At 55.2% G+C, this 51,130-nt stretch carries 50 protein-coding genes and 1 CRISPR repeat array (1 of these 51 running past the window's edge); of the genes, 33 read left to right on the forward strand and 17 right to left on the reverse strand.

The window, feature by feature from the left end:
* Both mrcB and FVB43_RS00260 read right to left on the reverse strand, forming a co-directional pair.
* On the reverse strand, nt 1–460 hold the 5' end (the start) of the coding sequence (mrcB, locus tag FVB43_RS00255; RefSeq protein ID WP_159336917.1) for a bifunctional glycosyl transferase/transpeptidase. It extends 2,090 nt beyond the left edge of the window; 460 of the gene's 2,550 nt are visible here — the first part of the coding sequence; its start codon is at nt 458–460; its stop codon lies beyond the left edge, outside the window.
* Between the two features lie 165 nt (nt 461–625).
* A complete protein-coding gene (locus FVB43_RS00260) occupies nt 626–1,588 on the reverse strand; it encodes a LysR family transcriptional regulator (RefSeq protein ID WP_197931242.1) in 963 nt (320 codons plus the stop codon).
* Between the two features lie 167 nt (nt 1,589–1,755).
* Between FVB43_RS00260 and FVB43_RS00265 the strand changes: the two genes are divergently transcribed.
* From FVB43_RS00265 to FVB43_RS00295, 7 genes are all read left to right on the forward strand, one after another.
* A complete protein-coding gene (locus tag FVB43_RS00265; protein ID WP_133842216.1) occupies nt 1,756–3,219 on the forward strand; it encodes an NAD(P)-binding domain-containing protein in 1,464 nt (487 codons plus the stop codon).
* Nucleotides 3,216–3,698: a CMD domain-containing protein gene (locus tag FVB43_RS00270; RefSeq protein WP_159336915.1), complete on the forward strand. Its 483-nt coding sequence runs from the start codon at nt 3,216–3,218 to the stop codon at nt 3,696–3,698. Before FVB43_RS00265 ends, FVB43_RS00270 begins: the two co-directional genes overlap by 4 nt.
* A complete protein-coding gene (locus FVB43_RS00275; RefSeq protein ID WP_167863203.1) occupies nt 3,695–4,261 on the forward strand; it encodes a peroxidase-related enzyme in 567 nt (188 codons plus the stop codon). The genes FVB43_RS00270 and FVB43_RS00275 overlap by 4 nt, the downstream gene beginning before the upstream one ends.
* Before the next feature lie 38 nt (nt 4,262–4,299).
* Nucleotides 4,300–5,040, forward strand: coding sequence for an amino acid ABC transporter ATP-binding protein (locus FVB43_RS00280; RefSeq protein WP_133842219.1), 741 nt, complete (start codon nt 4,300–4,302; stop codon nt 5,038–5,040).
* A 17-nt stretch (nt 5,041–5,057) separates the two neighbouring features.
* Nucleotides 5,058–5,885, forward strand: a complete 828-nt coding sequence (locus FVB43_RS00285; protein WP_133842220.1) for a transporter substrate-binding domain-containing protein — start codon at nt 5,058–5,060, stop codon at nt 5,883–5,885.
* A 68-nt stretch (nt 5,886–5,953) separates the two neighbouring features.
* The gene (locus FVB43_RS00290; protein ID WP_133842221.1) at nt 5,954–6,661 is read left to right on the forward strand and encodes an amino acid ABC transporter permease; all 708 of its coding nucleotides are present in this window, start codon (nt 5,954–5,956) and stop codon (nt 6,659–6,661) included.
* Between the two features lie 19 nt (nt 6,662–6,680).
* The gene (locus tag FVB43_RS00295) at nt 6,681–7,373 is read left to right on the forward strand and encodes an amino acid ABC transporter permease (RefSeq protein WP_133842222.1); all 693 of its coding nucleotides are present in this window, start codon (nt 6,681–6,683) and stop codon (nt 7,371–7,373) included.
* 79 nt (nt 7,374–7,452) lie between these two features.
* On the opposite strand, the gene hrpB is transcribed toward FVB43_RS00295, so the two are convergent.
* Nucleotides 7,453–9,903 (reverse strand): ATP-dependent helicase HrpB, encoded by a 2,451-nt coding sequence (hrpB, locus tag FVB43_RS00300; protein ID WP_167863204.1) that lies wholly within the window; start codon nt 9,901–9,903, stop codon nt 7,453–7,455.
* Nucleotides 9,904–10,086: 183 nt separating this feature from the next.
* Between hrpB and sfsA the strand changes: the two genes are divergently transcribed.
* From sfsA to panD, 8 genes are all read left to right on the forward strand, one after another.
* Entirely contained in the window at nt 10,087–10,791 is a 705-nt protein-coding gene (gene sfsA, locus FVB43_RS00305; RefSeq protein ID WP_133842224.1) for a DNA/RNA nuclease SfsA, read from the forward strand.
* Between the two features lie 366 nt (nt 10,792–11,157).
* Complete coding sequence (gene dksA / locus FVB43_RS00310) at nt 11,158–11,613, forward strand: RNA polymerase-binding protein DksA (RefSeq protein WP_133842225.1); 456 nt, start codon at nt 11,158–11,160, stop codon at nt 11,611–11,613.
* A 69-nt stretch (nt 11,614–11,682) separates the two neighbouring features.
* Nucleotides 11,683–12,591, forward strand: coding sequence for a tRNA glutamyl-Q(34) synthetase GluQRS (gene gluQRS, locus FVB43_RS00315; protein ID WP_167863215.1), 909 nt, complete (start codon nt 11,683–11,685; stop codon nt 12,589–12,591).
* A 58-nt stretch (nt 12,592–12,649) separates the two neighbouring features.
* Nucleotides 12,650–14,071, forward strand: a complete 1,422-nt coding sequence (pcnB, locus tag FVB43_RS00320; RefSeq protein ID WP_207105627.1) for a polynucleotide adenylyltransferase PcnB — start codon at nt 12,650–12,652, stop codon at nt 14,069–14,071.
* Nucleotides 14,068–14,547: a 2-amino-4-hydroxy-6-hydroxymethyldihydropteridine diphosphokinase gene (folK, locus tag FVB43_RS00325; RefSeq protein WP_167863205.1), complete on the forward strand. Its 480-nt coding sequence runs from the start codon at nt 14,068–14,070 to the stop codon at nt 14,545–14,547. The genes pcnB and folK overlap by 4 nt, the downstream gene beginning before the upstream one ends.
* A gap of 301 nt (nt 14,548–14,848) precedes the next feature.
* Nucleotides 14,849–15,643 carry a 3-methyl-2-oxobutanoate hydroxymethyltransferase gene (gene panB, locus FVB43_RS00330; RefSeq protein ID WP_133842702.1) on the forward strand — a complete coding sequence of 265 codons (795 nt, stop codon included), beginning with the start codon at nt 14,849–14,851 and terminating at the stop codon, nt 15,641–15,643.
* A gap of 14 nt (nt 15,644–15,657) precedes the next feature.
* Nucleotides 15,658–16,512, forward strand: a complete 855-nt coding sequence (gene panC, locus FVB43_RS00335; RefSeq protein ID WP_167863206.1) for a pantoate--beta-alanine ligase — start codon at nt 15,658–15,660, stop codon at nt 16,510–16,512.
* 65 nt (nt 16,513–16,577) lie between these two features.
* Nucleotides 16,578–16,958: an aspartate 1-decarboxylase gene (panD, locus tag FVB43_RS00340; protein WP_133842229.1), complete on the forward strand. Its 381-nt coding sequence runs from the start codon at nt 16,578–16,580 to the stop codon at nt 16,956–16,958.
* A 91-nt stretch (nt 16,959–17,049) separates the two neighbouring features.
* On the opposite strand, the gene FVB43_RS00345 is transcribed toward panD, so the two are convergent.
* Together FVB43_RS00345 and FVB43_RS00350 are read right to left on the reverse strand one after the other, a co-directional pair.
* Nucleotides 17,050–17,820, reverse strand: a complete 771-nt coding sequence (locus FVB43_RS00345) for an ABC transporter permease (RefSeq protein WP_159336910.1) — start codon at nt 17,818–17,820, stop codon at nt 17,050–17,052.
* Entirely contained in the window at nt 17,817–18,743 is a 927-nt protein-coding gene (locus FVB43_RS00350) for an ABC transporter ATP-binding protein (protein ID WP_133842231.1), read from the reverse strand. Before FVB43_RS00350 ends, FVB43_RS00345 begins: the two co-directional genes overlap by 4 nt.
* A 107-nt stretch (nt 18,744–18,850) precedes the next feature.
* Between FVB43_RS00350 and can the strand changes: the two genes are divergently transcribed.
* On the forward strand, nt 18,851–19,513 hold the full coding sequence (can, locus tag FVB43_RS00355; RefSeq protein WP_133842232.1) for a carbonate dehydratase: 663 nt from the start codon (nt 18,851–18,853) through the stop codon (nt 19,511–19,513).
* A gap of 58 nt (nt 19,514–19,571) precedes the next feature.
* On the opposite strand, the gene hpt is transcribed toward can, so the two are convergent.
* Nucleotides 19,572–20,108: a hypoxanthine phosphoribosyltransferase gene (hpt, locus tag FVB43_RS00360; RefSeq protein ID WP_133842233.1), complete on the reverse strand. Its 537-nt coding sequence runs from the start codon at nt 20,106–20,108 to the stop codon at nt 19,572–19,574.
* 252 nt (nt 20,109–20,360) lie between these two features.
* Here hpt and FVB43_RS00365 point away from each other — a divergent pair, with 252 nt between their 5' ends.
* Nucleotides 20,361–21,638: a cystathionine gamma-synthase family protein gene (locus tag FVB43_RS00365; protein WP_167863207.1), complete on the forward strand. Its 1,278-nt coding sequence runs from the start codon at nt 20,361–20,363 to the stop codon at nt 21,636–21,638.
* Nucleotides 21,639–21,743: 105 nt separating this feature from the next.
* Nucleotides 21,744–22,133: direct repeats of the CRISPR family, unit length 28 nt; unit sequence TTTCTAAGCTGCCTGTACGGCAGTGAAC.
* Nucleotides 22,134–22,281: 148 nt separating this feature from the next.
* Here the strand turns inward: FVB43_RS00365 and cueO are convergent.
* Nucleotides 22,282–23,886 (reverse strand): multicopper oxidase CueO, encoded by a 1,605-nt coding sequence (gene cueO, locus FVB43_RS00370; protein ID WP_167863216.1) that lies wholly within the window; start codon nt 23,884–23,886, stop codon nt 22,282–22,284.
* A 204-nt stretch (nt 23,887–24,090) separates the two neighbouring features.
* On the opposite strand from cueO, the gene FVB43_RS00375 reads away from it, so the two are divergent.
* From FVB43_RS00375 to speD, 3 genes are all read left to right on the forward strand, one after another.
* Complete coding sequence (locus FVB43_RS00375) at nt 24,091–24,438, forward strand: YacC family pilotin-like protein (protein ID WP_048914955.1); 348 nt, start codon at nt 24,091–24,093, stop codon at nt 24,436–24,438.
* Nucleotides 24,439–24,651: 213 nt separating this feature from the next.
* The gene (gene speE, locus FVB43_RS00380; RefSeq protein WP_133842706.1) at nt 24,652–25,509 is read left to right on the forward strand and encodes a polyamine aminopropyltransferase; all 858 of its coding nucleotides are present in this window, start codon (nt 24,652–24,654) and stop codon (nt 25,507–25,509) included.
* A gap of 27 nt (nt 25,510–25,536) precedes the next feature.
* Entirely contained in the window at nt 25,537–26,346 is an 810-nt protein-coding gene (gene speD, locus FVB43_RS00385) for an adenosylmethionine decarboxylase (protein WP_133842235.1), read from the forward strand.
* Nucleotides 26,347–26,464: 118 nt separating this feature from the next.
* Here speD and FVB43_RS00390 read toward each other — a convergent pair whose 3' ends face one another.
* From FVB43_RS00390 to dtnK, 3 genes are read right to left on the reverse strand one after another with little or no spacing between them, the layout of a single operon-like run.
* Nucleotides 26,465–27,226 (reverse strand): DeoR/GlpR family DNA-binding transcription regulator, encoded by a 762-nt coding sequence (locus FVB43_RS00390; RefSeq protein WP_133842236.1) that lies wholly within the window; start codon nt 27,224–27,226, stop codon nt 26,465–26,467.
* 6 nt (nt 27,227–27,232) lie between these two features.
* Nucleotides 27,233–28,213, reverse strand: coding sequence for a D-threonate 4-phosphate dehydrogenase (locus tag FVB43_RS00395; protein ID WP_167863208.1), 981 nt, complete (start codon nt 28,211–28,213; stop codon nt 27,233–27,235).
* Nucleotides 28,206–29,489: a D-threonate kinase gene (dtnK, locus tag FVB43_RS00400; RefSeq protein ID WP_167863209.1), complete on the reverse strand. Its 1,284-nt coding sequence runs from the start codon at nt 29,487–29,489 to the stop codon at nt 28,206–28,208. The genes FVB43_RS00395 and dtnK overlap by 8 nt, the downstream gene beginning before the upstream one ends.
* A gap of 229 nt (nt 29,490–29,718) precedes the next feature.
* Here dtnK and FVB43_RS00405 point away from each other — a divergent pair, with 229 nt between their 5' ends.
* The 8 genes from FVB43_RS00405 to FVB43_RS00440 all read left to right on the forward strand — a co-directional run bounded on the left by FVB43_RS00405 (nt 29,719) and on the right by FVB43_RS00440 (nt 38,025).
* A complete protein-coding gene (locus FVB43_RS00405) occupies nt 29,719–30,867 on the forward strand; it encodes an iron-containing alcohol dehydrogenase (protein WP_167863210.1) in 1,149 nt (382 codons plus the stop codon).
* A 13-nt stretch (nt 30,868–30,880) separates the two neighbouring features.
* Nucleotides 30,881–31,765 (forward strand): dihydrodipicolinate synthase family protein, encoded by an 885-nt coding sequence (locus FVB43_RS00410; protein ID WP_159336948.1) that lies wholly within the window; start codon nt 30,881–30,883, stop codon nt 31,763–31,765.
* 54 nt (nt 31,766–31,819) lie between these two features.
* Complete coding sequence (locus tag FVB43_RS00415) at nt 31,820–32,770, forward strand: phosphoglycerate dehydrogenase (protein ID WP_133842240.1); 951 nt, start codon at nt 31,820–31,822, stop codon at nt 32,768–32,770.
* 59 nt (nt 32,771–32,829) lie between these two features.
* Entirely contained in the window at nt 32,830–34,149 is a 1,320-nt protein-coding gene (locus tag FVB43_RS00420) for an MFS transporter (RefSeq protein ID WP_133842241.1), read from the forward strand.
* 130 nt (nt 34,150–34,279) lie between these two features.
* Nucleotides 34,280–35,695: a sodium:solute symporter family protein gene (locus FVB43_RS00425; protein ID WP_133842242.1), complete on the forward strand. Its 1,416-nt coding sequence runs from the start codon at nt 34,280–34,282 to the stop codon at nt 35,693–35,695.
* Nucleotide 35,696: 1 nt separating this feature from the next.
* Nucleotides 35,697–36,878 carry a sialidase family protein gene (locus FVB43_RS00430; protein WP_133842243.1) on the forward strand — a complete coding sequence of 394 codons (1,182 nt, stop codon included), beginning with the start codon at nt 35,697–35,699 and terminating at the stop codon, nt 36,876–36,878.
* Nucleotides 36,875–37,351, forward strand: coding sequence for a NanQ anomerase/TabA/YiaL family protein (locus FVB43_RS00435; RefSeq protein WP_159336906.1), 477 nt, complete (start codon nt 36,875–36,877; stop codon nt 37,349–37,351). Before FVB43_RS00430 ends, FVB43_RS00435 begins: the two co-directional genes overlap by 4 nt.
* Nucleotides 37,348–38,025 (forward strand): SDR family NAD(P)-dependent oxidoreductase, encoded by a 678-nt coding sequence (locus FVB43_RS00440; protein ID WP_159336905.1) that lies wholly within the window; start codon nt 37,348–37,350, stop codon nt 38,023–38,025. The genes FVB43_RS00435 and FVB43_RS00440 overlap by 4 nt, the downstream gene beginning before the upstream one ends.
* 61 nt (nt 38,026–38,086) lie before the next feature.
* On the opposite strand, the gene yacL is transcribed toward FVB43_RS00440, so the two are convergent.
* The gene (gene yacL, locus FVB43_RS00445) at nt 38,087–38,449 is read right to left on the reverse strand and encodes a protein YacL (RefSeq protein WP_167863211.1); all 363 of its coding nucleotides are present in this window, start codon (nt 38,447–38,449) and stop codon (nt 38,087–38,089) included.
* Nucleotides 38,450–38,754: 305 nt separating this feature from the next.
* Between yacL and FVB43_RS00450 the strand changes: the two genes are divergently transcribed.
* Both FVB43_RS00450 and FVB43_RS00455 read left to right on the forward strand, forming a co-directional pair.
* Nucleotides 38,755–39,087 carry a type II toxin-antitoxin system RelE/ParE family toxin gene (locus FVB43_RS00450; RefSeq protein ID WP_159336904.1) on the forward strand — a complete coding sequence of 111 codons (333 nt, stop codon included), beginning with the start codon at nt 38,755–38,757 and terminating at the stop codon, nt 39,085–39,087.
* Nucleotides 39,084–39,356, forward strand: a complete 273-nt coding sequence (locus tag FVB43_RS00455; RefSeq protein ID WP_159336903.1) for a helix-turn-helix domain-containing protein — start codon at nt 39,084–39,086, stop codon at nt 39,354–39,356. The genes FVB43_RS00450 and FVB43_RS00455 overlap by 4 nt, the downstream gene beginning before the upstream one ends.
* Before the next feature lie 51 nt (nt 39,357–39,407).
* Here the strand turns inward: FVB43_RS00455 and acnB are convergent, their stop codons facing one another.
* The 3 genes from acnB to FVB43_RS00470 form a co-directional block, all read right to left on the reverse strand.
* Complete coding sequence (gene acnB / locus FVB43_RS00460) at nt 39,408–42,005, reverse strand: bifunctional aconitate hydratase 2/2-methylisocitrate dehydratase (protein WP_159336902.1); 2,598 nt, start codon at nt 42,003–42,005, stop codon at nt 39,408–39,410.
* Between the two features lie 484 nt (nt 42,006–42,489).
* Complete coding sequence (gene cspE / locus FVB43_RS00465; RefSeq protein ID WP_133842250.1) at nt 42,490–42,702, reverse strand: transcription antiterminator/RNA stability regulator CspE; 213 nt, start codon at nt 42,700–42,702, stop codon at nt 42,490–42,492.
* 1,180 nt (nt 42,703–43,882) lie between these two features.
* Nucleotides 43,883–44,887 (reverse strand): aldo/keto reductase, encoded by a 1,005-nt coding sequence (locus FVB43_RS00470; protein ID WP_167863217.1) that lies wholly within the window; start codon nt 44,885–44,887, stop codon nt 43,883–43,885.
* A gap of 101 nt (nt 44,888–44,988) precedes the next feature.
* On the opposite strand from FVB43_RS00470, the gene FVB43_RS00475 reads away from it, so the two are divergent.
* Both FVB43_RS00475 and FVB43_RS00480 read left to right on the forward strand, forming a co-directional pair.
* Entirely contained in the window at nt 44,989–45,930 is a 942-nt protein-coding gene (locus FVB43_RS00475) for a LysR family transcriptional regulator (RefSeq protein WP_133842251.1), read from the forward strand.
* Nucleotides 45,927–46,709, forward strand: a complete 783-nt coding sequence (locus tag FVB43_RS00480; RefSeq protein WP_167863212.1) for an enoyl-CoA hydratase/isomerase family protein — start codon at nt 45,927–45,929, stop codon at nt 46,707–46,709. The genes FVB43_RS00475 and FVB43_RS00480 overlap by 4 nt, the downstream gene beginning before the upstream one ends.
* A gap of 2 nt (nt 46,710–46,711) precedes the next feature.
* On the opposite strand, the gene FVB43_RS00485 is transcribed toward FVB43_RS00480, so the two are convergent.
* From FVB43_RS00485 to FVB43_RS00495, 3 genes are read right to left on the reverse strand one after another with little or no spacing between them, the layout of a single operon-like run.
* Nucleotides 46,712–47,917, reverse strand: coding sequence for a thiolase family protein (locus tag FVB43_RS00485; RefSeq protein ID WP_167863213.1), 1,206 nt, complete (start codon nt 47,915–47,917; stop codon nt 46,712–46,714).
* Nucleotides 47,874–49,391 carry an AMP-binding protein gene (locus tag FVB43_RS00490; protein ID WP_167863214.1) on the reverse strand — a complete coding sequence of 506 codons (1,518 nt, stop codon included), beginning with the start codon at nt 49,389–49,391 and terminating at the stop codon, nt 47,874–47,876. Before FVB43_RS00490 ends, FVB43_RS00485 begins: the two co-directional genes overlap by 44 nt.
* Before the next feature lie 5 nt (nt 49,392–49,396).
* Nucleotides 49,397–49,837 carry an acyl-CoA thioesterase gene (locus FVB43_RS00495; RefSeq protein ID WP_133842255.1) on the reverse strand — a complete coding sequence of 147 codons (441 nt, stop codon included), beginning with the start codon at nt 49,835–49,837 and terminating at the stop codon, nt 49,397–49,399.
* Nucleotides 49,838–49,874: 37 nt separating this feature from the next.
* Here FVB43_RS00495 and FVB43_RS00500 point away from each other — a divergent pair, with 37 nt between their 5' ends.
* The gene (locus FVB43_RS00500; protein WP_159336898.1) at nt 49,875–50,861 is read left to right on the forward strand and encodes a zinc-dependent alcohol dehydrogenase family protein; all 987 of its coding nucleotides are present in this window, start codon (nt 49,875–49,877) and stop codon (nt 50,859–50,861) included.
* Nucleotides 50,862–51,130 lie beyond the last annotated feature (269 nt).

Here is a 51,130-nt window from a genome sequence, read left to right on the forward strand (position 1 = left end):
CAATGCTGTTGGCCTGCACGGTAAATTCGCCGGGGCGCGTCATGCGCGTCACTTCGCGATACTGTGTGCCTTCCAGCAGCGTGATCATCTCTTTTTTGTTGTACGACATGCCTGGCTCAAGGTTGACCATGCGGCCATAGACCGTGGCCGGTAGCTGCCAGACTTTGCCATCAATACGGCTGCGGATCTGTGAATCGAGGTAGAAACCATAAATGGCCATGACCACCGCGAAGATCAGGAAAAGCTTAAACAATAAGCCTATCCAGCCTCTTTTTTTACGCGTCCCGCGCCCTTTTCCTTTACGTGGCATCGAAGTTACCTCTTCCTCATCCAGATCTTCATCATCCTGATCGTCATAGTCATCATATTCTTCTTCCCTGCGGCGACCACGCCCCGCTTTGTTGCGCGCAGGCTGGGGCTGTTTTCCTTTACGCCCGATAGGTTCGCGATCGTCAGACATCTTGTTTATTTCTCCAGAAGCAGGCGTCGGCCGGGCCGACTACTTTCGTCGTATGACGACAGTTGCGGAACCAGAACCTTCTGAAAGCCTCTGGCAGTCACACAAGCGCGACAGAATACCATTTATTACTGGCGAGCATCTATTGTGCCTTTGCAACAAAAAACCTTAATTCTCCTGATGCAGGGACTGCATCACACGCGCATGTTCATTCGCATCAAGGCAGATAAACTCCGGGAGCAGGCTGGTAGCCGCCTGTTTCAAGGCATCGATCAAGGCCAGAACGCTGGAACGCGGTGGGCGGGATTGCGGAGTGGTGACCCCAAAGTAATAAGGAATGTCCACATCCAGCTCTCTGATCACCACACCTGCCACGGGCAAACCGTAAGCGGTGACGGGTTCCATAATCGCCACGCCTAATCCCGAACGAATGCAGGAGAGAATATTCACCGATGAGTTCGTTTCAATCACACCCGCCGGTTTGACCTTTGCCTTACGTAATACCTGCTCATAGCGCCTGCGCAGGCGATACGGGTTGTAAGGTGTGATCAGCTTGCGTGACGTTAAGTCGGTTAACAGCACCTGCTCTTTCTGGGCCAACGGGTCATCTTCTCTCAGCGCCATGACGCAGCGTGATTGACCAATCCAGTGAACCTGCGCCCCCTGATGCTCCAGCGGCAGGCTGCTGATCCCCAACTCCGCCTGGCCGGTAATAATGGCGTGCGCCGTTTGTTCTGCGGAATCACTTAGGATTTGCACCGAGTCATCCAGATTCACCTGCGCCAGTGCCACGGGCAGCAGGCCGGAGGACATTGATGGCGTAGCGGCAATCAGCAGCGGGGTTTTTTCTTCTTTCCAGATCTCATTGGCGCGCAGGCGTATCTGTTGCAACGACGTCAACGCCGTCTCAACGTACTCATGCAGACGCAGTGCCTGCTCGGTCGGGTAGATACGTGGCCCGTTACGCAAAAAAAGCGGATAACCAAGGGTGTTCTCCAGATCCTGGATCAGCCGGGTCACGGCAGGCTGCGAACGTTGCAGAACTTTAGCCGCTGCCGTCACACTGCCGGACGAGATGACCGCCGAGAAAGCCTGTAACTGGCGAAGGTCAAGATCGTTAAGTGAAGCCAGGTTCTGCATACGGGAATCCTTTATTTTTCAACAGCCATAATTATCAAGTGCAATTTTTGAATAAGCTAATTATTAATTAGTATTAAGAATACGCATACACACTAATTCATAATGCGTTTTTCATATAATCCATTATATGCATTGAGATGACGAAAAGGGGCTTAATCATGTCAGCAAAGGGTGCAAACAAAACCGGTTTAGACGCGTTGCAACAACGCCTGGCTGAGGATTTGTCTTTGCTGGAACTGCCCGCCAGGCCCTGGGTTCCCACACGTGTTTACCATGGTACCGCTGTGCGTGACGTGGTGGTGATTGGTGGCGGTATGTGCGGCCTGGCTACCACGGCAAAGCTGATCCTGAGCGGGATCACCAATGTCGTTGCCTATGATGCCGCGCCTGCCGGGCTGGAAGGGCCGTGGGTAACGTTTGCCCGTATGGAAACACTGCGATCCCCCAAAACGCTGCACGGCCCGGCACTCGGCCTGCCGCAACTGACCTTTCGTGCCTGGTTCACGGCGCAGTGGGGAGCAGAAGCCTGGGAAGCGCTGGATAAAATTCCGAAAGGTCAGTGGATGGATTATCTGGTTTGGTATCGCCAGGTGCTGGCGCTGCCCGTGCGTAACAATGTGCGCATGACCAGCATCACTGCAGCGGACGATCTGATCGCTATCGATCTTGAGGGCGCAGAAACGGGCCGGGTCTATACCCGGCATCTGGTGCTGGCAACGGGACGTTCAGGGCTGGGCGGCTTTGCCGTTCCTGATTTCCTGCAAGGGGTCGACCACGCCCTCTGGGCACACTCTGCCGATGATATCGATTTCGCTGCACTGAAGGGCAAGCGCCTGGCGGTGATCGGGGCGGGTGCATCATCGATGGACAATGCCGCTGCGGCACTGGAGTCCGGTGTCGGCTCCGTTGACCTGCTGATCCGCCGCAAAGAGATGCCACGCATCAACAAAATGACCGGCATCGGCAGCCAGGGCGTGGTGCACGGTATGCATCTGCTGCCTGACGCGTGGAAATGGAAGTTTGTCGACTACACCAACACCACCCAGACGCCGCCGCCACGCTCCTCCACCCTGCGCGTTTCCCGTCATGCAAATGCCCGCTTCCTGCTCGATTGCGGTATCAGGGCGGTTGAAGAAAACGCGGGCGCGCTACGCATTGACACCACTCAGGGTCCGCTGCATTACGATTTTCTCATCGCCGCCACCGGCTTTTCCAATGACTTTAACGGCCGCCCGGAATTTGCTGCCATAGCGCCGCATATCCGCACCTGGTCGGATGGCCGCTACACGCCGGAAATGGGTGCACCGCGCCCTGGCATGCTGGCGTCACCGGACCTGGGGCCAACGTTTGAATTCCGTGAACGCGTACCGGGTGCCTGCCCGATGCTGGCGAATATTCACTGCTTTAACGATGCCGCCATGCTGACGCACGGGAAGGTGTCCGGTGATATCCCGGCGGTCAGCGCCGGGACAGAACGTCTTGTGCGCGGCATTGCCGCTGCATTATTTGCTGAAGATGTCGATGCACACTTCACCAGCCTGATGGCTTATGACATCCCAGAACTCCAGGGAGATGAATGGACTGATTCCACTCCCCAACTTCAAAAGGATAACGCATTGTGATTGATGCTATCGACAAGGCGGCAGGCCTTGCCGCCGAGGATGCACTGTACGCAACCCGGCGTTTTCGCCCAGAATTTGTTCAGGGGGCCGAACTGTGCCGTCTCTCGGTGCTGCACCCCGAAAACGATCAGGGTCTGTCTGCGGCATGGCGCCATGCGGTGGCCCTGCGCATCGCCACATTGAATGCGGATACAGCACTGATAGCCGAATACAGCGCACAGCTGGCGGCGTTGACGCCTGACGACACGCTGCTGGCTTTCGCCAGTGGAGCATCCGTCTGCGACGAACCGCTGGCGACCCTCGCTCGCCATGTTGACCGGATCACACTGACTCCGGGTGAAGCCAAAGCCGATGATATCGCCCGGCTGGCCGGGGCGGGCTTCAACAATCCGCAGATCGTCGCGCTATCTGAACTGATTGCCTTCGTGAATTTCCAGACCAAAGTGGCCAGCGGTTTGCGCCTGATGAGGTTGTTATGATCCCATCTGTTACCCTGAAGCCCCTGACCTGGCACCCGCATATCGCTCCGGTCGAGCTGTCTGAAGCCACGCCACAGCAGATTGAAGCGATGAAGGTCACGCCATCGAATAAGAAGGTCTCGGAATATGTGCGCACGCTGGCGCACGACCCCGAGAGCTACGTAGCCCGTACCGTGCTGTTCAATGCCATTATGTATGTTGACGGCGGTTTGCCCCATGCCGACCGCGAACTGGGTGCGCTTGGAGCGTCAATGGTGAATGGCTGCAAGTTCTGCGCCGTGGTTCATGCGCGCCGCCATGCCAACCTGACCAAAAGCAACGACGTAGTCAGCGCACTCTATTTCGATAAACCCGAGCAGCTCGGCCCACGCGATGCGGCGATCCACCGCTTTGCCCGTCGTCTGTCGGCCGTGCCCTCGGAAGCGACGGCGGAAGATATCGCCCTGCTGAAATCCGTTGGCATGGATGACGTCGACATCGTCGACCTGATCCACGCCATCTCCATCTTCGGCTGGGCAAATCGCCTGATGCACGTTCTCGGCCACGCCGATAGCGGAAACTGAAGCACCTTAACGCCACCTGTGCCAGGAAACTGACCAACATGCTTGAACTTGACAATATTAAGCTCGCCTACGGTAGCTCAGAAATTCTGAAAGGCGTGAACCTCTCGGTGAAACGCGGTGATGTGCTGTCGATTATTGGCCCAAGCGGCACCGGGAAAACCACGCTGCTGCGCTGTATTAACTATCTGGCGAAGCCTTCATCCGGCAGCATCACATTCGATCAAATCCGCATGGATTATCAGTCCGTCGACAAAAACGCCGTTCAGGCGATCCGTCTGCGTACCGCCATGGTATTCCAGCAGTTTAACGTGTTTAAAAACATGACGGTCATTCAGAACGTGATGGATCCGCTGATTGTCGTACAGCGTAAGTCTGCTGATGAAGCGCGTAAAATTGCCCTTGAAGAGCTGGATCGCGTCGGTTTGTCTGACAAGCGCGACCACTATCCGTCTCAGCTTTCCGGCGGACAGCTTCAGCGTACCGGCATCGCCAGGGCGCTGGCCGTGCGGCCAGATGTGATCCTCTTCGATGAACCGACCTCCTCACTGGACCCGGAGCTGGTCGGCGAAGTACTGAAAGTGATCAAAGAGGTGACTTCATCGGGGATCACTTCGCTGCTGGTCACCCATGAGATGCAATTTGCTAAAAATGTCTCAAACCGCATCGTGTTTATGGATCAGGGCGTTGTCGCGGCGGAAGGTAGCCCGACGGAGATTTTTGACACGCCGTCAAATCCACGACTCGCGCAGTTCCTCCAGTCCGAAACAACGCTCTACTAATTAAAAGGATAATAACAATGCCTGCAAACACTACCCCTTTCCGTCGTCTGACCCTGGCATTACTTGCCGGTGTCGCCATCGCGGCATCCGGCATGGGTTCCGCCTCTGCACAGACGCCTGTACGCGTTATTAAAGTGGCTACCGCTGCAGAATCTAAGCCGCTCTCCTGGGGCGCCATCGGCCATGAACCCCAGGGCTACGAGCCCGATCTGTTGAGAGCGATTAACGCCAAACTTCCGCAGTATCGCTTCGAGCTGGAAGGGGCCGCGGATATTGCCCAGGAAACCGGGCTGGCCACCGGCAAATACGATATGGCGACCGGCGGTTTCTACACCGCTCCGGCACGCAGCAAGCAGTTCCTGATCCCGGCCACCCCGATGGGGGCCAGCATGATGAAAATCTACAGCCGCAAGGACAGCAACATCAACACCATGAAGGATCTGGTGGGTAAGAAAATTGTTCCGGTCACTGCCGGCGGTGGCGTCTATAAATTTGTGACTCAGTGGCAGCAAGAGAACCCGAACGATGCGGTGAAAATCTCAGCGTCCAGTGCCGGTATTCCTTACCCGGATCGTCTGAAAGAAGTGCAGCGTGGTAAGTACGATGCCCTGATCCTGCCTTCAAACCTGGGTGAGCAGACGGTTATCGAAACCCAGAAACTCGATATCAAAGCCAGTGAGCCGGTGTCAATCAACAATACCTACGTGCTGATCCACCGCTCAGAAGAGAACCAGCGTCTGTCAGACGATATTGATGGCGTGCTGAAAACGCTGAAAGCCGATGGCACTCTCGACAAACTGTCGCAGAAGTGGTTCGGCGAAGACGTGGTGAAGTACATCAAGTAACTCTGACGATGGCCCGGCGTTGCCGGGTCAACGGTCAATGCCGACATTATTAGCAGGAGTGTTTCACCATGGATCTTACCGTCATGATCCCAGAGCTACTCTCGGCCTTGCCGTTAACGCTCGCGATTATGTTTGTAGCGCTCATCGCTGGCTTCGTGCTGGCACTGATTGCCACAACCTTCAGGATTCGCAGGGTACTGGTGCTCAGCCAACTGGCCGACCTTTACGTCTCCTATGCCCGCAGCGTGCCGGTGGTATTGCAGCTGTTCGTGGCGTTCTACGGCCTGCCTGTTTTTGTTGCCCTGTTTGATATGAAAGATTTCGTCACGCCCACGCTGGCGTCAATGGTTGGGCTGAGTCTGTATCACGGCGGCTATCTGTCAGAGGTGATTCGCCCGGCCTGGCTGGCGGTTGAACGCGGCCAGCATGATGCCGCAGACAGCCTGGGTTACAGCTTCTGGCAAAAACTCACCCGCGTCGCCGGGCCACAGGCATTGCACATTGCGTTACCGGGTTACGGCAATGCGGTGATCTACATGATCCACAATGTGGCGCTGGTGATGTATATCGGGGCTGCCGATATCATGGCGACCGCGCACCTGGTGATGGAGCGGGATTACAACCAGTATCAGTTCAGCACCTATCTGGTGTTGGGGGTGATTTACTCCCTGCTGTGCCTGATTTCCTGGCTGATTGTGCGCGTCTTCGAGCGTCGGTTCTCTCGCTACACCTCGAAAACCGCCCCGTCCAGAATTAAGCTCACGGCGAGCATCTGACTGAAGAAGGTGATTAACCATGTTTGATTTAGATGTCTTGCTGCCGGATTTTTTAAGCATTATGGACGCTGTGCCATTAACGTTGATGATGGCCGTGACGATTTTTATCTTCTCGACGCTGACAGGGGGTCTGTTTGCCCTGATCGAATACCGACAAATCCCGGTGCTGCGGCAACTGGTTGTCGGTTATAAGGTGGTGTTTAAAGGCGTGCCGATGGTGGTGATGATTTTCCTTGCCTACTACGGCCTGCCTCCGGCACTGCATTTCAGCGCATCGCTGGTCGGTGTTGACTATAACGGCCATTCCATGCCGAACTGGGTAATCGTTATCGTGGCGCTCACGGCCTGCGTGGCCGCCTTCCAGGCCGAAGTGATCAAAGGGGCGCTGAACTCCTTTGATACCGGGCAGTCGGACGCCGCGCGTTCGCTGGGCTACTCCAACGGCCAGCTGTTCCGCCGCGTGCTGTTTCCTCAGACGATCATTGCCGCGATCCCGGATCTGGCAAACTCCTTTATGGTGATCATGAAGGCGCTCTCGCTGGCCTTCGCCATTGAAGTGGTGGATATCTTTGCGCAAGCACAGCTGACAGCGGCACTGAACTATTACTACCTGGAAGCGTTCCTGGTGGCGGTGGTGTTCTATATGGTGATCGCCTGGGTAATCACCAAAGTGGCCGATAAACTGGAAGCACGGCTCAGGATCAGAACCTGATTATTGCGGGTTTCACAAAGGATCATCGCCCTGGCAGGTTGCCGGGGCGATTGTCGTCAGGCGCACTGACAGCAGAAAGTTACTTCTTGGTTGCAGACGGGGAAAACCGTTTCACCCGGCTGGTGGGGAGGGTATTGGCGGGATCATCAGGCCACAAATGCTTTGGATAACGCCCTTTCATCTCTTTTTGCACTTCCCGATAGGCACCCGACCAGAATGCTGCCAGGTCCCGCGTGATCTGCAACGGCCGATGCGCCGGGGATAACAGCTCCAGTACCAGCGGCACGCGTCCGTTCGCCACGCTTGGGTTCTTCGCCTCGCCGTACATCTCCTGCAAACGCACCGCCAGCGCCGGGGGCTTATCCTGATGATAGTGAACAGGTAAGCGGCTGCCGGTGGGCACGACATAATGAGTCGGCAGTACCGCGTCCAACTGCTGGCGCTGCGCCCAGCTCAGCAGCTGCGCTAGCGCGCTGGTCACGTCGAGCTGTCGCAATCCTTTACCATCACGCACACCGCTCATCGCCGGCAGCAGCCATTTTTCCAGCGATGCCAGCAACGCAGGCTCCTCTGCATCGGGCCAGCCCCCTTCGGGCAGCCATTGCGCGGCACACACCAGACGTAACCGCAGCTGTTCTGCCTGCGGGGTCCAGTTAAGCACCGACAGCCCTTTCGCCCGCACCCAGCGCAGCATCGCGGTATGCAGCTCACCCTCTTCGGGTTTTGCCAGCGGCTGGGATTTCAATACCAGCTGGCCGATCTGTTCGCGCCGCCAGGCACGCAGGGTGCCTTTTTCTTCATCCCATTCAACGTCAGTCTGCTGCTGCACCAGCTCAGGACACTGGCTGACCAGACGCTCAATATCCAGCGGTAACGCCTGTAACATACGTGCATCCGGCTGGCTGTTTCCCTGCAACAGGGCGGGGGCGATCAGCCATTCATGGCGAGTTAAACCGTCTTCACGATCGAGCGAAGCACCGCTGCCGTTCGCTAACTGATAGCGCCCGTCCACACCCCGCCGCCGTGCAATCCGGTCTGGAAACGCCGCCGCCAGCAACGGCGCAATAAGATCGTCGTCAGCCCGTCCTCCGGTGATGTTTAACCGTTGCTGAAGCTGACGTGCGCGGCGCTGCCACTGTGGCAGGCGGCGATGAAAACTGTCACGCAGATCCGTGCTGCCGCGCACCGGCTCCTCCAGCATCGCCACCAGCTCCGCAGCGGTGGCAACCGCATTCGCCTCCTGCCCGGCCGCCATCAGCAGTGCAGCAAAGCGCGGCTCACTGCCCAGCGTCGCCATTTTACGCCCGCGCGACGTCAGCCGGCCTTCATCATCGGTCGCGCCCAGTTGGCGCAGTAACTGACGGGCGGCCGCAATCCCTGCAGCCGGAGGCACATCCAGCCACTTCAGTTGGCTGACCTCCTGGCAGCCCCACTGCAACAGATCGAGCCACAGCGCAGCCAGATCGCTGTTGAGGATTTCCGGTTCGCTATGGGCAGCGGCACGCTCCGCCTGTTCACGGGCAATCAGATGCAGACAGATGCCGGGCTCCAGACGCCCGGCACGTCCGGCGCGCTGGGTCATTGATGCCTGGCTGACGCGCTGCGTTTGCAGGCCGGTCACGCCGCTGCGCAGATCAAACTGCGCGCTACGTTCCTGAGCGCTGTCCACCACCAGGCGAATGCCTTCAATCGTCAGGCTGGTTTCCGCAATATTGGTCGCCAGCACCACTTTACGCCGCCCGTCAGCGGAAGGCAGGATCGCCCGGCGCTGTTCCGCCAGCGACAGCGCGCCGTAAAGCGGGCAGAGGTCAACATCGCTGGCGACTCGTTCCGCCAGCTGCGTTTGCACGCGCTGAATTTCAGCCACGCCGGGCAAAAAAAGCAGCATCGAACCCGACTCTTCATTCAATAACTGGCTGGCCTGCCGCGCCACCGCCTCTTCAAAACGCAGGTTGGCCGCCAAAGGCTGATAACGGCGCTCCACCGGAAATGATCGCCCTTCTGAGCTGATCAACGGTGCCTCGGGTAACCTTTCGCGCAGCCGTGAATTGTCCAGCGTCGCAGACATGATCAGCACTTTAAGGTCATCACGTAATCCGCCCTGCACATCCAGCAGCAGCGCCAGCGCCAGATCGCCTTGCAGGCTGCGTTCGTGGAACTCATCGAGGATCACCAGCGACACACCGTCCAGCATCGGGTCCTGTTGCAGCATGCGCGTCAGTATCCCCTCCGTCACGACTTCCAGGCGGGTATGTTTTCCGCTGCGGCTTTCACCCCGCATGCGGTAACCCACGGTGGCACCCGGCTCTTCCCCCAGCAGTTCGGCCAGCCGTTGCGCCACATTTCGCGCCGCCAGCCTGCGGGGTTCAAGCAGCAGAATACGCCCGTCAAAACCGGCCTGTTGCAGGATCTGCAGCGGCAGCCAGGTGGATTTCCCGGCCCCGGTGGGCGCAGCCAGCAATACCTGCTGTGATGTCTGCAAGGCGGCCAACAGCTCAGGTAATACGACACTGACGGGTAATGAACTCACGTTTTGCTCCAGAACAACATGGTCTAATTTTTGCGGGCATTGTAGCATTGCCCGCGAGGGATTGACCGCAGGACGCAATGCGTGTTTGCAACTATCCACCCTATTCATCTGCCTGTCACATTTCTGCGCAACGCTACGCAGCCTGACGTGCTGCTGCCGGGCAATTTACGATAAGGAATTCCTATGGAATTTACGCCCGGACTGCTGTCAGCACGACTGGTTAAACGTTATAAACGCTTTCTGGCCGATATTGTGACGCCCGAAGGAGAGGCCCTGACCATCCATTGTGCCAATACCGGTGCGATGACCGGATGTGCCACGCCGGGCGATACGGTCTGGTACTCGACATCGGCCAGCCTGACGCGGAAATATCCGCACAGCTGGGAGCTGACGCACACGCAGCAGGGGCACTGGATTTGTGTTAATACCCTGCGCGCTAATGGACTGGTACGTGAAGCACTCGCCGCCGATCGGATTCCAGAGTTATCCGGTTACGATAAAATCGTACCTGAAGTGAAATACGGCAGCGAAAACAGCCGGATTGACTTCCTGTTACAGGCGGATAATCGCAGTAACTGCTATATTGAAGTCAAATCCGTGACGCTATTACAGCAGGGTAAAGGGTATTTTCCGGATGCGGTGACCGAGCGTGGCCAGAAGCATTTGCGCGAACTCATGCAGATCGCGCAATCGGGCCATCGTGCGGTACTGTTCTTCGCCGTTCTGCATTCGGGGATTGAGGACGTTTCCCCGGCGCGTCATATCGATGTACGCTACGCGGAACTATTGGCACAGGCACAACAGAGTGGCGTTGAACTGCTCTGTTATAAGGCGCAGTTATCACCCGAAGGGATCAACCTGCACAGCCCCCTGACGGTAGAGTTGTAAAATTTAGCGCAATTTGTTTTGATACGGCAAATCTGCATTTCCAACCGATTTCAAACGGCAGAAAAAGGGCAACCGAAAGAATCTCCCAATGCTTACATCATGTTAAGTGCAGGGGGAAAAAGAAGAAGCCAACATCGCTGTGGATTGAGAGAGGAAGATGAGCCGCGCTAAATACGCTTTTCCTCACATGCTTGTCAATAGATGTTCAGGAATAATTGCTAACCTTGACCGCTTCTGTTATTTATAGCGGCCTGTTTTTTCCCCTTAGTGGGATCGATACCCGAAGATTCGGGTTGCAGGGTGGCTGCTAACGCACCTGCAGCTTAAAGACAAAGGGTGTAGTGCGTGTTATCCAGGAGAAACAACATGCAAGAAGGGCAAAACCGTAAAACATCGTCCCTGAGTATTCTCGCCATTGCTGGTGTGGAACCATACCAGGAGAAGCCGGGCGAAGAGTATATGAACAAAGCCCAGCTGGAGCACTTCAAGAAAATTCTTGAAGCCTGGCGTAACCAGCTTCGGGATGAAGTGGACCGCACTGTTTCGCATATGCAAGATGAAGCCGCTAACTTCCCGGACCCCGCTGACCGCGCAACTCAGGAAGAAGAGTTTAGTCTTGAACTGCGTAACCGTGACCGTGAGCGCAAGCTGATCAAAAAGATCGAGAAGACGCTGAAGAAAGTGCTGGATGACGATTTTGGCTACTGTGATTCCTGTGGTGTTGAAATCGGTATTCGTCGCCTTGAAGCACGTCCAACGGCTGATCTTTGCATTGACTGCAAAACGCTGGCGGAAATCCGCGAAAAACAAATGGCCGGTTAACGGCGCATTGATTGTGCAGTGAAGCAGGGAGCGGTTTCCGCTGCCGCTTCACTGCCTCTCTTATTCATGATGTCATCATCTTATATTGGGCGCTTCGCCCCCTCCCCGTCTGGCGACCTGCATTTCGGCTCACTGATTGCTGCTTTAGGCAGTTACCTACAGGCACGTGCGCAACGTGGCCTCTGGCGTGTCCGTATTGAAGATATCGACCCTCCCCGCGAAATTCCCGGCGCCGCAACGCGTATCCTGAAGCAGTTGGAAGATCACGGGCTGGAATGGGATGGCGATGTGCTGTGGCAGTCGCAACGCCATGACGCTTACCGTGCAGCACTCCACGATCTGCAACGGCAGGGTCATTGCTATTACTGCACGTGTACCCGTAGCCGGATCCAGCAAACAGGCGGACTGTATGACGGCCACTGCCGCACGCTAGGTCATGGCCCGCATCAGGCTGCGCTGCGTTTAAAAGTCGACCATCCGGTGCTGGCGTTTAACGATCGGCTGCGCGGGCGGGTTGAGGCCGATCCTGCACTGGCACGTGAAGACTTTATTATTCATCGCCGTGATGGGCTCTTTGCCTACAATCTGGCGGTGGTGGTCGACGACCATTTTCAGGGCATCACTGAAGTGGTGCGCGGGGCAGACCTGATTGAACCCACGGTGCGCCAGATAACGTTGTATCAACAGTCTGGCTGGACTGCGCCCGCACATTTACATCTGCCGCTGGTGCTTAATCAAGACGGCAATAAACTGTCCAAGCAAAATCATGCCCCGGCATTGCCCGCAGGGGATTCGCGTCCGGCCCTGGTTGACGCATTGCGTTTTCTCGGCCAGACCGTCACCGCTGGCTGGCGCGATTTAACGCTAACAACACTATTACAGCAGGCCGTTGATGGCTGGGATTGCGAAAAAATCCCCATTAACGATGCCAGGCTGGCGCATACCGCGACTTCGGCATTCTCAAACGGCTCACTCTGAGCTATGATTAGCCGCTGTTTTTACTGACCAGATTTCAATGTCACTATCGAGGTGTCCCATTTTTACCCGAGTTGCTAATTTTTGCCGGAAAGTCCTCAGTCGTGATGAGGTGGCGCCAGCCGTGGTCGAGGAAGTGCGCCAGATGGCCATCGTTCCGCGTGACGCCCATAACATCTCGCGCAAGGACATCAGTGAAAATGCCCTCAAGGTTCTGTATCGCCTGAATAAAGCCGGATATGAAGCCTACCTGGTAGGCGGCGGCGTGCGCGATTTGTTGCTGGGTAAAAAACCGAAAGACTTCGATGTGACCACCAATGCCACGCCGGACCAGATGCGCAAGCTGTTCCGCAACTGCCGCCTGGTTGGCCGTCGCTTTCGTCTGGCACACGTTATGTTTGGCCCCGAAATTATCGAGGTTGCCACCTTCCGTGGGCATCACGAAGCCGAACAACAGGTCGCCGATGACCGCAACAGCTCGCAGCGCGGCCAGAACGGCATGCTGCTGCGCGACAATATTTTTGGTTCAATTGAAGATGACGCCCAGCGCCGCGATCTGACCATTAACAGCCTGTATTACAGCGTGGCTGACTTCTCCGTACGTGATTACGTTGGTGGGCTCAGCGATCTGCAGCAAGGCATTATCCGCATGATCGGCGACCCGGAAACCCGCTACCGTGAAGACCCGGTGCGTATGCTGCGCGTAGTGCGTTTTGCCGCCAAACTGGATATGAGCATCGCGGCCGAGACAGGTGAACCTATCCCGCGTCTGGCAACGCTGCTAAATGATATTCCCCCGGCACGTCTGTTTGAGGAAACCCTTAAACTGTTGCAGGCGGGCTACGGCCACAATACCTACCTGAAACTGCGTGAACACCAGTTGTTCCAGCCGTTGTTCCCAATCATCACTCGCTACTTCACCGAACAGGGTGACAGTAATATGGAGCGGATGATCCTTCAGGTGCTCAAAAACACCGACAGCCGCATCCACAACCAGATGCGTGTTAACCCGGCGTTCCTCTTTGCCGCCATCTTCTGGTACCCACAGCTGGAAGCGGCACAGAAAATTGCTCAGGAAAGTGGCCTCGCTTATTACGATGCCTTCGCCCTGTCGATGAATGATGTGCTGGATGAAGCCTGTCGTTCGCTGGCGATCCCAAAACGTATTACCACGCTGGTGCGTGACATCTGGACGCTGCAACTCCGCCTTTCACGCCGTCACGGCAAACGTGCGTGGAAGCTGATGGAGCATCCTAAGTTCCGTGCCGCCTACGACCTGCTGGCACTGCGTGCTGAAGTGGAACATAACCACGAGCTGCAACGACTGACCACATGGTGGAGCGAGTTCCAGGTTTCTGCGCCACCGCAGCAGAAAACCATGCTCAATACCCTGGGCGACGATCCGGTGCCACGCCGTCGTACGCGCCGTCCGCGTAAACGCGTACCGGGCAGCCCACGTCGCGATCATAATAACGACGCATGATCCGCGTTTATCTGGCGCTGGGCAGTAATCTGGCCGACCCGTTGCATCAGGTGCAGTCTGCACTGAATGCGCTGGCGGCCATTCCCGATAGTATGCTGGTTGCCACCTCGTCCCTCTACCGCACCCCACCTTACGGTCCGCCGGATCAGCCTGATTTCCTCAACGCCGCCGTGGCGCTGGATACCCGACTTGACGCTGAATCCCTGCTGAACCATACCCAGCGTATTGAGCTGGAGCAGGGCCGCGTACGTAAAGCACACCGCTGGGGGCCACGCACCCTCGACCTGGATATCATGCTGTTTGGTGAGCAGACGCTGAACACGCCGCGCCTGACAGTGCCGCATTATGATATGCACAACCGCGCCTTTATGCTGCTGCCGTTACTGGAGATAGCGCCAGAGCTTTGCCTGCCAGATGGCACGCGGCTGGCGGATATTCTGGCCACCCTCGACAGCAGCAGTATCCGGCGCTGGTAAAGCATAAGGGTCGGGCATGCCCGACCCCTACGGAAAAATCGCACGTCTGTTCCCACCCCAACGGAAAAATCGCACGTCTGTTCCCACCCCACGGGAAAATCGCACGTCTGTTCCCACTTCTACGGGAAAATCACACGTCTGTTCCCACCTCTACGGGAAAATCACACGTCTGTTCCCTTACCCGTAGGGGCGAGGCACGCCTCGCCCGCGACCATGCTGACCTGCCTCACCCGCGACAGTGCTGACATCCCTCTTCCCTTCCTTTAAGATACTGCCCAACTGGATTTTATTAGGTGGAATGATGAAACCGACAACTGTCTCGACCCTGCATCAGTGGAAACAACAGGGGCGTAAATTCGCCTCAATTACCGCGTACGATTTCAGTTTCGCCAAACTCTTTGCCGATGAAGGCATTGAAGTGATGCTGGTCGGGGATTCGCTCGGCATGGTCGTACAAGGCCATGACTCCACACTGCCCGTGACGGTTGCAGATATTGCCTATCACACTCAGGCAGTGCGCCGTGGCAGCGCCAATGCCCTGCTGCTCGCCGATCTGCCGTTTATGAGTTACGCCACACCGCAACAGACTTTTGATAACGCCGCGCAGCTGATGCGTGCCGGGGCCAATATGGTCAAACTGGAAGGCGGGAAATGGCTGGCAGAAACGGTAAAACAGCTGACTGAACGCGCAGTGCCCGTTTGCGGGCATCTGGGTCTGACGCCCCAGTCGGTCAATATTTTCGGCGGCTACAAAGTCCAGGGGCGCTCCAGCAGCGATGCTGACCGCCTGCTGGATGATGCGCTGGCGCTGGAAGCCGCAGGTATGCAACTGGTAGTACTGGAGTGCGTGCCGGTTGCACTGGCGCAGCGTATTACCGAAGCACTGACCATTCCAACCATCGGCATTGGTGCGGGTAACGTTACCGATGGTCAGATCCTGGTGATGCACGACGCCTTTGGCATCACCGGCGGCCATATCCCCAAATTCGCCAAGAACTTCCTCGCTGAGGCTGGAGAAATCCGCGCTGCAGTGCGCCAGTATGTGGCAGAAGTGGAAGCCGGAAGCTATCCGGCTGCCCAACACAGTTTCCAGTAACCGAGGAGTAAGCCGTGCTGATTATTGAAACCCTGCCGATGCTGCGTCGTGAAGTGCGGCGCTGGCGCCAGGATGGCAAGCGTATCGCGCTGGTTCCCACGATGGGTAACCTGCATGACGGGCATATGACGCTGGTCGACGAAGCACGCGCGAGTGCCGATATCGTCGTGGTGTCGATTTTCGTTAACCCGATGCAGTTCGAACGCGCTGATGACCTGGCACGCTACCCGCGTACGTTGCAGGAAGATTGCGAAAAGCTGAATCGCCGTGGCGTTGACCTGGTGTTCTCTCCTGCCCCTGGCGACGTTTACCCGCAAGGTCTGGGTGAACAGACCTTCGTTGAGGTTCCCGGCCTCTCCACGCTGCTGGAAGGTGCCAGCCGTCCCGGTCACTTCCGTGGCGTCTCCACCATCGTCAGCAAGCTGTTTAATCTGGTGCAGCCCGACCTCGCGTGCTTTGGCGAAAAAGATTATCAGCAACTGGCGCTGATCCGCAAAATGGTGGCGGATATGGGCTACGATATTGACATCGTTGGTGTGCCAACCGTGCGCGCCAAAGATGGCCTGGCGCTCAGTTCGCGTAACAGTTACCTCACCGCCGATGAGCGCAAAATTGCGCCCGTGGTGAGCAAGGTCATGAACGGTATTGCGGAAAAACTGAGCCAGGGTGAACGCCATGTGGACACACTGATTGCAGAGGCCGAAAACGCCCTCAGCGATCAGGGGTTACAGCCTGACGGCCTGGCGATTGTCGATGCCGATACGCTGCGACCGCTGAATGTCGACAGCCAGCGCGCAGTCATCCTGATGGCGGCGTGGTTGGGTAAAGCGCGTTTGATTGATAACCAACAGGTTGATCTGACGCAGTAGACAGCCGCGCCCTCTCAGGCAATACTGACGACCGTTTTTTTGAATTGATTGCAGAGTGACTCTTTATGAAACGTACTATGTTGCAGGGCAAACTTCACCGGGTCAAAGTGACTCAGGCGGACCTGAATTACGAAGGTTCCTGCGCCATCGACCAGGACTTCCTCGACGCTTCCGGCATTCTGCAATACGAAGCGATTGATATCTATAACGTGAACAACGGCCAGCGTTTTTCCACCTATGCGATTGCTGCCGAACGGGGTTCAAAAATCATTTCGGTGAACGGTGCGGCAGCGCGCTGTGCCTGCGAAGGGGACCTGCTGATTATCTGTTCTTACGTGCAGATGTCCGATGCCGAAGCGCGTGAATGGCAGCCTAAAGTGGCCTATTTTGAAGGCGACAACCAGATGAAGCGCCTGGCGAAAGCCGTGCCGGTTCAGGTCGCGTAAGTGATATTTAACGGGCCGATCGGAAAAATGATCGGCCCCTTTGTGACCTGTAGGGGTTGCCCCTCTTTTTCGGTCAACCCGCTATCTCACATTAAGTACGTAACCCGCGTCCCCGCTGAATTAACACCCACACCAGCGCATAGAACACCACGATAAACGCCACCAGCACGCCCAGCGTAAACACCAGAGGCACATCGTTAATCCCCAGGAAACCATAGCGGAAGCCACTGATCATATAGACAATCGGGTTCAGCTTAGACACCATCTGCCAGACCGGTGGCAACAGCGTCAGCGAGTAGAACACGCCCCCCAAATAGGTCAGCGGCGTCAGCACAAAGGTCGGGATCAGACTGATATCATCGAAGGTCCGGGCAAATACGGCGTTCAGCAGACCCGCCAGTGAGAACAGCACCGCCGTCAGCACCAGCGTAACCGCCACCATCAGCCATGAATGCACCTGGAACGGCACGAAGAACAGTGAAATCGCCGTCACCAGCACACCCACACAGATACCGCGCGCCACACCGCCGCCCACGTATCCGGCAATGATCACGTGCGTCGGCACCGGTGCCACCAGCAGTTCTTCAATGTTGCGCTGGAACTTGGCGCTGAAGAAGGATGAGGCCACGTTGGCATAGGCATTGGTGATCACCGCCATCATGATCAAACCCGGCACGATAAACTGCATATAGCTGAAACCGTGCATTTCACCGATGCGCGAACCAATCAGGTTGCCGAAAATAATGAAATAGAGCGTCATAGTGATCACCGGCGGCACCAGCGTCTGAATCCAGATGCGCGCGAAACGATTCACTTCCTTGCCCCAGATGCTTTTCAGCGCCACCCAGTACAAATGTGTCATGCTTTATCTCCTTTGCGACCGTTCACCAGGTCGACAAACAGCTCCTCAAGACGGTTGGCTTTATTGCGCATACTGAGCACCTGCACCCCCTGATGGCTCAGCTGGCTGAACACACTGTTCAGCCCCTGCTCACGCAGCACTTCCACTTCCAGCGTTGAGGTATCCGCCAGACGATACTGGAATCCTTCCAGCTTCGGCAGCGGGCTTTTTGGCGCGAGGTCGAGGATAAAGGTTTCTGATTTCAGCTTGGACAGCAGGCCTTTCATTGAGGTGTTTTCCACCAGCTCACCGCGCTGGATAATGCCGATATTGCGGCACAGCATCTCGGCTTCTTCCAGATAGTGGGTGGTCAGAATAATGGTGGTACCCTGGGCGTTCAGCTCTTGCAGGAAGGTCCACATTGATCGACGCAACTCGATGTCGACGCCCGCGGTGGGTTCATCGAGGATCAGCAGTTTAGGCTCATGCATCAACGCACGGGCAATCATTAAACGGCGCTTCATCCCACCGGAGAGCATCCGCGCACGTTCGTTGCGTTTTTCCCACAAATCCAGCTGCTTTAGGTATTTTTCAGCGCGTTTCTGCGCTTCCGGTTTTTCCACGCCGTACAGTCCAGCCTGGCTGACCACAATCTGTAGCACCGTTTCGAACTGGTTAAAATTGAACTCCTGCGGCACCAGGCCCAGCTGGCGCTTAGCGTTAACCACATCCTGCTGAAGGTCGTAGCCAAACACGCGCACCTTACCGGCGGTTTTGTTCACCAGCGAACTGATAATGCCAATGGTGGTGGACTTGCCTGCGCCGTTAGGCCCCAGCAGTGCATAGAAGTCACCGGCTTCTACCGCAAGGTCGATTCCTTTGAGCGCCTGAACCCCACCTGCGTAGGTTTTGGTTAGCTTTTCAAGCTCCAGTGCATAAGTCATAGATTAAAGAGTGCCCTGTTTTGTTGTGGTTTCTTGTTTGTCATTTTCAATTGCGCCGCATTACCCTATATTACTGTACGCATTTCGAGTTATTGGCCGACACCATTATGAAAGACATTGATACCCTTATCAGCAACAACCGCCAGTGGTCCAGGTTGCTGAAAGAGGAAGATCCCGGTTTCTTTGAGCGCCTTGCTCAGGCACAAAACCCCCGTTTTCTCTGGATTGGCTGTTCAGACAGCCGCGTACCTGCCGAGCGCCTGACCGGGCTGGAGCCGGGTGAACTGTTCGTTCACCGCAACGTCGCTAACCTGGTGATCCATACTGACTTAAACTGTCTTTCGGTCGTGCAATACGCGGTTGAAGTGCTGGAAGTGGAACACATTATTATCTGTGGTCACTACGGCTGCGGCGGCGTTAAAGCGGCAGTTGAAAATCCAGAGCTTGGCCTGATCAACAACTGGCTGCTGCATATTCGCGATTTGTGGTACAAGCATAGTTCGTTACTGGGTGAGCTGCCGCCAGAAAAGCGTTTCGACAAACTGTGTGAAATCAACGTGATTGAGCAGGTGTATAACCTGGGTCACTCGACCGTGATGCAGTCAGCGTGGAAACGCGGGCAGAAGGTCAATATTCATGGCTGGGTTTACGGCATCATGGATGGTTATCTGCGCGATCTGGGCGTCAGCTCAACCAATCGTGAAACCCTGGAACAGCGCTATCGCCAGGGCATTGCTAACCTGCTCAATGACCCGGACCTTAATCCTTAAGCGGCACATATTATTATAGGCCGGAGGATCCGGCCTTGGTCGATTGTGCTCTGCCGGATTATTCGTCCAGCATCACCACTTTGCCCACATAGGGCAGGTGGCGATAGCGCTGAGCGTAGTCAATACCGTAGCCCACCACAAACTCATCGGGGATGGCGAAGCCAACATATTCTACTGGCACATCCACTTCGCGACGCGACGGTTTATCCAGCAGGGTACAGATCGCCAGCGACTTTGGCCCACGCAGGCTGAATATCTCACGCACTTTGCTCAACGTATTACCTGAATCGATAATATCTTCGACGATCAGTACGTCTTTGCCACGGATATCTTCATCCAGATCTTTCAGGATTTTCACATCACGCGTGCTTGAGGTGCCATTGCCGTAGCTGGACGCCGTCATAAAGTCGACTTCGTGAGAAACATCGATCGTGCGGCACAGGTCGGCCATAAACATAAAGGAGCCACGCAGCAGGCCCACCAGCACCATGTCGCTGCCGCTGTCACGGTAGTGGTCACTGATTTGCTTGCCGAGTTCGGCAACGCGGGATTTGATCTCAGCTTCGGAGATCATCACTTCAACGGTGTGTTTCATAGATAGTGGTTCGTCGATTGCTCAGGGAAAGCGGTGAAGTTTATCACACTTCAGCGCTTTCCCTCACTGTTGCGCAACGTCGCTTACTCACTTCTCGCCACAGACATATAGACTGCCATACGTTCAGATAGCCCTATTTCATATGGCTTTTTGATTTAACCATAGAGCGATTATTCATTTATCTCTCACTCCTGCCCCATGCTAGCTTATGCGCAACAATAATAAGTCACAGGCCTGATAGCCGGAGTTTGCATGCCTTCTTCACATTCGAAAAAAACACATATCGGTAACCGCGAGCTACATCCTGAAACCCAGATGCTCAACTATGGCTATGATCCGTCATTGTCAGAAGGCGCGGTCAAACCGCCGGTGTTTCTCACCTCCACGTTCGTATTTAACAGCGCAGAAGAGGGGCGGGACTTCTTTGACTATGTTTCCGGCCGCCGTGAACCGCCAGCCGGAGAGGGCAACGGGCTGGTCTACTCGCGCTTTAACCATCCGAACAGCGAAATAGTTGAAGACCGCCTGGCAATTTATGAACGCACCGACAGCGCTGCGTTGTTCTCTTCCGGCATGTCAGCGATCTCCACCACCCTGCTGGCTTTCGTCAAACCGGGCGATACCATCCTGCATTCACAGCCGCTGTATGGCGGCACGGAGACGCTGCTGAGTAAAACCTTCCGTAATCTGGGCGTTTCGACGCTTGGCTTTGCGGATGGTGTGAACGAAGCCGTGGTGCAAGCCGCCGCTGAAGAAGCGATGAAGCTGGGACGGGTATCGGTGATCCTGATTGAATCCCCGGCAAACCCGACCAACAGCCTGGTGGATATTGCGCTGATTAAGCGTGTAGCCGACCATATTGAGCGCCAGCAGCAGCATCGCCCGGTGATCGCCTGCGATAACACCCTGCTCGGCCCGGTGTTTTCACGCCCGACGGAACACGGTGCCGATATTTCTCTCTACTCACTGACCAAATACGTAGGCGGCCACTCCGACCTGATTGCCGGAGCCGCCATGGGCAGCAAGGCGTTAATTCGCCAGGTAAAAGCCCTGCGCAGTGCCATTGGCACCCAACTGGACCCACACTCCAGCTGGATGATTGGCCGCTCGCTGGAGACGCTGGCGCTGCGTATGGAACGCGCCAACGATAACGCCACGGCGGTTGCTGAGTTCCTGCGGAGCCATCCGCAGGTGGAGCACGTCCATTATTTGCCGTTCCTGGACCCGGCCTCCCCAGAGGGTAAGGTGTATACCACTCAGTGCAGCGGCGCAGGCTCGACCTTCTCCTTTAATATTCGCGGCGGCGAGGCAGCAGCGTTCCGTTTCCTCAACAGTCTGCAACTGTTTAAGCTGGCGGTGAGCCTGGGCGGCACCGAATCCCTCGCCAGCCACCCGGCCAGCACCACCCACTCCGGCGTACCGCTTGATGTGCGCAACCGTTTTGGTATCACCTCATCCACCATTCGTCTGTCGATTGGTATTGAGAATAAAGATGATTTGATTGAAGACGTCAGGTTATCGCTGGGCTAAACGTGTTATCCGCAGCGCAGAGAAGCTCTCGTTTGTAGAGCGCGAGATATAACGTTTTGCGCTGCGCCAGCCCAATGCAGGGGCGGACCCTTTTCCGGTCCGCCTTTTCTAAACTGCCAGTACGGCAGTGAACAAGCGGAAGAGAACAAATAGTGCATATTGCATTTTCTAAGCTGCCTGTACGGCAGTGAACTTCTGCGTATTGCTCTTCGTAGCGCCTTCCGATTTCTAAGCTGCCTGTACGGCAGTGAACTTCTATGAGCGTTAAGTTATCCGCATACGTCTGTTTCTAAGCTGCCTGTACGGCAGTGAACTTGCCTCGCTGGCCGAAGGCGGTAGAGACGCTTTTCTAAGCTGCCTGTACGGCAGTGAACATGCTTCAGAGTCGCGAATAGCCTCATCAATGATTTCTAAGCTGCCTGTACGGCAGTGAACAGGTAGAACGCCAATAGCCGTTAACGCTGGGTTTTCTAAGCTGCCTGTACGGCAGTGAACCGTTAGCTTACAACGCTAACCTGTTAACTTTCTTACCTTTTATCACTTTTTATCATGCCAGACCCTTTTTGATCGCCATATCCCTATACTGATATAAATCAGTTAGATAAAAACACATCTAAAAAAAGGGTCTGTCACACCGTGGTGATTACGCCACGGTAAAGCCCAGCATCATGCCGGTATCTTCATGCTCCAGCAGATGGCAGTGCGCCATATAAGCATTGGCGGCATCGGCCTGATGGTTAAAGCGCACCAGCACCTCGCTGCGCCAGCCCTCAACACGAACGGTGTCTTTCCAGCCGCTGCGATGTGCGACAGGGGGTTTGCCATTTTCCGACAGGATACGGAACTGGGTGCCGTGAATATGGAACGGATGCAGCATCTCATCGCCTTCACCTGAAATGGTCCACTTCTCATACACGCCCTTCGCGACCTCAAACGAGGGTTTATCCATATTAAAGGCCACACCGTTGATCTGATTACCGTTATGGAAATCATAGCCTTTCACTGGTTTTGCATGATCCATTCCGGCCATGTTGCCGTGATCCATTCCAGCCATATCAGATTTCGCCGGGCTTGCCGGTTTATCGCTGTCGTGCCCGTCCATCGCCATACCCGCCATTGACGCATGTCCGTATTTTTCCATCAGCGCCATCATGCCGCGCCGGTCGAGTTCCGGGTCCATCATTAATTGCATCCAGCGAGTTTTAAGCCCGTCAGTCGCAGGAACGGCGGGCAGCTCCACCAGCTTGTCCGGTAGCGTTCCGCTGGCCAACACCCGCAATGGGTTGATCGACAACACCGGCAACGGCTGATCAAAGGGCTTCAGTGTCATGCCCATCTGACGCACCGGCAGCGTTTGCAGATCGAAAGGTTTACCGTCAGAGGTATCTACCAGCACTTCATAACGTTCACCCGGCAGCATCGGCAGCTCGCTGACCTGCACGGGCTCAGCCAGCAGGCCGCCATCACTGGCAATCACATACATCGGGCGCTGATCGCTGGTGGTCAGATTGAGCGAACGGGCATTACAGCCATTCAGCAGACGCAGGCGCAGCCAGCCTCGCGGTACGCCGGTCTGCGGGTAGATAGCCCCATTCGTCAGCATCGTGTCGCCAAACCAGCCCACCGCCGCACTCATAATATCCAACTGGTAATCGATCTGGCTGCCGTCAGCACTCAGTCGCTTATCCTGTAAAATCACGGGAATGTCATCAACGCCCCACTGTTTGGGCAGCAGCAGCTTGCCGCTTTCCGGGTCGTTGATCAGCACCAGCCCAGCCAGTCCTTGCGCGACCTGGTAACCGGTACGGCCATGTTGATGCGGATGGAACCAGCAGGTCGCAGCCGGTTGATCGGGCGTGAATGTCACCCGGCGGCTGCTGTTCGGCGCGATCCGCGCCTGTGGCCCACCGTCGACGTTGCCCGGCAGTTCCAGACCGTGCCAGTGCACCGTCGTCGTTTCGGGCAGACGATTATGCACGGTGATGTTGACCTCTTTGCCACGATCCAGTTGGATCGCCGGGCCAAGCAGGCTGCCATTATAGCCCCAGCTTGGCACGTTTTTACCGCGCCACAGGCTGTTACCGGTCTGGGCAATCAGGGTGATTTCACTGCGCGCATCGGCCGTCAGTAACGTGGGTATCGGCAACAGCGGGCGCTGTTCAGCCGCCATTAATGAACGGCTCCACAGTGGCAAGGCACTGGCTGCGCCGATAGCGGCGCTTAATTTGATAAAATCACGACGTTGCATCATCCATTCCTTATTCAGTCCTTGTGTAAGATGTCTGTGTCAGATATCGATAGCGACTGACAGCATAAACCCTGCCCCAGCGGGAAGGTCAAGCCTGCTAAAAGAATGCAGATAAGCCCTTCAGGACTTTTCTGTCTTAAAAGTGGCTGGCACCCGGCCTGAACTGTGCTAACGTCAAGCTATTGCACACGTATGAGATAAACCATGAAGAAAAGCATCAAGGCTCTGTTGCTGTTAGGGCTGTTTGGCTTCTCCTCCACCAGTTTCGCCCTCAGCGAATCGGAAGCAGAAGATTTGGCAGATTTAACCGCCGTATTTGTTTATTTGAAAAACGATTGTGGTTATCAGGATCTCCCCGACGGGCAAATTCGCCGTGCATTGGTGTTTTTCGCACAGCAAAATCGTTGGGATTTAACCAATTACAACAGTTTTAATATGAAAGCATTAGGTGAAGACAGCTATCGCGATCTCAGTGGTATTGCCGTACCGAACGATACTAAGTGTAAATCTCTGGCGCGTGACTCTCTGAGCCTGCTGGCCTACGTGAAGTAATCGTTCTCTCGCCCTCCTGCTGCTGATTTGACCGTGCAACTGCGGTCATTAATCGCTATGATACTGGCCCATTTTTCGCGGCTGTTATATTCGCCCTGATTCAGCCTGCACCTGCGCAGGCCACGTTTGCTCCCCCGTCACACAGTGTTCACACGGGTGCCGCCGGGCTGCAACGTGCATGACGGAGAGTATATGAGGATGAAAACCCCCACCATGACCGATAAAGAAATGTGGTATGAAACGCTTCATGCCGGATTCGGGCAGTATTTTTCTGTCGACAACGTACTGTATCGCGAGCAGACCGAACACCAGGATCTGATTATCTTTCAGAATGCGGCATTAGGCCGGGTAATGGCGCTGGACGGCGTAGTACAAACCACCGAACGCGATGAGTTTATCTATCACGAGATGATGACCCACGTTCCGTTGCTGGCCCACGGCGCCGCAAAGCGAGTGCTGATCATCGGCGGCGGTGACGGGGCCATGCTGCGTGAAGTATCCCGTCATAAAAACATCGAACAGATCACGATGGTCGAAATCGATGCTGGCGTGGTGACCTTCTGCAAAGAACACCTGCCGAACCACAGCCAGGGCGCCTATGACGACCCGCGCTTTACCCTGGTGATTGACGATGGCGTGAACTTCGTTAAACAGACCAGCGAAAAATTCGATGTGATTATCTCTGACTGCACCGACCCGATTGGGCCGGGAGAAAGCCTGTTTACTTCAGACTTTTATGAAGGCTGCCACCGCTGCCTGAACCCGAATGGCATCTTCGTGGCACAAAACGGCGTCTGTTTCCTGCAGCAAGATGAAGCGGTGAACAGCCATCGCAAGCTCAGCCACTATTTCGCTGATGTCAGCTTCTACCAGGCTGCGATCCCGACCTACTACGGTGGCATTATGACCTTCGCCTGGGCCAGTGATAATCCGGCGCTGCGCCAGCTCGATGCCGCGACGATTGCCTCACGCTTTGCACAAGCGGGCCTGACCTGCCGTTACTATAATCCGGCGATCCACACTGGCAGCTTTGCCCTGCCGCAATATCTGTTAAATGCGCTGGCCGACTAACCAGGTATTTCAAGGGGGTGAACTAAATTGCAAAAGCTTAAACTACATGGCTTCAACAACCTGACGAAAAGCCTGAGTTTTTGTATCTACGATATCTGTTACGCAAACACCGATGCGGAGCGTGACGGATATATTGCATACATTGATGAGCAGTATAATGCTAACCGCCTGACCGAGATCCTGAGCGAGACCTGCTCAATTATCGGTGCCAACGTGCTGAATATCGCGCGTCAGGATTATGAACCCCAGGGGGCCAGCGTTACGATTCTGGTCAGTGAAGAGCCGATCGATCCGCGCGACATCGACACCTCCGAACATCCTGGCCCGCTGCCCAACTCCGTTGTGGCGCACCTCGACAAAAGTCATATCTGCGTACACACCTACCCGGAAAGCCATCCTGAAGGCGGTCTGTGTACCTTCCGTGCAGATATTGAAGTCTCGACCTGTGGTGTCATTTCACCACTGAAAGCGTTGAACTATTTAATTCATCAGCTGGAATCCGATATTGTCACCATCGATTATCGCGTGCGTGGGTTTACCCGCGATGTGAACGGGGTGAAACACTTCATCGATCACGAGATTAACTCTATTCAGAATTTCATGTCGGATGATATGAAATCGATGTACGACATGATGGATGTGAATGTGTATCAGGAAAATATCTTCCACACCAAAATGCTGTTGAAAGAGTTCGATCTGAAACACTATCTGTTCAATACCGAACCCGCCGATCTGAGTCCACAGGAACATAAACGCATTACGGATTTACTGTGGAAAGAGATGCGTGAGATTTATTACGGCCGCAATATTCCGTCGTTGGGATTAAAAACGCAGTAACTGGTTGGGTGTATTAATATCCGCAAAAAGGCGACCTTCGGGTCGCTTTTTTTATTGGCGTCAGATTTTGTTACTGAAAATTGCGCGGGTCGATCGTTAATCGGCCCGGGATTTAGCGTTACAGCGCCAGCCTCAGCGTAAAGTCCTGCTCACTCAGCTCACTCTGAGATTCATCGGTTAGCAGCCTGTCGGTAATAATATCCGTCAGTTGCTGAAGCGGTGCCGCCTGAAACAGCGACCAGGAACCGTACTTACTGCTGTCGGCCAGCAGCACCCGGCGGCGCGCATTGGCCAGCAGGTCCTGCTTCAGTCCGGCTTTCTCTTCCGTCGGTGCCGTGATGCCCTTCTCCAGGCTCCAGGAGTTACAGCTGACAAAAGCAATATCCGGATAGATATTACGCAGCAGACGGCGTCCGTGCTCACCAATACAGGACTGACTGGAGTCGTCGATGCGCCCGCCGATAATCGTCACTTCAATCTGCTTAAACTCGGAAAGAAACAACGCGATATGCAAATCAGCCGTGATCACCCGCAGCGGCAAATGCGTCAGCTGACGTGCCAGCTCCAGCATGGTGGTGCCGGCATCCAGCACCACAGCATCACCGGATTTCACCAGGCTGGCCGCGGTATGCGCAATAACCCGTTTCTCTGCCAGATGGCGCTGCATCTTCTCAACCGTGGTGGGCTGATTGGGAATAAAGCGATTCAGGGTTACCCCACCGTGGCTACGGCTGATCACCCCTTCCTGATCGAGTTTTATAAGGTCGCGTCGGATGGTGGCGGGTGACGCCGCAATGGCAGCCACCAGCTGTTCGACCGTGACCAGATTATGACTTTTCAGATAGTCCATAATCTGATCGAGGCGGCTTTGTCCCTTCATATGTCCTTATGCAAGCTGCATCGCTAACTGAATAGAGATCGCCATGCTGGCAGAGTTCGCTTTTCCTGTCCAGGCAATATCAAACGCCGTGCCGTGGTCTGCCGAGGTACGGATAAACGGCAGCCCGGCGGTAATATTGACCCCATCGTAAAAGCCCAACAGCTTAAGCGGAATGTGCCCCTGATCGTGATACATCGCGACGACAATATCGTACTGGCCTTCCTGGCACTGCAGGAAAACGGTATCCGGCGGGCACGGCCCGGTCACGTTCAGCCCTTGCGCTTTCATCGCCTCTACCGATGGGCCGACGATAGTGATCTCTTCATCGCCAAACAGGCCATTTTCACCCGCATGCGGATTCACCCCGGCCACGGCAATACGCGGGTTCTCAAAACCAACGCGCCTGAGGAAGGTATCCGCCATGCCGATCACCGTCTCAACACGTTCACGCCCCAGGGTATCAAGGAACTGACGCAGCGCAATATGCGTGGTGACGTGGATCACTTTCAGCTTATCGGTATACAGCACCATCGCGTAATTTTTGCTGTCGGTCAGCTTCGCCAGCAGTTCGGTATGCCCGGGATAAAGATGCCCGGCTGAGTGCAGCGCTTCTTTATTTAACGGGGCGGTGGCAATCGCCTGTACTTCCCCCGCCAGCGCCAGTTCCGTGGCACGTTTAACGCAGCGGTACGCCAGATCACCCGCTTCCGACTGCACGACTCCGGGCTTCAGGGCAGCCGGGTCGGCCAGCGGTTCATCGATAACATTGATAATACCAGGGGCGAAGTGAGCATCGGCCACGCGATCCAGCACGCGCAGTTCTGCCTGCGGGGTAATATTCAGGCTCAGCACGCGCCGCAGGGTACTGGCACAGCCCACCACCACTGCCGGAACCCCGGACAGCTCACCGCTGGCCAGTGATTTGATAATGATTTCCGGACCGATACCCGCCGGGTCGCCCATAGTGATCGCAATAATTTTACTCACTCGATTTCTCCTCAATAAAACGAATAACGTCGACCAGGGTGTTTGCATCACCGAAGCCACCGGCTTTGGTCATCACCAGCAAGGGTTCAGTCACATTTAATAAGCGGCCCCAGGGCACACAGCCCGCAATCTGGCCTTGAATCTGGAATCCACTGGCACCCAGCCCGCGCGCCACGGCAATCGCCACGTCACCGCCGGAAAGATACAACCCGCCAGGCTGGGCTTCTGCCAGCACTTCAGCCGTGAGCTGTGCCAGTAGCTGGCAAATTTCTTCACCCAGTTGAGCACGGCTCAGTTGATGTTCTTCACACAGTGCAGCAATCGCTTCACGCTGCCCGTTATGCTGGCAGGTGCGGACCACACAGTGCTGCCCGGCGCGTAATGCATTGGTCACGGTCTGGCGCCAGGTGGGAAACGATACCCAACGCGGGCGATAAAACAGTTCGGCAATATCGATATCCACCAGCGTCACAGGATGCTGCTGCTGAATCCGGTCAATTTGCTGACGGGCGATGTCACTCATCGAGCCCACCACTGCCAGCAGCGGTGACGGGTGGCGATCCACCAGCAACGCCGTCAGAGCATCACTCAGCCCGGCAGCACCGACCAGCAGCGGACGCTGTGCCAGGCGGGACGCTGCCTGCGCAATGCGCTGTAAGTCATCATCGGTTTCTGCATCCACCACCAGCAGCGACGGTGCGCTGTCGGCGGACTGTTGCATCAGCGCCAGCAGCTGTGGCCCGCGCACCTGCGCCAGCGTCAGGCCGCCGCAAGGCAATGTGCTCTGCTCCAATAACCGCCGGGCAATGTTCGCCGTTGTCACCGGCGTTTTCGGGTCGCTGGCAAATTCGGTCTCGGTCAGTCGCAAGCCGTGAATAAAGCACTCGCCGTCGCGGGTAATGCGCCCCAGCCGTGGAACCGCCGGAACTACCAGCGCCAGCGATGCACCGCTGGCCAGCAGAGCCGCTTCGGTTTCTGCGCCCAGATTGCCGCGCAGAGTGGAATCCATCTTCTTAAACAGCCAGCCTTCGCGGGCAACCGGCGACCAGTGCATCAGCGCACGATGCACCCGCTCTGCAGCATCCTGGGCAGAGAGCGCGCGGCTGTCCGTGCTAACCACCCAGACGTCGGCCTGCTCGTCACCACGCGGTGACTGGCTGTCAAAAAGCACATTCACCCGCGCTCCCGCTCTGGCCAGCCCGCTGCCCGCATCATTGGCCCCGGTAAAATCATCCGCAATCACCAGTACCGGCGTTTGCCATTTACGCTGCGTCATCGCCACTCCTGTACGGAACATTGAGGTGCCTGTCTGTGAAGAGAGGTTCAGGACACCACTCATTATCTGAATATGATTATATTCAATCACATTTGATTAAATGTGAGCAAGTTCAAATTAATCAGAATCAATATGCCCTATAAATTACCCATCAAAGTCGGAAAGCCCTTACAAATGACGAAATACAATCACCCGTAACTGAAAGCGGCGTGATGAGGAGAAATCAGGCATGAACATAAACAGTACCGTGATCGCGGGCTACCAGACACTCAATGACATTGGCTACCTGTTAAAAGGTAAGCAGCGTGTGTTGCTGGTCACCGATAAGAATATTGCGGCGATCCCGGCAGTGCAGACGCTGACGGAGCAGGTACGCCGTCAGGTCTCAACCTTACATACCGTCAGCAACGTGCCACCCGAGCCGAGCCAGCATGATGTAGCAGAGATCCTCGCCGGCCTGGCCTCGCGCGATGTGGATCTGGTGATTGGCGTAGGCGGTGGCAGCGTGCTGGACGTGGCAAAACTGCTGTCGGTGCTGTGCGTTGAGAATGCACCTACGCTAGAGGCCCTGCTGGCCGGAGAGAAACCTCAGAGACGCACCTCCTCGTTGCTGATCCCGACCACTGCAGGTACGGGGTCAGAAGCCACGCCAAACGCCATTCTGGCCATCCCGGAGAAAGAGACGAAAGTCGGCATTATTTCCCCAGTGATGCTGCCGGACTATGTGATTCTGGCCCCGGAACTGACCACCAGCATGCCGGCACATATTGCATCTTCAACCGGGATTGATGCGCTCTGCCACCTGATTGAGTGCTTTACCGCGACGGTTTCAAACCCGGTGAGTGACAACTACGCGCTGATCGGGATGAAGAAGCTGTTTGCCAGCCTGGAAACCACCGTGGCTGAACCCGGTAACCTGGAAGCCCGACTGAATATGCTGTGGGCGTCTTATTACGGCGGGGCGGCCATCGCCCATGCCGGGACTCATCTGGTGCACGCCATGTCCTACCCGCTGGGAGGCAAATATCACCTGCCGCACGGCGTGGCGAACGCCATTCTGCTCGCTCCCTGCATGCGCTTTGTGCGCCCGGCGGCGGTAAGCAAATTCGCCGAAGTCTACGATCTGTTGCCAGAGGCTAACCCGCAGCTCAACGCGGAGGAGAAGTCTCACGCACTGGTGGATTACTTCGCGGCCCTGGTCCAGCGACTGAAGCTGCCTGCCAGCCTCGACGAGCTGGGGATCACCTCAGAACACCTGCCTTATTTAGTGGAAGCGGCACTCGATGTGCAGCGCCTGATGAAAAATGTCCCGGCACCGGTGAGCGCAAACGACGTGCGTAACGTGTACCTGACGCTGTTTCCGGCACTGAATCACTAACAGAGAGATTATGATGAGCAAAACTATTCAGGGCGTACTGACCGCCATCGTCACACCTTTCGATCATGACGGCGCCTATGCTGAAGCAGCCATGCGCCGTCAGGTGCAGCGCCAGCTGGCGGCCGGAAACGGTATTTTCTGCGGCGGCACCAACGGTGAGTTCTTCGTATTAAACGAACAGGAAAAGCTGGCTGTGACGGCCACCTGCGTCGACGAAGTGGCCGGAAAAGCCAATGTGGTGGCCCACGTCGGCGAGATATCCACACGTGAAACCATTCGCCTCGGTAAACAGGTTGCCGCGCTGGGTGTGGATGCCGTGTCGGTGATCACTCCGTACTTTGTTCCACTCAAACAGTCAGAGCTGATCGCCCACTACACCGCCGTGGCCGATGCACTGACGGTGCCGGTGTTTCTCTACAACATCCCGGCGCGTACCGGCAATACCTTACAGCCGGAAACCGTTCGCCAGCTGGCTGCCCACCCCAACATTATCGGCATCAAAGACAGCGCAGGCAGCTATGAGAGCCTGAGCGGCTTCCTGAAAGCAGCCGAAGGTATTGATCACTTTAACGTGCTGAACGGTCCGGACTCGTTGATCCATCAAGGATTCGTGGACGGCTGCTCGGCGTGTATTTCCGGTCTGGCTAACGTTGCACCGCAAGAGATCAACGCCATCTGGTCGCACTTCCACGCGGGCGATATCGCGGCCTCACGCAAAGCCCAGGAGAACGTCACCGGACTGCGTACCGACCTGTATGCCGTGGCCTTCTCACCCGCAGCGGTGAAAAAAGCCGTGGCACTGATGGGCTTTGACGTGGGTGACAGCCGCTACGCGGTGCAGTTTAGCGCGGAAGAAGAGCAAAAAATTCGCCAGATCGTTAACCAGTATCTTCAATAATTTTCCGGCAGCGGCACTGCGATGCCGCCTGCTCTGACACCGGGGATCCCTGTCATGAAAGTGATTTGTACTTCACCGTCTTTTGCTAAATATGATGCCCAGCCTATCACCACATTGCGTGAACAGGGCTTCGAACTGATCAGCCTGCCTGCGGATGCACCGCTCAGTGCACTGGAGCCACATCTGGCCGATACCGTGGCGATGATCGTTGCCTTTACGGACGTGAATCAGGCACTACTGGCGTGCGCACCAAAACTGGCGATCGTCTGCAAGCACGGCGTGGGCGTCGACAATATCGACCTGAATGCTACCCGCGAACGCGGCATCTATGTCACCAACGTACCGGATGCCAATAAACATGCGGTGGCTGACTTTGCCTTTGCCTTGATGCTCAACAGCGCCCGGCAGCTGAATCAGGCCATCAACGACACCCGCTCCGGGCAGTGGCCACGTATTTTTGCCACCGATATGTACGGCAAAACCCTTGGCATAGTGGGGCTGGGCAATATTGGTAAGCAGGTGGCACTGCGGGCACGCGGTTTCAATATGCGCGTGCTGGCATTTGATTTCTATCCTGACCAGCAATTTGCCGCCGACCATGACATTCAATTCGTCAGCATGGACCATCTGACGCAGGAGAGTGACTTCATCACCCTGCACACGCCACTGACGGCCGAAACCCACAATCTGTTTGATGCTGTCCGCATGAAGCGTATGAAAAAATCCGCCTTCCTCGTGAACGTGTCACGCGGTGGCGTTATTAATGAAGCCGACCTCTATCAGGCGCTGGCCGATAACGTGATTGCCGGTGCGGCAGCCGATGTCTTTGAGCATGAGCCGCTGGAAGCCCACCCCCTCTTTACCCTGAATAATTTCCTGCCGACGTCGCACATTGCCGGCTATACCGACGGTGCCATTGGCGCGATGGGTGAACGCTGCGTGCAGCAAATTATTCAGTGCATTAAAGCACGCCAGAAGCCCGTCAATATTATGAATCAGCTCTGAAAATTACAACGCTGCTGTTAAATCAGTAGCCTACGATAACTTTGACCTCGGTTACTACGATGAATAATGTTGCAAGCAGCACCAGAATTCGCTGGTGGATCGCCGGGTTGATGTGGCTGGCAATTGCCATTAACTACATTGACCGCACCGTGCTGTCAGCGGCGGCTCCGCACCTGATCGATGAACTTAGCCTGAATCCGGAAATGATGGGCTTTATTATGGCGGCCTTCTTCTGGTCCTATTCGCTGTTGCAGATCCCGGCGGGTTGGTTTGCCGATCGCTACGGCCAGAAAAAAGGGCTGGGGATTGCCGTTGCCTGGTGGTCTATTGCCACCTCAATGATGGGCCTGGCCACCGGGTTTAAATCCCTGCTGGCATTACGCCTGGCGCTCGGCGTGGGTGAAGCGGCGGCGTATCCAAGCAATGCCGGGATCACCGCGCGCTGGTTCCCGGATAAAGAGCGCGCCACCGTCTCTGGCTTGTTTGACAGTGCCTCGAAATTTGGCGGTGCCGTGGCGATGCCGCTGATCGTCTGGATGATCTATATGGTCGACTGGCGCATGACCTTCCTGATCATCGGTAGCGTCGGCCTTCTGTGGGTGATCGCATGGTATCTGATTTACGCCGAAAACCCGGAAGATCATCCGAAAATCAGCAAGGCAGAAGTCAGTTTGATCCGTGATGGTCAGGCTCAGAAGCATGGCGATAAAAACGTGTTGCCGATGAAGTGGTACAAGCTACTGCGCTACCGCAATATCTGGGCGATGTGCCTGGGCTTTTTCACCATTAACTACACCTCCTATTTCTTTATCACCTGGCTACCGACCTACCTGGTGAAAGATAAAGGCATGGATTTCATCAAGATGGGGATGGTTGCCGCTCTGCCGTTGCTGTGTGGCATGGTGATCGAAGTGATCGCGGGCTGGGCATCCGATCGTATGGTCCATAAAAAAGTGCTGTCGCTGACCGCCACCCGCAAACTGTTCCTGACGATTGGCCTGCTGATGGCACTGTGCATCGGATTCGCGCCTTTCACAGATTCCGTCTTTATGACCGTGTTCCTGCTGTGCGTTGCCAAATCAGGCACCACGGTAGCGGCGTCTCAAGTTTGGGCACTGCCGGGCGATGTGGCACCAAAAAATAGTGTGTCGATGGTCGCCGGGCTACAAAACACCGTCTCCAATATGGGCGGCGCGGTCGGCCCGATTATCACCGGTGCCATCGTCGCCGCGACAGGATCCTTTACTTATGCACTGGTGTTCTCAGCCGCGTTGGTGGTGTTGGGGATCCTGAACTACCTGTTCCTGCTGGGTAAGGTCGAACCCATCATCGATGAGGATCAACCTGCTCTTTCTCAAACTTCAGCCAGTCACGGCTAAATCAGACACGAACAGCAATACAGGCACACCTTCCTGTGAGGTGTGCATCGCTCTCTTTTGCCTTTGTACCCTACTGAAGCGTCACAAGAGCCTGAAGGCCAGCGCGCTTCCTACAACTTAAGAGGTTGTTATGAAAGAATTTACCACGCAAGGTACGCTGATCATCGTCGGGATGGTGCTGGTGTACATCCTGTTTACCAGTTGGCTGACCTGGCGACTGCGCAGTAAAACCTCCGGTGAACATATGGAAGGCGCACGCGCCATGCCCGCGTTTATCGTCGGCATCCTGCTGATGTCGGAATATATCGGCGCCAAATCCACCATTGGTACCGCACAGGCGGCGTTCGAAGATGGCTTCGCGGCCTCCTGGTCGGTGATTGGTGCCGCCATTGGCTTCCCGATTTTCGGTCTGCTTCTGGTAAAACGCATCTATAACACCGGAAAAATTACTATTTCTGGTGCCATTGCCGAGAAGTACGGCAACACCACCAAATGCATTATCTCGCTGATTATGATCTACGCCCTGCTGCTGGTGAACGTGGGTAACTACGTCAGCGGCGCGGCGGCGATCTCCACCGTCTTGAAAGTGAACCTGCCGGTGGCGGCCTTTATTACCGCCATTGTCAGCACCTTCTACTTTGCCTTTGGCGGCATGAAGGGAATGGCCTGGGTCACGATGCTGCACAGCGGCCTGAAGTACATTGGTATTCTGATTATTCTCGGCGTGGCACTGAAGATGACCGGCGGTATTACGCCCATGGTTGAGAAAATGCCGTCGTTCTACTGGACCTGGGATGGTCACGTTGGTGCCAGTACGATTATGGCGTGGCTGATCGGAACTATCGGTTCGATCTTCTGTACCCAGTTCGTGATCCAGGCGATCTCCTCCACCAAAAGCCCGGCCTCTGCGCGCCGTGCCACCTGGGTGGCCTTCTTCTTCTGTCTGCCGATTGGCCTGGCGATTGCGGTGATTGGCGTGGCGGCCAAATTCCTGCATCCGGACATCAACAGTCTGTATGCCCTGCCCGTGTTTTTACAGGATATGAGCCCGTGGCTGGCGGGTGTGGTCACGACATCGCTGGTGGCCTCGATCTTCGTCAGCGTCAGTACGGTAGCGCTGGCGATTGCATCGCTGATTGTGAAGGACTTCTATGTGCCGATGCGTAACCCAACGCCAGAGCGTGAGTTCAAAATGACGCGCTGGCTGTCGCTGGCCATCGGCTTTGCCCCGCTGATTTTTGTGTTGCTGGTGCCGGAAGTGTTGAAACTATCGTTCTTCACCCGTGCTATCCGTCTGTCGATTTCCGTGGTGGCGATTATCGCCTTCTACCTGCCGATGTTTAAAAGTGCGCGCGGCGCAAACTGGGGGCTGATTGGTTCCTGCGTCGTGACCTCGGTCTGGTTTGTCATGGGCGATCCGTTCGGCATCAATAACATGTACATCGCCCTGATTGTTCCGGCGCTGGTGATGGTGATTGATCGCATGATCCCATCGCGGGACAGCCAGAAAAAAACCGCACACCAAATTCAAAAAAGTGGAGCCTGATATGACACTGGAAACGCTCACCGTAGAACGTAACGGCATTATCGCTACCGAGGGTGACAGGCAGCAGGCGATGCTGCCCTCATCCTGCCCGCAAAATCATGCGGCTAACCTGCTGCCGCTGCCGGATGGCGATGTGCTGTGCGTATGGTTTGGCGGTACTCAGGAAGGGATCGCCGATATTTCTGTCTGGTGCTCACGCCTGGAGAAAGGGAGCGAGCGCTGGTCCGACGCGGTAAAACTCTCGGACGACCCGACCCGCTCGGAGCAGAACCCGGTACTGTTCCTCGACCCGGACAACGTGCTGTGGCTGCTGTACACCGCGCAAAAGTCCGGCAATCAGGATACGGCAATTGTGCGCTACCGCCAGTCAATGGACTTCGGCCAGAGCTGGGGGCCGATTGCCACGCTGCTCGACCAGCCCGGCACCTTTATCCGTCAGCCAGTAGTCGTGCTGGCTAACGGCGACTGGCTGCTGCCGGTGTTCTACTGCCGTACCCAACCGGGTGAAAAATGGGTGGGCAATAATGACGACAGCGCGGTGAAAATCTCGCGGGATAAAGGCAAAAGCTGGCACGATGTGGCCGTGCCGGACAGCACCGGCTGCGTCCATATGAATATTACGCTGCTGAAAGATGGCTCGCTGCTGGCGCTGTATCGTAGCCGCTGGGCAGATCATATCTATCAAAGCCGGTCCGACGACGGCGGGCAAAGCTGGTCCGCCCCACAGGCCACCGAACTGCCAAACAATAACTCGTCGATTCAGGTGACCACGCTGGCGAACGGTGACCTGGCGTTGGTGTTTAACGCCATGAGTGCCGAAGGGGCCAGCGAACGCCGCACCTCACTGTATGACGAAATTGAAGATGAAGAGGATGACGTGGCGGTCGCCGCCGAACCGGTGATCCACAGCGGTAAAACCGCCTTCTGGGGAGCACCACGAGCCCCCATGACGCTGGCGATTTCACGTGATGGCGGAAAAAGCTGGCCGTTCCGGCGTAATCTGGATGAAGGCGACGGCTACTGCATGACGAATAATTCGCAGCAGAAGCTGAACCGTGAGTTCTCCTACCCCAGTATTAAGCAGGGGCTGAACGGGGAACTGCATATTGCCTACACCTATTTCCGCCAGGCGATTAAATATGTGCGTGTGGAAGAGGAATGGGTGACAGGAGATCGCCGATGATCGCCGGTAACCTCAACCATCTGACGCTGGCTACCCTGCCTGCATCGCTGTTTCAACTGCTGGCGCAGCCCGCGCACAGCCTGGCAGCATTGAGTGCGCTGCCCGATGGGCGATGGCAGCCGGAGGGGGCCGCCTGGTTCTGTCATATCGGCTCACAGCAGAGTGCACCAGCGGTCACACGCCATACCGAGTTTCACCGGGAATATCTCGATATTCAGATCGTGCTGACGGGCGAGGAGGTTATCCGCTACGGACTGACCGATGCACGCCCGGCCGGCGGTGAAGAACGTAAAGCGGATCTGTATATCGTCGCCGATCCACAGCTGACGCAGCAGGTCCATCTGCGTCCCGGCGACTTTGTAACGTTTGCACCAGGCGAAGCGCATCAGGCACTGTGCGCCATCGGGCAACCGATGATGGTCCGCAAGGCCGTTTTTAAGATCCCGGTGGGAATGCTGGAGGGCACGCTATGAGCCGTCATGCGCTGGTGACCGGCGCCAGTTCAGGCATTGGGGCGGCGATTGTCGATCATCTGTTAACACAGGGCTGGCAGGTGACAGGATTAAGCCGCAGCCACATTGAACATGATAACCCGCAGTTTCGGTCTGTCAGCGTGGACCTGTTCGACAATGCCGCGCTGGCCCGGGTACTTGCCGGGATGGAGACACCGCAGGCCATTGTTCACGCGGCCGGGATGATGAAAGCGGCATTGCTGGGGGAGCTGGATGTCACGGCCAGCCAGCAACTGTGGCAGCTGCATATTGCCGTGGCGGAAACGCTGGCCAATACCTTTGTGCCGCATATGCGCAGCGGTGGGCGCATCGTGCTACTGGGCAGCCGCACGTCACGCGGGGCAGCAGGCCGTAGTCAGTATGTCGCCACCAAATCGGCCATGATAGGTATGGTTCGCAGTTGGGCAGCAGAGCTGGCACCTCGTGGGCTGACGGCCAATATCGTTGCGCCTGGCGCCACACAGACACCGATGTTGAACAGCCCCGGACGCGAAGGTTCGCCGCCAAAACTGCCACCCATCGGCCGCTTTATTCAGCCGCAGGAAGTTGCCGAACTGGTGGGCTATCTGCTGTCACCTGCCGCCGCCGCCATTACCGGGCAGGAGCTGGTGATGTGCGGTGGAGCATCGTTATAAAACAGGCATGTATTGGCAAGGGCCGGGCATGCCCGGCTCCTGCGGGGCTTCGGCGTAAACGTTAACGCCCCTGTAAAAATTCCCGGTAGGCGGCAATCACGGCCAGAAAGTCTTCCACTCCGCAGAATGACAGACTCTCTTCATCGTAGTAATTCATCCCCTCTTCCATCTCATCGCCTTCAAAGTTGAGCTGGTTTGAACGGATCATCACTTCTTCTTCATCCAGTAACACCGTGTACTCTTTGCCCACGCGCTGCCACTGACGCACGCTGCCTTTGACGTCTTCGGCAGCGGCTTCGACCTCATCCAGCAGGGTGAGGTCTTCATTCACTTCATCATTAAACCAGTGACCGACGGCTTCATGGCCCATCGTCATGCGAACCTTCACACCACCGGTGATATCTCTTAAAAATTCATATTCCATCGCGCTTTCCTCCCGGCCAGCCTGCTCACAGGCTCAACCACATTTTGCGCGTCTGCCGCGACAATACTGAGCTTTGGCGCGCATTATCGCAGCCCGGCGCGGGAAAAGCAGGAGGTTTTACGTAGCGCTTTCCAATATTGATAACGGAACAGTGAAAATACTGGCCTGTCCGCTTTCCCCCATGGCATGTTCTGCCCGGCACAACGGTAATACCCGTTCACCAGCAACATAAAATTACGTAATCACGGAAAAACAGTTGCTTAAAATTACGTAATTCCGTAAATTCATCAACAGGGAAGAATCGAATGAAAAAGATCTGTTTTCTTGGTAGCTCGTTGAGCGACCTTAAACGCTTTCCCAGGAATGTGATGCATGATGCGGGTTATCAACTCGCTCAGCTACAGGCGGGTGCGACACCCGCAGATTTTAAATCACTGGCTGCTGTTGCCAGTGGGGTGTGGGAATTGCGAATACATGATGGTGACAGCGGGACATTTCGCGTGGTCTATGTGTCAAAGCTCCGCGATGCTATCTATGTACTGCATGCTTTCCATAAGAAAACGCTCAAGACCAGCCCGCAGGATGTGGCACTGGTCCGCCAGCGTTATCAGCAACTGATACAGGAGTTCAGCTCATGATCCAGCGTTTCGACAGTGTCTGGGATGCCCTTGCCGACACCCCGAAAGAGGCCGAACAGCTCAAAGCACGCTCACAATTACTGATGGCGTTGCAGGAAAAAATTGACGGCATGCCGCTCAAAGAGGCCGCCGTACTGCTCGGCGTCACCGTCTCACGTATTTCCGAAATTCGTAGCGGAAAGTTTCATCTTTTCAGTCTGGATAAACTCGTCACACTGCTTGCCAAAGCCGGCTATCAGGTGAAATTCGAGATCGCAGCCATCCACTGAGCACATAAAAAAACCGGGCACATGGCCCGGTTTCTTAGCGCTAACTGAAGATTAAACCGCAGTCTGGAAAATCACGCCGTCGGCTTTGTCGGTGTACTGACTCAACTGGTCGAAGTTCAGATAACGATAGGTGTCCACAGCGGTTTTATCCACCTGGCCCATAAACGTCAGATACTCTTCCGGCGTTGGCAGTTTACCCAGCAGAGAAGCGACTGCGGAGAGCTCAGCAGACGCCAGGTACACATTTGCACCCGTTCCCAGACGGTTCGGGAAGTTACGCGTGGAGGTCGATACCACCGTTGCGCCATCTGCCACACGTGCCTGGTTACCCATGCACAGTGAACAGCCCGGGATCTCAATGCGCGCGCCGCTCTTACCGAATACGCTGTAGTAGCCTTCCTCGGTCAGTTGTGCCGCATCCATCTTGGTTGGCGGAGCCACCCAAAGACGCGTAGGCAGCTGGCCTTTATGCGCATCCAGCAGTTTCCCAGCCGCACGGAAGTGGCCGATGTTGGTCATGCAGGAACCGATAAAGACTTCATCGATTTTTGTGCCCTGCACATCAGACAGCAGACGGGCATCATCCGGGTCATTCGGGGCACACAGAATCGGCTCTTTAATATCTGCCAGATCGATGTCGATCACCGCAGCGTATTCCGCATCCGCATCACCTTCCAGCAACTGCGGGTCGGCCAGCCATTTTTCCATGCCCTGAACACGACGTTCAAGCGTACGACGATCGCCGTAACCTTCAGAGATCATCCATTTCAGCAGCACGATATTCGAGCTGAGATATTCGATGATCGGCTCTTTATCCAGCTTGATGGTACAGCCGGCTGCGGAGCGCTCTGCTGAAGCATCCGTCAGTTCGAATGCCTGCTCAACTTTCAGTTTCGGCAGGCCTTCGATTTCCAGCACGCGACCTGAGAAGATGTTTTTCTTCCCTTTCTTCTCAACGGTCAACAGGCCAGCTTTAATCGCATACAGTGGGATCGCATGCACCAGATCGCGCAAAGTGATACCCGGCTGCATTTCACCTTTGAAACGCACCAGCACGGACTCTGGCATATCCAGTGGCATAACGCCGGTCGCAGCAGCAAAGGCCACCAGACCTGAACCCGCCGGGAAGGAAATACCAATTGGGAAGCGAGTATGTGAGTCACCGCCTGTACCTACGGTATCCGGCAGTAGCATACGGTTCAGCCAGCTGTGGATTACCCCATCACCCGGACGCAGCGACACGCCGCCACGGTTCATAATGAAGTCAGGCAGCGTATGGTGCGTGGTCACATCGACCGGCTTCGGATAAGCCGCGGTATGGCAGAAGGACTGCATCACCAGGTCTGCAGAGAAACCGAGGCAGGCGAGGTCTTTCAGTTCATCGCGGGTCATTGGACCGGTGGTGTCCTGCGAGCCAACCGAGGTCATTTTCGGTTCGCAGTAGGCGCCAGGGCGCACACCGTCAACGCCGCATGCACGGCCGACCATTTTCTGCGCCAGTGAGAAGCCACGAGTGCTGGCTGCCACATCTTTCGCCTGCTCGAACACATCACTGTGCGGCAGATTCAGAGATTCGCGGGCTTTGGTGGTCAGGCCACGGCCGATGATCAGTGGAATACGGCCACCAGCACGAACTTCATCCAACAGTACGTTGGTTTTCAGTTCAAAGTTAGCCAGAACTTCGTTGGTGTCGTGATTGCGGACTTCACCTTTATACGGATAGATGTCGATAACATCGCCCATATTCAGACGGTCAACATCGACTTCAATTGGCAGTGCGCCTGCATCTTCCATCGTGTTAAAGAAGATAGGTGCGATTTTACCGCCGAGGCAGACGCCACCGCCCTTCTTGTTCGGCACGTAAGGAATATCGTCGCCCATAAACCACAGCACCGAGTTGGTAGCGGATTTACGCGAAGAACCTGTACCGACCACATCACCAACGTAGGTCAGTGGGAAGCCTTTAGCCTGTAATGCTTCGATCTGTTTGATCGGGCCTACGTTACCAGCATCGTCGGGTTCGATGCCTTCACGGGCGTTTTTCAACATCGCCAGCGCGTGCAGTGGAATATCCGGGCGAGACCATGCATCCGGCGCCGGAGAGAGGTCGTCGGTATTGGTTTCGCCGGTCACTTTGAACACGGTTACGGTGATTTTTTCTGCAAGTTTAGGACGCTTCAGGAACCATTCAGCATCAGCCCACGACTGAATAATCTTTTTCGCGTGTGGGTTGCCTGCTTTAGATTTTTCTTCGACATCGTAGAAATTGTCGAACATCAGCAGCGTGTGGGACAGCGCTTCAGCGGCAATCGGTGCCAGCTTTTCATCGTCAAGCGCGTCAATCAGCGCATGGATGTTATAGCCGCCCTGCATGGTGCCCAGCAGTTTGATTGCCAGTTCAGGAGTAACCAGAGGAGAAGTTGTTTCGCCTTTCGCGACAGCAGCCAGGAAACCCGCTTTGACATACGCCGCTTCGTCAACGCCCGGCGGCACTCGATTGATTAACAGATCGGACAGAAATTCTTCTTCACCCGCTGGAGGGGCTTTTAGCAGTTCAACCAGCGCGGCCATTTGGGAAGCATCTAACGGTTTTGGAACAATCCCCTGGGCAGCACGCTCGGCAACGTGCTTACGGTATTCTTCTAGCACGACGTTCTCCTCGCTCTCATTGTATTTAGCATCCCGGGCTACCTGAGTTCACCGCAAAGTGAAAACCATCCATGTGTAGGGTAAGGTGCCCGGTTCCGCGAGGGCCAGCATAGCAGGATTTCGGTTGCGTGTTAATCCGTTTACAAAAAAGCAACATCAATAGCCTGACAGTTTTTATGGGCAAAAAAGCCTTTTTCCAGCGTTTTTAGCTGCTTTTTTAACATGACCATATTGGATGTTCTTCACTTGCGACTAAAAAACCGCATTCCTGCCGCACAGCAATCTCCCGCTACTACCTGTGGAAATAAATGCAGCTTATTTTAAACAGCGGTTCGATGACTTATGGAGAGGGGCACACAGGGGATATTTTTTGCGGGGAGAAAAACAAAAAAAGCCGCACTTGGCGGCTTTTTTATGACTAACACATCACTGCTCAGGCTAATGCCCTCATCGCTGTCGTCGGTGTTAGCGAGATTATCGCAAATTACAGAGCGATAACGTTTACAGCTGATGGACCTTTAGCGCCGTTCTCGATAGAGAACTCAACTTTCTGGCCTTCATCTAAGGTTTTGAAATCGCTGCTCTGGATAGCAGAGAAATGTACGAATACATCTTTGCTGCCGTCTGCTGGAGTGATGAAACCGAAGCCTTTATCAGCGTTAAACCATTTTACTAAACCAGTCATTTTGTTAGACATAGATATTTCCTTTCAATTTTTGAGCCACTTAACATGGCGAACATGGCCTGTTCATCAGATTTAAACTTATGGGCACTTAGGAGGAGGCTCTCGATGAAGGGATATCTTTGATAACACTTGTACTGAGGACTGCTTTACTAAAACTGCTTTCATAAGGTCTGTATTCCAAACCGATGAGGCATAGTAGACCGGATAAGACTCAACAAGCAAGGATTCATTTCACTTATATTTTTTGAACTTTATGGTTCACGTCTGGTCAGCGGGTTGTACTGAAGGATAAGTGCTCATGTGGGTGAGCTCATGAAAATGTCACCAGGCTTAAATGATAAAAGCCCTGACAGAGATTGCCAGGGCTTTTAAGGTACTGCTAACTCAAACTTTAACATTAATGAACTTAACGAGTAATGACTTCTATTAGTACTTCGTCAAATGTACGTGTTTATTACGGATAGTATAAGTGACTAAGATTCTAGCTTACCTCCATAAATGACAGTTAACATCATCATGCCTGTCGAAAGACATGGCCGGTTAAACAAGTACACACCCAACGCGACGTAGACTCTTTGATACGTGGCTTGACTTCCATTGTGACTTAATAACACACATCACAACATTCGGACTCGCTTATATCGGTAAAACATAGCCTTATGTCATCGCGCTTACGTTCCCACCCTGCGATTTCGCAACTGACTGCGTGGCCTTAAGCATCATCGAAGCGAGTGGATAACAATAACTAAACTCACAACGACTCTCCCATACAAAAATACTTCGTGACCTTCATCGCAAAATAAACATTAAACTTTATCTGACACAACCCGGTAATATTCCCGTGCTGTGAGTTCTAATCTACTGCTTTAAAAACAAGAGTCAATACTGTTTTTAATGCCATGTGATTATTATCAGTGTTTATCACCTCAATTGTCAGGCAGGGAGAAAATCTGGTGATATAAACGCCAGCTGTCCGCCAAACCGGGTAGAAATCATTATAAATGGGCAAAAAAACAAGGTAAAAATCAATATCCATGCCAAGAAAGCCATTACTCGAAAATAATTTAGGCTACGTTCAACTTTTTCCTGCATTTATTTTTAACATGCACATGCTTCAGTCAACGCGTGGCCCTTCAGGATTGCCAAACAGCAAACGCTGCGCCCACGGGTGACATTATCGACATGATAATGCTTAGCGGGGTAAATCGCTTTCCACCAGCGTAAGCTCCTGTGCCGTATAGCGTTCACCGATAATATTCTCCGCCGCAAACAAACGATCGAGCAGTGCCAGGTCATCCTCTGCCAGACGGATATCGACGGCACGGCAGTTATCTTCCAGATGGGGAATTTTGCTGGCACCTGGAACAGGCACAATGTTCTCACCTTTCGCCAGTACCCAGGCCAGCGCCATCTGCGCCGCGCTACAGCTATAGCCGTAAGCCACGTCTTTTAGCTGCTCGACTAACAAAAGATTGTGGGCCAGCGCCTCTTTCTGGAAACGCGGCAGATAATGACGGAAATCATCGGCTGCCAACACGGGAAGCTTTCCTGAAAGGAAACCTCGGCCCAATGGACTGTAAGGGACAAAACCGATGCCAAGTTGACGACAGGTTGAGAGCAAGCAGTGTTCAGGCTCACGTGACCACAACGAATACTCACTCTGCACGGCGGTAATGGGATGCACCGCATGTGCACGCTGTAATGTTTCGCTGGAAATTTCTGACAAACCCAGGTGCAGAACTTTCCCCTCACGTACCAGGTCGGCCATTGTTCCCACCACGTCCTCCACTGCTACGCTCGGGTCGAGGCGGTGTTGATAGTAGAGGTCAATCACTTCTACCCCCAGACGCTGTAAGGATGCCTCTACCGAGGCACGAATATTTTCAGGCTGGCTGTTCACGCCTTTAATACGTTCCCAGCCTTCCCCCTCATTCGTGATATGAAAACCAAATTTGGTAGCGACCTTTACTTTACCCGCGTGGCCTTTCAGTGCTTTTCCAATCAGAGACTCGTTGGTGAACGGCCCGTAAACTTCCGCAGTATCAAGGAAATCTATGCCCAGATCGAAGGCGCGATGCAGCGTTTTGATCATCTGCTGTTCATCGCCCGGCTGCCCGTAGGCAAAACTCATTCCCATGCATCCCAGACCGAGAGCGGAAACGTGAAAATGTTCACTGCCTAATGTTCTTTGTTTCATCATTTTTATCCCGTTGATTAGCGACAATGTCGTTATACTTTCCCCGGTTAAAATCAACAATTGACGCTAATTAAGCGCTTTAATGAAAAATAATCATCAATATGAAAAATCGCACTACGCTACAGGAATTAGAGATTTTCGCTGCCATCGCCCGCCATCTCAATTTCCGCAAGGCGGCGGAGGAGCGTAATGTCACACCTTCGACGTTGAGTCATACCCTCACAAATCTGGAGCAGCGTATCGGTTTGCGGCTCCTGAACCGCACCACGCGCAGCGTATCGTTAACTGAGGCGGGTCGTGCTTTTCTGTCGCGTATTGAACCGGCACTGGTCGATTTGTCCAGTGCGGTGGATGAGTTGAACACCTGGCGTGCCGATCCACGAGGCACACTGCGTCTCAATATGCCGCGCAATGCGGAAGCCCTTGCTCTGCACCCTGTATTGCTGCCGTTCCGCCAGCAGTACCCCGACATTGCCCTGGAGATAGCCACCAGCGATGGCTTTGTGAACATTGTGGAAGAGGGTTTTGATGCCGGTGTACGTTTTGGCAACGTCATTCCGCAGGATATGGTGGCGATCCCCTTCGGCATGCCCGTCACTGGCGCAGTGATTGCCAGCCCGGCGTTTGTTGCCCATCACGGTGCGCCGCAGCATCCGGATGAACTGCCAGACTATCCCTGTATCCAGCGGCGTTTTCCCAGCGGAATGCAATATAAATGGGAGTTCCAGGTGCAGAGCAAATTGAAGGAGATTGCGGTCAACGGCAATCTGACACTGGATAACGATCAGATGATGATTAAGGCCGCACAAGCCGGGGCCGGCATCGCCTTTGTGCTGCGCAACCTGAGTGAAAGCGCGCTGGCAAGCGGGGAACTGGTGGAGCTGCTGACTGACTATGTGGCGCCAGCTGAAAGTTTCTGGCTCTATTACCCCAGCCGTAAATACCACTCCGCCGCGATGCGCTGCTTTATTGAGTGGGTACAACAGGCCAATCGCGGCGTGATACACTCAAATTCCTTGCTGAATCACGCTGAGCCACGATGAATAGCGAACAACCGAATACGCAACTGGTCCGCTGCGACCGCCCCATCCCACACGTTGCGCGCCTGACGCTCCACCGCCCCGCCGCGCGTAATGCCTATAATGCCGTCATGATCAGCGAGCTGGAACAGTGCCTGAACTGGTGCGAACAGCAGGCCGATATCCGCACCGTTATCCTTACTGGCAGCGGAACCGTGTTTTGCGGTGGGGCCGATCTACAGGAGGCCTTTACCGACGGTGGCAAAGGCCTGATCAATTCGCACGGTGGGTTTAACCCGTTGCAACATCTGCCACGGCGCAAAATCTGGATAGCGGCACTGAATGGTCATGCCTTTGGTGGTGGACTGGAACTGGCGCTGGAATGTGATTTTATTATTGCCGCTGAGCAGGTGAAAATTGCGCTACCCGAAGTGAAGCATGGCCTGCTGCCGCTTGGCGGGGCCATCGGCCAACTGGCAACACGGCTGCCTGCGAGCGTTGCACGAGAGATGCTGCTTATTGGTGAGCCCATGGACGCTCAGCGTGCGCTGGCGCTGGGCCTGTTTTACCAGGTGACCACAGCGGAAGACCTTTTGGAAAATACACTGACGCTGGCTGCCAGCCTTAACCGCAACGCACCGCTGGCCGTTCAAGCCTGTAACGCCCTGCTGAAAGCAGCCCACGCCCAGGATCTTTGTCAAATCAGCGCTGCAGAATTGCAGCAGCTCCAGGCGAGCCTGGATTATCAGGAAAGTCTGCTCGCCTTCAGCGAAAAGCGCGCTCCGCAGTGGCGCGGAAAATAGGTTTAAAGCCGCACGGCTTTAAATAACGCACTTAATCCCAGCCCTCCGGCGATGCCCAACATCGCCAGACCAAAGCCGCCACTGTGCGGCTGGCCCAGAAGCTGGCTGAACAGACGCGTTACCATTATCGCACCTGATGCGCCATAAGGATGCCCCAGAGCAATAGCGCCGCCCTGGCGGTTAATCCGCATCTCATCAATATGCAAAGCATCAACAGACCCCAGAACCTGGGCAGCAAAAGCTTCGTTAAACTCAATGACGTTGACCTGATCCAGCGTCAGACACGGCTGACGTGCCAGCAGTTTCTGCGTGGCGGGCACCGGCCCGAGGCCCAGCAGATTAGGATCGACGCCTGCGCTACAGGCATCCGCAAACAGCAGTCCTTCGGTAAAACCACTGGCACGTGCCCTGCGGCGGCTCATCACCAGAAGCAACGATGCGCCATCATTCAGCGGGCAACAGTTGCCCGCCGTTACTGTTCCGTCAGCGGCAAACACCGGCGACAATGCCGAGAGCTTAGCCAGCGAGGTGTCGGCACGCGGACACTCATCGTTCTCCACCAGACGCCCCCTGACGCTAACCGGGACAATCTCTTGCCGAAATGCCCCCTGCTGCTGTGCCGCCAGCGCACGCTGATGGCTGCGCAGGGCAAACTGATCCTGACGCTCCCGGCTGATGCCACACTGGCGCGCCACATTCTCGGCCGCCATGCCCATCTCCGGGTCACCGATATCATCCGGTGAAAACTGCGCGCGTCCGAAGAAACGCGGCATCTGTTTCAGCGATGCGGGTTTTTCCACGCGCCACGGTGCAGTACTGACACTTTCAACGCCGCCCGCCAGATAACACTCCCCTGCTCTGGCCTGCACCAGACGGCAGGCATTAATCACCGCTTCCAGCCCGGAACCACACTGGCGATCCACCGTGACGGCAGGAACAGAGAGCGGCAAGCCCGCCGTCAGCGCTGCCAGCCGGGCAATATTGCCGCCGCCGCCCGTCGCATTACCGATAATCACTTCATCAATCGCGGTAAACCCCGCTGGCAGGGTCGCCATGATGTGCTCAAACAGCGGTGTCAGCAGCGCGGCCATCGGCACACCGTCAAAGATGCCATAAGCTCTGCCAACCGGAGTACGTCGTGCAGCGACGATCACCGGCTGCCAGTCATCCTCTGGCTGGTAATTCAGTAAGCTCTTTGCTGCTGCCATGTTGTGCGATCCTTTTTTCCAGCTCGGTGCGTTTTATTTTACCGCTCGGCGTCAGTGGCCAGTGTGTAATATGATAAAACTGGCGCGGAATTTTATATTTCGCCAGCAGTGAGCGACAACGTTGTGATAACTGTGTCAGTTCTTCTGGTGCGCCCTCAACAATAGCGACCATTTTCTTACCCAGATAATCATCATCAACCGCAATCACTACGGCTTCAATAATTCCCGGCAATGATTTAATCGCTGACTCTATTTCAGAGAGATAAATATTATTGCCACCGCTGAGGATCATATTTCCCCGACGGCCAATGACATGCAGGCGATCATCATCATCGAGATAACCGATATCAGCCACCGTCGCCGTTGACTGATCTTTTACAAAGGCGCTGCCGTCATCGCCCCACAAATAACGGTCGATAATTTGTTCGCTGGTAATATAAATGGTGCCCGGCTGGTTCGCGGGAAGAACCTCTCCCTGATCATTACGGATGCTAATCTCCACGCCGGGAAACGCCTGGCCGACCGTTGCCAGCGATGCGCTGATATCGGCATCCTCCAGGGTGGAAACGGCAATAAAGCCCAGCTCTGAGGCACCGTAATATTCCTGCATTCGCGCGACGGGAAACAGTGTCCGCGCCTGACGGTAGTGATTTAGCTCCAGCTTGGCACCCGCGCTTAACAGACGCTGGAGGCTGGGATATGCGCTGCCTTCTGCCACACGAGCAAACCCGGCGATCATCGTGGGGACGACCACCAGCCGTTCGATCTGTCGCTGCGCAATCAACGCCAGCGCCGCCGCAGGCTGCCACTGCCCGGGGCTGTAGAAGGTTCCTCCGGCGTACAGCGTTTCATTCAGGCAGTAAAGGCCAATACCGTGAGAAAGGGGACCGGGAAACAGCGTTGAGGGGGCATGTTTTAACCCAAAGAGCGCTTCACCGTTTTCAAAGCTACAGCGCCAGGATCGTCGCGATCGGATAAAGGCTTTCGGCAGACTGGTGGTGCCGGAGGTAAAGTTGATCAGAAACGGCGTTTCAGCCTGCATCCCGGCGGTAAATTCGGGATCGTCTGGCAGAACACGTGGCGCGGGTTCGCTATCGACGGCCAGCCAGCGGATCGCCAGCTGCTCGGCCTGTGCGATCAGCGCCCGATCCTCTGCTTTCAGCAGCAACAGATCCGGCGCCAGCCGTTGCAGCATATCGTGGCGTTGTTCAACGGGCACCTGAGGATCGATAATCGCCGCCGTAAAAGGCTGCGCAGTGGCCGCCAGCCAGGCAACGGGGAAGGTAATATCGTTACCGATGGCTATTGCTACAGTGCGGTTTTCACTAGTGGAAGGCATCCGGCACAGCTGCTGGTACAGCACCTGCGCACGCTGCCACAGCTGCTGCCAGCTCAGCGTGTAACCTTCAATATCAACGGCGGTCAGGTCGGGATGGTTTTCTGCATGCTGCTTAACTCTGTCGTGAACCGGCATGACGATCAGGCCCCGACAAACGGAAAGTGCCGGGTGAGCGCCTGACGGGCTTCATCCGGGATCGGGCACGGCTTATTATCCGTCAGACTTACACAGACCCAGATGAATTTGCCTTCGGCGCACAGCGTGGTTTTATCATCGAGCATTAAACGGATGGTGAAAATTAAACTGCTGTTACCGATTTTCTCAATCAACACCTGAGGTAACACCACATCATCCACTGACAGCGGATGAGAGAAAGTGGCTTCGCATTTTTTCACGTGGTAGGCCACACCCGCAGTGTGTGGTCGAAATAAAGGCAGAATATCAGCGCGGCGAAACGCATTAACCACAGCATCTTCACAATAGTCTAAATAAACAGAATTATGCACGTGACCGTTTAAATCTATATCGCGCATTGATACGCGAAATGTTTCGCTATTATACTGTTCCTGCATAAAAAACATTAACCTGTCAACCGGACAACACTGAAGAAAATATACCATGAAAGAGACTTTATTCACCAGAGCAGTCGTCCGGGAGTTCGGCAAAATCGGTGAGGTGATGCAGCTTGAACAGAGTCCACTCACAGAGTTAACCGCAGGCCAGGTGCGGGTGAAAATGGCCTTCGCCACCATCAACCCCTCTGATATTATTACTATTTCTGGTGCCTATCGTTCACGTATCGCCCTGCCCTTTGTGCCGGGCTTCGAGGGAATGGGCAGAATAAGCCAGAGTAATGAGGCCGGGTTGCCTGTTGGCCAGCGTGTGTTACCCGTTGGCAGCATGGGAGCCTGGCAGCATTATAAGGACTGCGATCCGCAGTGGTGTTTTACGCTGCCAGACTTCGTGACTGACCAGCAGGCGGCGACCAGCTACGTCAATCCAATGACCGCGCTGCTGATGCTGACCGAGGAAATGCATTTCACCCCGGGGATGCGCATTATCATCAATGCAGCAAACTCGGCCATCGGTAAAATGCTGATCCGCATTGCCAATCATCTGGGGCTGAAGCCGATTGCAATTGTGCGTAAAGCAGAGAACCTCGACATCTTCGGCGGGTATGCCACAGAGCAGGTGCTGAACAGCAGCGCACAAGATTATCCGCAGGCGCTGGCCGCGTTAGCACAACGCGGCGGCGTAGCGACTATTTTCGACTGCATCGGTGGTGAAGAGTCTCTGGCGCTGGCCCAGGCACTGACGCCGGGTGGGCAGTTTATTCACTATGGCCTGCTGTCTGGTCAGCCGATCCCGGCGACCTTCTGGCGCAGCCGCCCGGATATTCGCTTCTCTAATTTCCATCTGCGTCTGTGGGTGCACGGCCATGAGAAGACGCGGGTTCAACGCAAAATCAATGAGGTGATGGCGCTGATCCGCGACGGCGTGATTGCCACCGAGATTGTCGCCGAATATGAGCTGGAGGAGATCGACCAGGCGGTCAAAGCCGTGCAGTCAGGGGAGTTGAAAGGGAAGATTTTATTGCGGATGTAACCATTATTCCGGGAAAAAAACCGGGCGAGGCTTGCCTCGCCCCTACGCAGATCCCCGTAGGGGGCGGGCATGCCCGCCCCGTTTACAACGTCAGATAAGCCCCCACGCAGATCCCCGTAGGGGTCGGGCATGCCCGACCCGTTTACAACGTCAGATAAGCCCCCACGCAGATTCCCGTAAGGGGTCGGGCATTGTAGGACCGGGTACATAGGTAACAGATCAGACCGGGCACACAGGTAACACTTTTATGCCGGGTCGACCCTGATAAT

The sequence above is a fragment of the Erwinia rhapontici genome, from assembly GCF_012271765.1.
GTDB classification, from domain to species: Bacteria; Pseudomonadota; Gammaproteobacteria; order Enterobacterales; family Enterobacteriaceae; genus Erwinia; species Erwinia rhapontici.

Bases quoted from the DNA above. Each gene is read 5' to 3' on its own strand.
- FVB43_RS00410 (WP_159336948.1), top strand. From the start codon at position 30,881: ATGAGCAAAACTATTCAGGGCGTACTGACCGCCATCGTCACACCTTTC.
- hpt (WP_133842233.1), bottom strand. From the start codon at position 20,108: ATGAAACACACCGTTGAAGTGATGATCTCCGAAGCTGAGATCAAATCC.
- FVB43_RS00420 (WP_133842241.1), top strand. From the start codon at position 32,830: ATGAATAATGTTGCAAGCAGCACCAGAATTCGCTGGTGGATCGCCGGG.
- FVB43_RS00415 (WP_133842240.1), top strand. From the start codon at position 31,820: ATGAAAGTGATTTGTACTTCACCGTCTTTTGCTAAATATGATGCCCAG.
- FVB43_RS00455 (WP_159336903.1), top strand. From the start codon at position 39,084: ATGATCCAGCGTTTCGACAGTGTCTGGGATGCCCTTGCCGACACCCCG.
- FVB43_RS00265 (WP_133842216.1), top strand. From the start codon at position 1,756: ATGTCAGCAAAGGGTGCAAACAAAACCGGTTTAGACGCGTTGCAACAA.
- speE (WP_133842706.1), top strand. From the start codon at position 24,652: ATGACCGATAAAGAAATGTGGTATGAAACGCTTCATGCCGGATTCGGG.
- FVB43_RS00375 (WP_048914955.1), top strand. From the start codon at position 24,091: ATGAAGAAAAGCATCAAGGCTCTGTTGCTGTTAGGGCTGTTTGGCTTC.
- FVB43_RS00490 (WP_167863214.1), bottom strand. From the start codon at position 49,391: ATGCCGGTTCACGACAGAGTTAAGCAGCATGCAGAAAACCATCCCGAC.
- FVB43_RS00285 (WP_133842220.1), top strand. From the start codon at position 5,058: ATGCCTGCAAACACTACCCCTTTCCGTCGTCTGACCCTGGCATTACTT.
- dksA (WP_133842225.1), top strand. From the start codon at position 11,158: ATGCAAGAAGGGCAAAACCGTAAAACATCGTCCCTGAGTATTCTCGCC.
- FVB43_RS00390 (WP_133842236.1), bottom strand. From the start codon at position 27,226: ATGAAGGGACAAAGCCGCCTCGATCAGATTATGGACTATCTGAAAAGT.
- FVB43_RS00295 (WP_133842222.1), top strand. From the start codon at position 6,681: ATGTTTGATTTAGATGTCTTGCTGCCGGATTTTTTAAGCATTATGGAC.
- FVB43_RS00485 (WP_167863213.1), bottom strand. From the start codon at position 47,917: ATGGCAGCAGCAAAGAGCTTACTGAATTACCAGCCAGAGGATGACTGG.
- FVB43_RS00500 (WP_159336898.1), top strand. From the start codon at position 49,875: ATGAAAGAGACTTTATTCACCAGAGCAGTCGTCCGGGAGTTCGGCAAA.
- FVB43_RS00475 (WP_133842251.1), top strand. From the start codon at position 44,989: ATGAAAAATCGCACTACGCTACAGGAATTAGAGATTTTCGCTGCCATC.
- panD (WP_133842229.1), top strand. From the start codon at position 16,578: ATGAAACGTACTATGTTGCAGGGCAAACTTCACCGGGTCAAAGTGACT.
- FVB43_RS00430 (WP_133842243.1), top strand. From the start codon at position 35,697: ATGACACTGGAAACGCTCACCGTAGAACGTAACGGCATTATCGCTACC.
- FVB43_RS00280 (WP_133842219.1), top strand. From the start codon at position 4,300: ATGCTTGAACTTGACAATATTAAGCTCGCCTACGGTAGCTCAGAAATT.
- FVB43_RS00275 (WP_167863203.1), top strand. From the start codon at position 3,695: ATGATCCCATCTGTTACCCTGAAGCCCCTGACCTGGCACCCGCATATC.
- cspE (WP_133842250.1), bottom strand. From the start codon at position 42,702: ATGTCTAACAAAATGACTGGTTTAGTAAAATGGTTTAACGCTGATAAA.
- panB (WP_133842702.1), top strand. From the start codon at position 14,849: ATGAAACCGACAACTGTCTCGACCCTGCATCAGTGGAAACAACAGGGG.
- FVB43_RS00470 (WP_167863217.1), bottom strand. From the start codon at position 44,887: ATGAAACAAAGAACATTAGGCAGTGAACATTTTCACGTTTCCGCTCTC.
- yacL (WP_167863211.1), bottom strand. From the start codon at position 38,449: ATGGAATATGAATTTTTAAGAGATATCACCGGTGGTGTGAAGGTTCGC.
- can (WP_133842232.1), top strand. From the start codon at position 18,851: ATGAAAGACATTGATACCCTTATCAGCAACAACCGCCAGTGGTCCAGG.
- FVB43_RS00345 (WP_159336910.1), bottom strand. From the start codon at position 17,820: ATGACACATTTGTACTGGGTGGCGCTGAAAAGCATCTGGGGCAAGGAA.
- FVB43_RS00440 (WP_159336905.1), top strand. From the start codon at position 37,348: ATGAGCCGTCATGCGCTGGTGACCGGCGCCAGTTCAGGCATTGGGGCG.
- FVB43_RS00405 (WP_167863210.1), top strand. From the start codon at position 29,719: ATGAACATAAACAGTACCGTGATCGCGGGCTACCAGACACTCAATGAC.
- FVB43_RS00365 (WP_167863207.1), top strand. From the start codon at position 20,361: ATGCCTTCTTCACATTCGAAAAAAACACATATCGGTAACCGCGAGCTA.
- FVB43_RS00290 (WP_133842221.1), top strand. From the start codon at position 5,954: ATGGATCTTACCGTCATGATCCCAGAGCTACTCTCGGCCTTGCCGTTA.
- FVB43_RS00435 (WP_159336906.1), top strand. From the start codon at position 36,875: ATGATCGCCGGTAACCTCAACCATCTGACGCTGGCTACCCTGCCTGCA.
- FVB43_RS00450 (WP_159336904.1), top strand. From the start codon at position 38,755: ATGAAAAAGATCTGTTTTCTTGGTAGCTCGTTGAGCGACCTTAAACGC.
- gluQRS (WP_167863215.1), top strand. From the start codon at position 11,683: ATGTCATCATCTTATATTGGGCGCTTCGCCCCCTCCCCGTCTGGCGAC.
- FVB43_RS00350 (WP_133842231.1), bottom strand. From the start codon at position 18,743: ATGACTTATGCACTGGAGCTTGAAAAGCTAACCAAAACCTACGCAGGT.
- cueO (WP_167863216.1), bottom strand. From the start codon at position 23,886: ATGCAACGTCGTGATTTTATCAAATTAAGCGCCGCTATCGGCGCAGCC.
- sfsA (WP_133842224.1), top strand. From the start codon at position 10,087: ATGGAATTTACGCCCGGACTGCTGTCAGCACGACTGGTTAAACGTTAT.
- FVB43_RS00495 (WP_133842255.1), bottom strand. From the start codon at position 49,837: ATGTTTTTTATGCAGGAACAGTATAATAGCGAAACATTTCGCGTATCA.
- FVB43_RS00480 (WP_167863212.1), top strand. From the start codon at position 45,927: ATGAATAGCGAACAACCGAATACGCAACTGGTCCGCTGCGACCGCCCC.
- folK (WP_167863205.1), top strand. From the start codon at position 14,068: ATGATCCGCGTTTATCTGGCGCTGGGCAGTAATCTGGCCGACCCGTTG.
- FVB43_RS00425 (WP_133842242.1), top strand. From the start codon at position 34,280: ATGAAAGAATTTACCACGCAAGGTACGCTGATCATCGTCGGGATGGTG.
- dtnK (WP_167863209.1), bottom strand. From the start codon at position 29,489: ATGACGCAGCGTAAATGGCAAACGCCGGTACTGGTGATTGCGGATGAT.